This is a genomic window from Kitasatospora kazusensis, from assembly GCF_039529945.1.
Lineage (GTDB): Bacteria > Actinomycetota > Actinomycetes > Streptomycetales > Streptomycetaceae > Kitasatospora > Kitasatospora kazusensis.
Genome location: NZ_BAAANT010000003.1, coordinates 229,044 through 282,428, shown reverse-complemented (window position 1 = coordinate 282,428; position 53,385 = coordinate 229,044). Strand labels below are relative to the sequence as shown.

Sequence of the window (53,385 nt, the reverse complement as noted above, 5' to 3'; positions counted from 1 at the left end):
ATCCACCCGAAGGCTTCATCGTTCGACTTGCATGTGTTAAGCACGCCGCCAGCGTTCGTCCTGAGCCAGGATCAAACTCTCCGTGAATGTCTACCGGATATCCGGTCACACCCGCGTTGAGCAGCACGACAACCACCGGAATAGGGCGGCCCCGTGCACTGCGTCCTCGCTGTGTTTTTACTACAAAAGGAATCTCCAACCCGGATCAAACGATCCAGGCCGGGGATGTCAACATATCTGGCGTTGACTTTTGGCACGCTGTTGAGTTCTCAAGGAACGGACGCTTCCTTCGGGCCGCTCTCGCAGGCTCTCCGGGCGCTTCGTTCTTTCGTGTTTCCAGCTTAGCAGATGTTTTCCGCTCCGTTTTCCCGGAGTTTCGTTCACCCGCCGCGCTTTCCGACGTCCCAAACTTTAGCCGAACTCAGCTCCACAAAGCGAATCCGGCCGCAATCCGATAAACGCACACGGCAAATCAGGCCCCATGCGGGACGAGAAGAGAAGTGGTGGTCCGAAGGATTGGCCGCTCCGGGACCGTCCGCGCCGATGCGTGTCCGGTGCTCCCTGCCGAGCGACTAGTGAACACTACGCCGGGCTGCCACCGGAGGCAAGTCGCCCCCGCCCGGAACGTCCGGACGGGGGCGAACTTGGCAGAACCGGTCGGAGAACCGGGCCGGAGGGGTCAGAGACGACCCATCTCCTCCGCGATGGCGGCGGCGAACGCGTCGATGTCGGCCTCGGTGGTGTCGTAGGAGGCCATCCAGCGCACCTCACCGGTGTGCTCGTCCCAGAAGTAGAAGCGGTAATGCTTCTGCAGCCGCTCGCTCACCTCGCGCGGGAGGATCGCGAAGACCGCGTTGGCCTGCACCGGACGGACGATCGTGACGCCCTCGATGTCGCCGACCGCCTTGGCCAGGCGCTGGGCCATGGCGTTCGAGTGCGAGGCGTTCCGGAGCCAGAGGTCGCCGGACAGGAGCGCCTCGAACTGCACGGAGACGAAGCGCATCTTCGAGGCGAGCTGCATCGACATCTTGCGCAGGTACTTGAGGTTGCGGACCCGCTCCGGGTTCAGGACGACGACGGCCTCGCCGAACAGCAGGCCGTTCTTCGTGCCGCCGAAGGACAGCACGTCCACACCGGCGTCGGTCGTGAACGCCCGCAGCGGCAGGCCGAGCGAGGCCGCGGCGTTGGCGATCCGGGAGCCGTCCAGGTGGACGAGCATGCCGTGCTGGTGGGCGTGCTCGCAGATCGCCTTGATCTCCTCGGCGGTGTACAGCGTGCCGAGCTCGGTGCTCTGGGTGATCGAGACGGCGAGCGGCTGGGCACGGTGCTCGTCACCCCAGCCCCAGGCCTGCTGGTCGATCAGCTCGGGGGTGAGCTTGCCGTCCGGCGTCGGGACGGTGAGGAGCTTGAGCCCGGCGATCTTCTCGGGTGCACCGCACTCGTCCACGTTGATGTGGGCGGTCGCGGCGGCGACCACCGCGCCCCAGCGCGGGACCAGCGCCTGCAGTGCGACGACGTTGGCACCGGTGCCGTTGAAGACGGGGTACGCCTCGGCACGGTCGCCGAAGTGCCGGCGGAAGACGTCCTGGAGGTGCGCGGTGTAGTCGTCCTCGCCGTACGCGACCTGGTGGCCGCCGTTGGCGAGGGCGATCGCCGCCAGGATCTCGGGGTGCACACCCGCGTAGTTGTCACTCGCGAAGCCGCGGACGGCGGGGTCGTGGCGCCGCGTCGCGTCCGTCTTGGGGCCGGGGGTCGTGGAGATGTCGGTCATCGGGCTGTCAGCCACAACTGCTGTCCGTTCAGTTCTGCTGCCGGGCGGTCCCAGAGGCCCGCGAGCGTGTCGGCGAGGTCGGCGGTGTCGGTGAAGCCGGCGAACTTGGCGTTCGGCTTCTCGGCGCGCATCTCCGGAGAGACCAGGGCCTTGATCACCAGGATGGCAGCCGCTGCGGTCGGCGTGCCGTCGGCCTCGGTGGTCTCCTTGGCGAAGGAGTCGGCCATCGCCAGCGTCCAGGCCTCGGTGGCGGCCTTGGCGGCGGCGTAGGCGGCGCCGCCCGCGGTCGGCTTGTGGGCCGCGGCCGCGGACACCATGGCGTAGCGGCCGGCCTGGCTGCGGACCAGGGCGGGCTGGAAGGCCAGGGAGGTGTGCTGGAGCGTCCGGACGACGGTGTCGTGCAGGAAGTCCCAGTCGTCGAGGCGGCTCTCGAAGAAGGTCTTGCTGCCGCGCCAGCCGCCGACCAGGTGGAGCAGGCCGTCGACGTGGCCGTGCTCGGCCTCCAGGTGGTCGGCCCAGTCGTGGACCTCCTGCGGGTCGAGCAGGTCGATGACCTGGCCGCTGACCTTCGCGCCCGGTACGGCGGTGCGGACGGCGGCCAGCGCGGCGTCGAGCCGCTGCTGGTCGATGTCGGCGCCGATGACGGTGGCACCGTCGGCGGCGAGGCGGCGCAGGGTGGCCTGGCCGGCGGGGCCGCTGGCCCCCGCGACGGCGATGACCTTGCCGTCGAGACGGGGGCTGTTGGTGGCGGTGCTCATGCTGCGACTCCCTTTGCGCCGTTGCCGGTGATGCCTGTGGTGGCGGCGATGACGCCGCTGAGCTTCTTGGCCAGGGCCTCGTAGAACATGCTGAGCGGGAACTCGTCCGGCATCACCGCGTCGCAGAGGGCCTTGTTGAGGGCCTTGCCGTCGATGGTGTCGAGCGGGAGCGCCTCGGTGCCCTTGGCCCAGGTGGAGGCGGGGTGCGGGGTGAGGTAGCGCGAGACCAGCTGGTACGCGGCGATCCAGTGGGCCGTCTTGGGCCGGTCGATCCCGTCGCGGTACAGGGTCTCGATCTCGCCGCAGAGGGCGTTGGTGACGTCGGCGACGCGCTCCCAGTCGATGCTGAGGCGGTTGTCGCGCCAGCGCAGCGCGTCGTGCTTGTGCAGGTAGGCGAAGAGCAGCTGGCCGCCCATGCCGTCGTAGTTGCGGACGCGGTCGCCGCTGACGGGGAAGCGGAACATCCGGTCGAAGAGGATCGCGTACTGGACGTCGCGGCCCTGCTCGTAGCCCTCGGCCTCCAGGCGGACGGCCTCCTTGAAGGCCGTCAGGTCGCAGCGGAGCTCCTCCAGCCCGTACATCCAGAACGGGCTGCGCTGCTTGATCATGAAGGGGTCGAACGGCAGGTCGCCGTGGCTGTGGGTGCGGTCGTGCACGAGGTCCCACAGGACGAAGGTCTGCTGGGCGCGGGCCTGGTCGGCGAGCAGCTCGGTGGCGTCCGCGGGGATCTCCAGGCCGAGCAGCTCGACGGCGGAGGTGGTGACGGCGCGGAAGCGGGCCGCCTCGCGGTCGCAGAAGATGCCGCCCCAGGTGAACCGCTCCGGCGCCTGGCGGACGGCCACGGTCTCCGGGAAGAGCACGGCGGAGTTGGTGTCGTAGCCGGCCGTGAAGTCGGTGAAGGTGATCGGCACGAACATCGGGTTGTCGAAGCGGGTGCGCTCCAGCTCGGCCAGCCACTCGGGCCAGACGACGTTCAGGAGGACGGCTTCGAGGTTGCGGTTCGGGTTGCCGTTCTGGGTGTACATCGGGAAGACCACGAGGTGCTCCAGGCCGTCCTCGCGCTGCGCGGCGGGCTGGAAGGCCAGCAGCGAGTCGAGGAAGTCGGGCTCGCGGTAGCCGGTGTCGGCCCATTTTCTGAGGTCGGCGACGACGGCGGTGAGGTACTCCGCGTCGTGCGGGAAGAGCGGTGCCAGCTCCTCGATCGAGGTCTGCACGATCGCGAGCAGCGGATCGACGGCGTGCCGCTGGACGGCGGCGAGGTCGATCGAGCCGTCCTTGGACTGCAGCGGGCGCAGGGCCTCCACGGCGTCCTTGAGGCGCAGCCAGGCCGGGTGGGCCGCATGGCCGTCGGCCGTCGACGCGGGAAGGTCGGCCGCCACAGCCAGCCTTGGCGAAAGATTCTGCATCTGAGACCCACCTAGACAGGAGTTATTTCGACAGGGACACCATAGGTTCGAAAGGTTCTCCTGTTCAAGGGGGGGTGGGTGAGAGACCGGCACCCGGTCACGTTGTCCAGCATCCGGACACCGTTCTGGATGATCTGGACAGATGCGCCGATGGGGTGCGAACCTCCCGCCATGCTCCCGGCGGTGATCCAGGTGGCCCGGTGCCACATCGACCTGCTCCGGGTGTGCTCCTGTTGTCGTGCGCACGGCTGTCGCTGCCGCCACTGACGCCGGCTCAGGAGGCACCGCGGAGTCGTTGCCGTACGCCGACCATGCCTCGCGCCCCGCAGTGCCGCCACCGGGAGACCCGGTGTCCCCGGCCCGTGTGCCGGGCACTCTTCCCACGGTTTCCCGTCCGTGTTCCCCGCTCTCCTCTCCTTCTCCCCTTCTCTGGAGCCCTGCCATGACCCCTGCCCCTCGCTCCGCGTCCCGTGCTCCGCGCCGGTCGGCGCTGGCCGCGCTGCTCGTCCTGACGGCCTCGGCGCTGGGCGCGTGCGCCCCGCAGCCGGCCGCGACCTCCGGCGCGGGCGCCTCGGGCTCCGCCGCCGGGCAGGCGGCGGGCAGCTGCGTCAAGGGCGGGCTGGGCACCCGGACGGCGGGCACGCTGACGGTCGGCACGGACAAGCCGGCGTACGACCCGTGGTTCTCGGACGACAAGCCGGAGAACGGGAAGGGCTTCGAGTCCGCCGTCGCGTACGCGGTCGCGGACCGGCTCGGTTACCCCCAGGGCAAGGTCACCTGGGTGGTGAGCCCGTTCAACAAGGCCTTCGCGCCGGGCGCCAAGGACTTCGACTTCGACATCAACCAGGTGTCGATCAACGACGACCGGAAGAAGTCGGTGGACTTCTCCTCCGGCTACTACGACGTCCGGCAGGCCGTGGTGGCGTTGAAGACCTCCAAGCTGGCCGGTGCCAGGAGCCTGGCGGATCTGAAGGGCGCCAAGCTGGGCGCGCAGGTGGGCAGCACGAGCCTGTCGGCCATCACCGGGCAGATCAAGCCCACGGTGCAGCCCGCCGTGTTCGACGACAACGACCTGGCGAAGTCCGCGCTGAAGAACGGTCAGATCGACGCGCTGGTGCTGGACCTGCCCACCGCCTTCTACGTCACCGGCGCCGAGGTGACCGACGCGGCCGTGATCGGCCAGTTGGCGGACAGCGGCGCCGCGACGGACCGGTTCGGCCTGGTGCTGGACAAGGGCAGCGCGCTGACCGGCTGCGTCAGCCAGGCCGTGGACTCGCTGCGCGCCGACGGCACGCTGGCGAAGCTGGAGAAGCAGTGGCTGTCCGACGCCGTCTCGGCGCCGGTGCTGAAGTGACGACTGCGGACCCGGCGACGACCGGGAGCGGCGCGCAGGCGCCGTACCGCCCCTCGGAGCGGCGGCTGGCCCGGGAGGCGTACCGGCGGCAACGGGCACGGCGGTCCGGGCTGATCGCCGCGGTCAGTACGGGTGTGACGGCGCTGGTGCTCTATCTGGTGGTCGTCGGCTCGCCCGGCTGGGAGGTCACCCGGAGGACGTTCTTCAGTGCGCACTACGCGCGGCAGGCCCTGCCGGAGGTGCTCAAGGGCCTGCGGGTCAACCTCGAACTGATGGTGGTCTGCGGGGCGCTGATCCTGGTGTCCGGGCTGCTGCTGGCGGTGCTGCGGACGCTGCGCGGGCCGGTGTTCCTGCCGGTGCGGCTGCTGGCCACGGCGTACGTGGACTTCTTCCTCGGCCTGCCGATGATCATCTGCCTGCTCATCATGATCACCGGGGTGCCGGCGCTGCGGCTGACCGGTGTGACCACCGACCCGACGGTGCTCGGCGGCGCGGCGCTGGTGCTGACGTACTCGGCGTACGTCTCCGAGGTGTTCCGCGCGGGCATCCAGTCGGTGCACCCCAGCCAGCGCGCGGCGGCCCGTTCGCTGGGGCTGAGCAACGCCCAGGCGATGCGGTACGTGGTGCTGCCGCAGGCGGTGCGGCGGGTCGTCCCGCCGCTGCTGAACAATCTGGTCAGCCTGCAGAAGGACACCGGCCTGGTGTCCATCGGCGGGGTGATCGACGCGGTGTACGCCGCGAAGATCATCGCCGTCCAGTCCTTCAACTACACGCCGTACCTGGTCGCGGGCCTGGTCTTCATCGTGCTGACCGTCCCGATGACCAGGTTCACCGATTGGATCACCGGCCGGATGAACCGCCGCCAGTGGCAGGGAGGACTCGTATGACCGCCCCCGGCACCCCCGTCCTGCGGCTGGAGTCGGTGCGCAAGAGCTTCGGCGACCAGCTGGTGCTGCGCGACATCAGCATCGACGTGCCCGCGCACTCCGTCACCGCGCTGATCGGCGCCTCCGGCTCCGGCAAGTCGACGCTGATGCGCTGCGCCAACCTGCTGGAGGAGATCGACGACGGCGCGATCCTGCTGGACGGCGAGGACATCACCGACCCCCGGGCCGACCAGGACGCGGTGCGGCGCCGGATCGGCGTCGTCTTCCAGGCGTACAACCTCTTCCCGCACATGACCGTGCTGGACAACATCACCCTCGCGCCGCGCCGGGTGCACGGCGTCGGCCGTGCCGAGGCCGAGGCCGAGGCGCTCGGACTGCTGGAGCGGCTCGGGCTGGCGGCCAAGGCCAAGGAGTACCCGGACCGGCTCTCCGGCGGGCAGCAACAGCGGGTGGCGATCGTCCGGGCGCTGGCGACCAAGCCACGGCTGCTGCTCCTGGACGAGATCACGGCGGCGCTCGACCCGGAGCTGGTGGGCGAGGTGCTCGCGGTGGTCCGGGACCTGAAGACCCAGGGCATGACCATGGTGCTCTCCACCCACGAGATGGGCTTCGCCCGCGAGGTGGCGGACCAGGTCTGCTTCCTGGACGCGGGCGTGGTGCTCGAACAGGGGCCGCCCGAGCAGGTCTTCGGCGACCCGCAGCAGGAGCGCACCCGGCGGTTCCTCCGCCGGATCGTGGCCGCCGGGCGGCTCGCCCCGCAGTAGGCCGGGTCCGGGTCCGGGGCCGTCGGTCCTGGACCCGGAGACCGCGCCCGGCTCACGGCTCACGGCTCACGGCTCACGGCGGCCCGCCCCGGCGGGCGGCTGCCGAAGCAGGCTGGTCAACACCTCCGTGCGCCCCCGCACGCGCCCTGCTGTGCCTCACTCCGATCGGTGATCGTGGACGGTACTCCCGTTCACAGCGGTCGAGAGGGGCACCGATGCACGGTCCGGCCGTCGTCACCTGGCTGTTGGCGGCCCTCACCGCCGCCTCCGGTCTCTACTGCCTGACCAGGCTGCGCAGCCCCGTCACGGTCTGCGCACCGCCCGGCGCGGGAGCCGGGAGCCGGCCCGCCCGGGAGTCGGACGCGACCGAGGCCCTGATGGGCCTGGGCATGGCGGGGATGGCGCTCTGGCCGACGGCGCTGTGGGGCTGGCTGTACGGACTGGTCGCGCTCGCCCTGCTGGCCGCGGTCGCCCGGCCGGGCCCGGCGGGGCCGCGGGTGCACCGGCTGCACCACGGGATCGGGGCCCTCGCGATGACGTACATGGCGCTCGCGATGGCCGACGCCATGGCGGGCGGCGGGTCCGGCGGTCCGGTACCGGCGCACCACCACGGCGGCCCGGTCGGGCTGCCGCTGCTCACCGGGGCGCTGCTGGTCTACTTCGGCTGCTACACGCTCTGGACCGGGAGCCGGCTGCTGACCGTCTCCGGCGGCGCGGTCGGGGCGGCGCCCGGCGGCGGGAGGAGCGCGGGGGTGTCGCGGGCGTGCCGACTGGCCATGGGCGTCGGGATGTTCGCGATGCTGCTGTCGATGTGAGTCCACGAGTCGGCGTGAGGGACCGGTGCGAGCCCCGGTGCGAGCCCCGGTCGGTCCGGGTGCGGCGGGCAGGTCGGGTGTCCGGAGGGGCCGGGTGGTCTGACGGGCTTTCGGCGTGGTGTTGGTCACTGGCGGGTCGAAGACGTTCCACGGGCCTTCGGCAGCGCGTAGGTTGAGGCGAGCGCACCGCCGCGCTCCCGTGCCTCCAGGGGGAGCACCTGCCATGACGGCCCTGCTGAGCCTGCTCCTGCTCGGTCTGCTGCTGTCCACCGTCGCGCCGGGCCGGCTGGCCCGGGCCCGCTGGGCCGAGCGTGAACCCGTCCTGGCACTCTGCGTCTGGCAGTGCCTGGTGGTCGCGGTGCTGCTCTGCTGCGTGCTGAGCCTGCTGCTGGCCGGTGCCGCCGCCCTTCCCGAACTGCGCACGCTGGTGTTCACGGGTGCGCCGCACGGTGTCGAGGCGGCGTACGGGCTCGCGGGCGGCGAGGGCTGGGGCCGGCTGCTGGCCGCCCTGCTGGCGTCGGGCGGGCTCTGGACGGCGGTCTCGCTCACCCGGGAGATCCGGTCGGCGCGGGTGCTGCGCGGTCGGCGGCACGCCCAGCTGAACCACCGGGCCCCCGAGATGCCCGCCGAGCTGACGGCTCGACGGCCGCGCGGCCGCCGGGCCGGCGGCGAGCGGCTGGTGGTGCTGGAGAACCTCCGCCCGGAGGCCTGGTCGCTGCCCGGTCCGGGCGCCCGGCTGGTGGTCACCACCGGTGCGTTGCAGCAGCTGAGCGACCGTGAGCTGGCCGCCGTGCTCAGCCATGAGCGCGGACACGTCCGGGCCCGGCACCACTGGCTGGCGCAGTGCGCCGAGGCGCTCGCGGCGGGGTTTCCCGGGGTGGGTGTGTTCAGCGCCTTCCGGGACCAGGTCGGCGAGTTGATCGAGCTGGCGGCGGACGACCGCGCGGCGCGACGGCACGGCAGGCTGACCACGGCCCTCGCACTGGTCGAGCTGAACTCGGACAACGGGGTCTTCGGCGCCTGCGCGTCCCGTCCGGCCGCCCGTACCCCGCAGCTCGCCGCCCAGGCGCCGCGCCGGGTGGACCGGCTGCTCGCGGGCGAACCCCGCCTCCCGGTGGACCGCAGGCTGCGGTTGACGCTGGCCGCGCTGGCCGCGCCCGCCACCGTCCTGCTGCTGGCCGCCGCGCCGGGGCTGTCCGCACTGCGGTAGCGGGCGCCGCCGGGCAGGAGTCCCGCGACGGGTGACCGGCACAGCCCTGACCGACGGGCCTGTGGACCGGGCCGGCTGTCGCGCAGGTCGCCCGGGTCGGCGTCCGGCCGACCGGGCTAGCTCTCGGGCCGGTCGACCGGTCCGGCTTCCGGCCTGCCGACCGGGCCCGCCAGGTGGCGGGCCAGCACCTCGCGGTGCAGCGGCCTGGCCTCCTCGTAACGCTTGCGGCCGGCCGTGGTGGCGACCACGAAGATGCCGCGCCGGTCGGACTCGCAGACCGCCCGCTCGACCAGGCCGGCCTTGACCAAGCGCCCGATCAGGCGGGAGAGCGCGCTCTGGCTCAGGTGCACGGTGGGGCCCAGGTCCTGCAGCCGGCGGGGGCCGCAGCCCGGTGGCCATTCGACCAGCCGCTCCAGCACCTCGAACTCGCTCATGCCGAGGTCGTGCCGCTCGCCCAGCTCGCGGTCGAGCGCGCAGGAGGCGGCCGCGTGCCGGGCCAGCAGGTCACGCCACTCGGCGACGAGGGCCGGCTCCGGGTTGTCGGGGGTGACGACATCGAAGTTTGACACGCCCCCAGGTTAGCAGATGTCCGCGCATTTAATGCAAGCACATTAAATTCGCTTGCATCTGATGCGCATGCATGTAGTCTCCTGGCCATGACCTCAGCTCAGCAGCCGACAGCTACTGCCAAGCCCGGCAAGCCAACTGACGACCCGTCCCCGCACGGCGAGCCGTGGAGCCCACGCCTGTGGGGCACCCTCCTCGTCCTCTGCGCCGCCCTCTTCCTCGACTCCCTCGACGTCTCGATGGTCGGCGTCGCCCTGCCCTCGATCGGTACCGACCTCAAGCTCTCCACCTCCACCCTCCAGTGGGTGGTCAGCGGCTACGTCCTCGGCTACGGCGGGCTGCTGCTGCTCGGCGGGCGGGCGGCCGACCTGCTGGGCCGCCGCCGGGTCTTCCTGGTCGCACTCGCCGTCTTCGCCGCAGCCTCGCTGCTCGGCGGGCTGGTCGACAGCGGCGCGCTGCTGATCGGCGCCCGCTTCCTGAAGGGTGTCGCGGCCGCGTTCACCGCGCCCGCCGGGCTCTCCATCATCACCACCACCTTCGCCGAGGGCCCGGCGCGCAACCGGGCCCTGAGCATCTACACCACCTGCGGCGCCAGCGGCTTCTCGCTCGGCCTGGTGCTCAGCGGGCTGCTCACCTCGGCGGGCTGGCGCTGGACCTTCCTGATGCCCGTTCCGGTGGCCGTGCTCGCCCTCGTGGTCGCGATCCGGCTGCTCCCCCGCCAGGCCGGTCCCGAGCGCGGGTCCGGCGGGTACGACGTGGCGGGCGCGATCACCGGAACGGGCGCACTGCTGCTGCTGGTCTTCACCGTGACGGAGGCCCAGTCGGCCGGCTGGGCCGGCCTGCGCACCGTCGGCTCGCTGCTCGTGGTGGCCGCGCTGGCCACCGCCTTCCTGCGGATCGAGCAGCGCACCGCGCACCCGCTGGTACGGCTCGGCATCTTCCGCAACGGCGGGGTGACCCGGGCCAACATCGCGGCGCTCGCGCTGTTCGGCTCGTACGCGGGCTTCCAGTTCGTCGCGACCCTGTACCTGCAGCGGCTGCTCGGGTGGTCGGCACTGGAGATGGCCCTCGCCTTCCTGCCCGCCGGCACCCTGGTCGCCCTCTCCTCCACCAGGATGGGCGCGCTCGTGGACCGGTACGGCACCAGCCGGCTGCTCCCGCTCGGGGTGCTGTCGCTGACGGCCGGGTACGCGCTGTTCCTCCGGCTGGACGCGCACAGCGGCTACCTCGGCCTGGTGCTGCCCAGCATGCTGCTGCTCGGCACCGGCTTCGCGCTGGCCTTCCCCTCGGTCAACATCGCGGCCACCAACGGCGTGCCGGACGAGGAGCAGGGGCTGGCCTCCGGGCTGGTGAACACCGCCTTCCAGGTCGGCAGCGCGCTGGTACTGGCCGGGACGACCGCCGTGATCACGGCGGGCAGCGGCGGCGGGCAGAGCCCGCAGGCCCAGTTGGACGGCTACCGCCCGGCCCTGCTGCTGATAGCCGGCGTCTCACTGGTCGCACTGCTGGTGACCGCCGTCGGCGCCGTGATCGACCGCCGGACGACCGCCGACCCCCTCGGCGCACCCGACGACATCAGCGCGGTGACGGCGGACAAGGTGCTCGCCGCGCGCTGACCGGCACCACCCCGGGCGACCGACCCCTCGATGCCCGGTGGGAGCCGACTCCACCAAACCCCCGTGTTGGTGGAGTCGGCCCTCCCGTACGGGGCCGCTGCACGGCGCACCCCGGAGCCTCCGCCCAAAGGGAGTATCCGGGACAGCCGACACCGGCCCTGGCCCCGCCAGTATATTGACCGGGAGCCAACCAACGTACGGAGCAGACACGATGGCACCTCGCGGGGATTCGGTCAACGAGGAAATGCGCCAACGCTCCCGCCGCCGGATCCTGCGAGCCACCATCGAGCTGGTCGACCAGCGCGGATACGCCCGCACGACGCTCGGTGACATCGCCGAGCGCGCCGGGCTCGCCCGGGGCCTGGTCTCGTACTACTTCGACGGCAAACGACTGCTGATGCAGGCGGCCTGCCATCGGCTGATGCAGCTGGAACTGGCGGACGCGCTGGCGAAGCTGCCGCCCGATGCCTGCGCGGACTCCCGGCTGGCCACCGGCATCGACGCGATCCTGACGTTCGCCCTGGAGCACCCCCGGGTGATGCGCTCGCATCTCGCGCTCATCCTCGATCCGGATGTCGGCGCGTTCGTGCAGGGCCCGGAGCAGCAGGAGCTCGGCTCGATCCTGCGGGAACTGCTGCTGGGCTGGGGGGCGACCGACCCGGCCGCCGAACACGCCGTGCTGCGCAGCGCGCTGATGGGTGCCTGCATAGGCGTCCTGCTGCCGGGGGCACCGATCCCGCTGGCACCGATCCGGGCCGACCTGTTCGCCCGCTACGGTCTGGCCTGGACCCTGGGCGCACCGCCCCAGCCGGATGCCCCGTCCCGCCCGCAGCCCGCCCACCGGGGCTGACCACCCGGTCCGCCCGGTCCGGCCGCTGCGGTCGACGCCCGGTCAGCGGCACTGCCGCTCATGCCCGCCGCTCGTGCCACGGGAGGCCGGCAGCGGCGGGGAACCGGTCACCCGGGGAGGCCGGCCGCCCGATGCCGCGTCAGCGCTCGGCGAGAATGGCGGCGAGCAGGTCCACGGTCCGGTCGGGGGTGAGGCTGTCGACGCACAGCCGCTCCATGACCTGCACGTACGCGTCCACGTCGTCCCGTTTGTCCAGGTAGAGCGCACTGGTGAGCTGCTCCAGGTAGACCACGTCGGCGAGGTCCTGCTCCGGGAAGCGCAGGATGCTGAACGCCCCGCTCTCCCCCGCGTGCATGCCGAAGCGGAACGGCATGACCTGGATCACCACGTTGGCCTGCTCGGCGACGTCGATCAGGTACTGGACCTGCGCCCGCATCACCTCGGGGCCGCCGACCGGGCGGCGCAGCGCGGCCTCGTCGATGACGGCCCACAGCCGGGGGCTCTGACCCTCGGTCAGCAGCTTCTGACGGCGCATCCGGAGTCCGAGGCGGCGTTCCAGCTCCTCCTCGCTGATCACCGGGCGGGTCTGGGCGAAGATCGCGCGGGCGTACTCCTCGGACTGGAGCAGGCCGGGGATGAACTGCACCTCGTAGGTGCGGATCAGCGACGCCGCCTCCTCCAGGCCGACATAGGTCTGGAACCAGCCCGGCAGCACGTCGTTGAAGCTGTGCCACCACCCGGACTTGTTGGCCTCGCGGACCAGGCCGAGCAGGGACTCGCGCTCGGTGGGGTCGGCGACGCCGTAGAGGCTGAGCAGGTCGGCGACGTCGCGCTCCTTGAAGCTGACCCGGCCGAGCTCCATCCTGCTGATCTTGGATTCGGAGGCGCGGATCGCGTAGCCCGCGTCCTCACGGGTGATCCCGCGCCCTTCCCTGAGCCTGCGCAACTGGGAGCCGAGGAGGATCCGGCGCACCATCGAGCCACCGCTCGGCTGAACTGTGGTCATGCCGTCCAAACCTCCGCCTTGGGCAAACAGGGCACAGTCTGCCATCAGTTGAGCGCTCAGGGTGCCGGTACTGACAGAACGATCTACCAGTTCTGCATCAGATCCCCCATGATGCACGTGCATTCGGCGCTTGCATATGCCAATAGTGCGACTGCACGTGAATCGACTCTTGCATCTGCCGTGGGCGCAGAGGACCATGGTGCACGTGCACCTGCACATCCCTGGCAATCCCGCGGGCTCCGCGTCGACCCCACGCGCGATACCGCACACATCTCCCGGTCACGCCCTCGCGTGACTGGGCGCCCGTGTGCGTACGCGGCGGTGTCGAGGTGGCGGCCGCGCGGCCGAGCGAGTCGGAGGTGACCGGCATGACCCCGGCGGGTCCAGCCGTGTCGGCCCCCTTATGGGAGGAGCTCTTCATGAGCACAGGTACGGCTCTCGCGGTCGACCCCCACGTGGTCACCTGTACCCTCGCACCTCGTCTCGAAGCCGTGAGAACGGCACGGGAGTTCGCCAGATCGACGCTCCAGGGCTGGGGCCTCGGCGACCTCTTCGACGATGTCGCGCTGGTCGCCTCCGAGCTGGTCACCAACGCGCTGCGCCATGCGCTCGCCCCCGGCCGGGAGGGCCAGGCCGCGATCGAGCCCAGCCGCTTCCCCGTCCAGCCGGGCCCCCGGCAGGCCGAGCCGCGGCTCCAGCCCGCCTGCCACACCCTGCCGATCCGAATAAGCCTGGTGCACCGCTCGCCACAGGTGGTCTGCGCGGTGAGCGACCCGAGCAGCAGCGGGCCGGTGGCCCGCGAGGCCGACTTCGTCGCCGAGTCCGGCCGCGGGCTGCACCTGGTCGACTCCTTCAGCCGCTCCTGGGGCTGGCATCCGCTGGCCGGCGCCGGGAAGGTCGTCTGGGCCCTCTTCGAGGCCGAGGCCGGCGAGCCCTCCGGCCGGCACCGCCGCTCCGCCTGACGCCCACGCGGAACACCGCACCTGACGTCCACTCGGCCGGTCCGGCCGGGCGGCCGCTCGGGGCGGGCACCCACGCGGAAGGAAAGCGGCCCACACTGGAAGTCGGCCCCCGAACGAGAGTAGGCCCGGGCACCGGCGGGGATTCCGGTCGGCCGCGACGTCCGGCAGACGGGCCCGCACCGGGCCGTGCGGGGGCGCGCGGGGGCACGCGACGGCGCGCGGGTCAATCGGGCCGCGCGCAGGGGGAATCACGTACGGGGGAATCAGATGGGGAGAACAAGACGAAGGCCGTCGCGGTGACATGAGCCACGACGGCCCTTCCGTACCGGGAACAACGGCGGTTCAGACCGCCAGGTGGTCGAACTCCCCGTCCTTCGCGCCGAGCAGCAGTGCCGCTATCTCGGCCCTTGTGTAGATCAATGCGGGCCCCGCTGGGAAGCGGGAGTTGCGCATGGCCACATCACCCCCCGGCAGTGCGGCGAACTCCACGCAGTTGCCCTGCGAGTTGCTGTGCCGGCTCTTCTGCCAGACCACACCTTCGAGGTCCGCAGCCGCCATGCCGTTGTACGTGTTCTGCATTGAAATCTCCCGACCTGCCTGGCGTTCGCCTCACTTGACGTGATGATAACTCCAGTGCACGTGCATCAGCACGGGAACTCGCGCGTGCATAAGCCACTGTCACGAGCCTGTATCTCCTTACGGACAACCACAGTTGACGACCCGTAAGCGGACATAACAGGTCAAATCCCAAGTACTTCGATGACGCCCTGTACAGACAGCGCGGCGGCGCGTCGATCTTGACCTCGATCGACTCGGCTCACGGTCCGTCACCTGCCGGGACGACTGTGAGGCACGTCACTCCGGCCCGGCGGGACCCCGGACGGCGGGGTCGACGAGACGGAGTGTCAGCAGGTCACGGGTGTGTTTTGGGGGCAAATATCCGCATTTTTGCGGGCCCCAACCCGCCGGACCGGGATCCGACTGCAGGCAGGGCCTCCCAATGTCTTACGATCTCCGCCATGAGCACCGCAGCCATTCCGGGCGCGCCACTGCCCGTCCGAACCCCAGGCTCCCGTGCGCGGGGGCGCCACCGCCGCCCCGAGCGCCCCGAGGTCCCGACCGGGGCCCCGGCCCTGGTGCTGGCCGTCCCGGCCACCGCCGGGCCCGAGGCGCGGCCGGTCGTCGAGGAACTGCTCTCCGTCGTGCGCGGCGAGCAGCCCGGCATCGAGGCCGCCGCCGCCTACCTGGCGGCGCCCGACGCCGAGTACGACCCGTACGCGCCCACCGTGGCCGACCTGCTGGCCCAGGCCGCCGCCGCGGGGCAGCCCGCGCCCGTCCTGGTGCCGCTGCTGGCCGGACCGCACGACTTCCTGACGGACCTGCGGCAGCTCGCCGCCGAGGCCGGTACGACCGTCACCGACGTGCTCGGCCCGCACCCGCTGCTGGCCGAGGCGGTGCACGTCCGGCTCTCCGAGGCGGGTCTGGCCCGGGCCGACCGCGCCCGGCTGTTCGCGATCGCGACGGCTGCCGACGGCGTGGTGCTGACCACCGTCGGCGGCGAGGAGGCCGCCACGGCCGCCGGGATCACCGGCGTCCTGCTGGCCGCCCGTCTCGCGGTGCCCGTGGTGGCGGCCGCCCTGGACGTGCCCGGCTCGGTCGCGGCCGCCGTGGACCACCTGCGGGCCACCGGCTCGGAGCGCCCTGCGCTGGCCCCCCTGGTGATCGGCCCCGAGGCCGACCCGGAGCTGCTCGCCCAGGCCGCCGAGGAGACCGGCTGCCCGAGCGCCGCGCCGATCGGCACCTACCAGGCCGTCGGCCAGCTGATCGCCTCGACCTACCTGGCCGCGCTCAACCTCCCGGCACCCGGCGAGGCCCCGGCCGAGACCGAGGAGCAGCCGGCCGGCTGACCTGCCGCCGCCGCACGACGAGGGGCCCCTTTCCGGGGCCCCTCTCGCGTTCGGGCACCCCTCTCCTCCGGCCCGTCCGCCCCCTCTCCTACGGCCCGTCCCTCCCGCCCCTTCGGCCCGCCCGTCCCGGGCCCTTCGGCCCTGGCCGCCGGCCGGACCGCATCCTCCGATGCTTCGTGGTCGACCGACTTCCACGCACCCCTCGGCCGTGCCGCCGGAACCTGAAACGCGGACAGTTCCGGTAATCCGAACCGGAAATGCTCGAATCCGATCGAATTTGATCAAGTGGGCCGCGAGATTCCGATCATGAGGGATTCGAAAATGATCTGTGAGCGCCGTCACAGGTATTTGCGGTTTCAACTTAAGTCTGTCTAACGTGCTCCCGTTCGTGGTCACACGGACCCAGTTCATCCGGGACGCCGAGTCCTGCCACCGGACGGACTGGCACGCAGAAACGCACCACGGCAGGGGCGGGGGAACCAGGTAAGTCGCCCGGCAGCGGTCCTCGGACCGCGACCGGGCTTGGGGTGAAGCCGTGCTCAGCACGGCCGGGCAACTCCAGCCCGAATCCGACAGCTCACCTCGCAGGCGTGGGAGAGGAACGCTTTTTCATGCTGCCCATCAATGCCACCAAGCGCACCCGCCGTCTGATCGCCGCCACCGGCGTGGTCGGCCTCGGCCTCTCGATCCCGTGCCTCACCGCCGGCGTCGCCTCGGCCGCCCCGGTCTCCACCTGGGACAAGGTCGCCCAGTGCGAGAGCACCGGCAACTGGAGCATCAACACCGGCAACGGCTTCTACGGCGGCCTGCAGTTCACCTCCAGCACCTGGGCCGCGTACGGCGGCACCCAGTACGCCTCGCAGGCCAACCAGGCCACCAAGGACCAGCAGATCGCGGTCGCCGAGAAGGTGCTCGCCGACCAGGGCCCCGGTGCCTGGCCGGTCTGCTCCATCCAGGGCGGGCTGACCAAGGGCGGCGCCGCCGCCCAGGTCGACACCGGCTCCAGCGCCCCGGCCCCCAAGGCCGCCGCTCCGAGCACCCGGCACAGCGCTCCGAAGGCCGCCCCCCAGGCTGCCCCGGAGTCCGCCCCCGCCGCCCAGGCTCCGGCCCCGGCCGCCGCCCCCGTCGCGGACAAGTCGTACACCGTCGTCGCCGGTGACTGGCTCTCCACCATCGCCCAGAAGAACAGCGTCCAGGGCGGCTGGCAGAAGCTGTACGACCTCAACAAGGCACAGCTGGGCTCCGGCCCGGACGTCATCTACCCGGGCCAGCAGCTCAGCCTCGGCGGCAACGTCGCCGTCGCCGCGCCGGCCCAGGAGGCTCCCGCCCAGGCCGCCCCGCAGCAGCCCGCCGCGCCGAAGGCCACCACCCGGACCACCTCCGCCCACCGCAACGGCACCGTCGCCGCTGCCCCGGCGGCCGCCCAGGCCCCGGCCGCGACCGGCAGCAAGGCCGCCGCGATCTCCTTCGCCGAGTCCAAGCTCGGCCAGGCGTACGTCTACGGCGGCACCAGCGACGGCGGTTGGGACTGCTCGGGTCTGACCCAGGCCGCCTACCGCCAGGCCGGCATCTCGCTCCCCCGCGTGGCCGCCGACCAGGCCGACGCCACCACCCGCGTCTCGCTGGACAGCCTGCAGCCGGGCGACCTGCTGTTCTGGTCCAACAACGGCAGCAACTCGGGCGTCTACCACGTCGCCATGTACGTCGGCAACGGCGAGTACGTCGAGGCCGCCAACCCGAGCGCCGGTGTGAAGACCGAGTCCATCAGCAACTGGGCCCCGGACTTCGCCGGCCGGGTCTGACGCCCCGGTAGTACCCGCAGCACCTGGTGCCCCCGGAGAACTGGTCGTCTCCGGGGGCACCCGCCTGTCCGGCCCTGGCGTGGGCCGCTCACCCGCCGGACACCCCGGCGGGGGGCTTCTCCGCCGTCGGCACGGCGTCCCGGCGCCGCGACCGGGTGACGAGCAGGAACCCCGCGAAGGCCACCGCCGCGATGACGGCGCCCACCAGCGAGGCGCCCCGGAACCAGGGCGCGTTCACGTCCATCACCCGCCGGCCGGCGTGCGCGCCGCTGCCGCCGCCGACCACGACGCCCAGCGTCCACAGGTTCGGCAGCGCCAGGACGACCGCGAGCGACAGCCAGGCGGCGACGGCCTTCCAGGTCCGCCGCTTGCGCAGCCCGATCCAGGCCACCATCAAGGGCAGCAGCGTGCAGCTGATGCCGATGCACAGGCCGAGGACCAGCCCGGTCCCCAGGTGGCCGCCGACCGCGTCCCCGACCCGCTGCGACCACCAGCGCGGGATGGTCGCGGCCAGGATGAGGTAGACCACCACCAGCACCACCAGCAGCCCGCCGCCGAGCAGCAACCGCTTACGCCCGTCGAGGCGCGGTTCCGTCTCCCCCGTCTGCTTACGTCTCATGATCCGATCGTCACACCCGCACGACCGACCCGCAGCCCAGCAGCGAGGCGTCAACCACAACAGGGGCGCGAGGAACTGCGCGAAACCGGAAGGTGCGGACCTGTGCCCTTCCGACTTCGCGCAGTTCCTCGCGCCCCTGTTGTGGCCGACCGGTTGCCTACTGCTTCGGGTTCGCGCCCGTGGAGCCCCGCATCACCAGCTCCGGCTGGAACATGAACTCGGCGCGCTGGCCCGGGCTGCCGCCCACCTCTTCGAGCAGGGCGTCCACCGCGGCGGTGGCCATCGCCTCGACCGGCTGGCGGATGGTGGTGAGCGGCGGTTCGGTGAACGCTATCAACGGCGAATCGTCGAAACCGACCACCGAGATGTCCTGCGGGACGGCCAGTCCGCGCTGGCGGACCGCGCGGATCGCGCCGAGCGCCATCATGTCGGAGCCGCAGACGATCGCCGTGCACCCCTTGTCCAGCAGGGCGCCGGCCGCCGCGTGCCCGCCCTCCACGCTGAACAGCGTGTGGTGGACGAGGCCCTCGGCCTCCTCGGGGGTCTTGTGCAGCAGCGCCTGGACGGCCGCCGTGAAGCCCTCGATCTTGCGCAGGACGGGCACGTACCGGCGCTGGCCGACGGCCAGGCCGATCCGCTCGTGGCCCAGCTCGACCAGGTGCTGCACCGCCATCCACATCGCGGCCCGGTCGTCCGGCGAGATGAACGGCGCGGCGATCTTCTCGCTGTACCCGTTGATCAGCACGAACGGCACCTGACGGCCCGTCAGTTTCGCGTACCGGTCGTGGTCGGCGGTGGAGTCCGCGTGCAGGCCGGAGACGAAGACGATGCCGGCCACCCCCCGCTCGACCAGCATCTCCACCAGTTCGTCCTCGGTGGAGCCGCCCGGCGTCTGGGTGCAGAGCACCGGCGTGTAGCCGTGCCGGCTCAGCACCTGCTCGATCACCTGGGCCAGCGCGGGGAAGATCGGGTTGCTCAGCTCCGGGGTGATCAGCCCGATCAGGCCCGCGCTGCGCTGCCGCAGCCGGGTGGGCCGCTCGTAGCCGAGCACGTCGAGTGCCGCCAGCACGGTCTGCCGCGTGGTGGCGGAGACGCCAGCCTTGCCGTTGAGGACGCGGCTGACGGTCGCTTCGCTGACCCCCGCCTGCGCCGCGATGTCCGAGAGTCGCGCCGTAGTCACGATCCCAGAGCCTATTGCACCCATGTCAGACCGCCCACCAAATGGCGCTGTCGGCCGGCAGGACCGTCTCGCCGTCCACCACGACCACCTCGGTGGAGGCGAGCAGGACGTGGCCGGGTGCGGCCGTCCGGACCGGCTCGGCGCCGGTGTTGACGGTGCAGACGAACGAGCCCTCGGCGCTGTCCCGGCGGAAGGCGAGCACCTCCGGCGGGGTGTCCAGCCAGGTCACGGCCGTGCCCGCGCCGAGCGCGGGGTGCTCGCGGCGGACGGTCAGCGCGCTGCGGTAGAGCTCCAGGGTGGAGGTCGGGTCACCGGCCTGGGCCTCCACGCTGAGCGCGGCCCACTCGGCGGGCTGCGGCAGCCAGCTGGGGCCGCCCGCGGTCGGGCCGAAGCCGTACGGGGCCTCGGTGCCGGACCACGGGATCGGGACGCGGCAGCCGTCGCGGAAGCCGTCCTGGCCGGCCTGGCGGAAGAAGGACGGGTCCTGGCGGACCTCGTCGGGCAGGTCGGTGACGTCCGGCAGGCCGAGCTCCTCGCCCTGGTAGACGTAGGCCGAGCCGGGCAGCGCGAGCATCAGCAGGGTGGCGGCGCGGGCGCGCCGGAGGCCGAGTTCGCGGTCGCCGGGGGTGCGGATCTGGGTGCCGCCGGGCGGGTTGGCGAAGCGGGTGGCGTGCCGGGTGACGTCGTGGTTGGAGAGCACCCAGGTGGTGGGGGCGTCGACCGGGCGCATCGAGTCGAGCGAGACGTCGATGACCTCGCGCAGCGCGGCGGCGTCCCAGGCGGTGCCCAGGTACTGGAAGTTGAACGCCTGGTGCAGCTCGTCCGGGCGGACGTAGTTGGCGGTGCGCTGGACGGTCGGGGTCCACGCCTCGGCGACGCCGATCCGCTCGCCCGGGTACTCGTCCAGGATCTGCCGCCAGCTGCGGTAGATCTCGTGCACGCCGTCCTGGTCGAAGAACGGCATCACGTCGTTGCCGAGCAGCTTGAGCTGGTCGCCGCCGCCGATGTCGGGCAGGCCCTCGGCCTTGACCAGGCCGTGGGCGACGTCGATCCGGAAGCCGTCGACGCCCATGTCGAGCCAGAACCGCAGGATCGAGCGGAACTCGTCGGCGACGGCCGGGTTCTCCCAGTTGAAGTCGGGCTGCTCCGGGGCGAACAGGTGCAGGTACCAGTCGCCGGGGGTGCCGTCCGGGTTCGCGGAGCGCGTCCAGGCCGGGCCGCCGAAGATGGACTCCCAGTCGTTGGGCGGCAGTTCGCCGCTGACGCCCTTGCCGGGGCGGAAGTGGTAGCGCTCGCGCAGCGCGGAGCCCGGGCCCTCGCGCAGCGCGCGCTGGAACCACTCGTGCTGGTCGGAGGAGTGGTTCGGGACGAGGTCCACGATGATCCGCAGGCCCAGTTCGTGGGCGTCCCGGATCAGCGCGTCGGCGTCCAGCAGGTTGCCGAACATCGGGTCCACCGCGCGGTAGTCGGCGACGTCGTACCCGGCGTCGGCCTGCGGGGAGGCGTAGAAGGGGGACAGCCAGACGGCGTCCACGCCCAGGTCGCGCAGGTACGGCAGGCGGCTGCGGATGCCGGGCAGGTCGCCCATGCCGTCGCCGTTGGAGTCGGCGAAGCTGCGCGGGTACACCTGGTAGATGACCGCGTCCCGCCACCAGCCTCTGGACTCGCCGGTCTTCGCGTGGACCGAGTCGGCGGCGGGCCGGGAGGAGGAGGCCAGGTTCTGGGTCATGACGGTCATCCCTTGGGGACTAGGTGTCGTCCCGGCCGCCCGGGTACGGGCGGGGCCGGTGCGCGGTAACAGAAGTGGGAGCAGAGAGGTTGGCGGACGGCGCTTGCGTCAGGACTTCGCCGCGCCGGCCGTCAGGCCGGAGACCAGGTGCCGCTGCACCAGGTAGAAGACCAGGGCGGCCGGGAGGGCGATCAGCACGGAGGTCGCGGCCATCAGGTTCCACTGGCTCTCGTACTGGCTGACGAAGCTCTGCAGGCCGACGGCGAGGGTGTACTTGCCGGAGCTGAGCATGAAGGTCGAGGCGTAGGCGACCTCGGCCCAGGCGGTCAGGAAGGAGTAGAACGCCGCCACCGCCAGGCCCGGCCGGGCCAGCGGGACGATCAGGCGCCAGAAGGTGCCGAACGGGGTGAGCCCGTCGACCCGGCCGGCCTCGTCGATCTCCACCGGGATGGTGTCGAAGTAGCCCTTCAGCAGCCAGGCGCAGTACGGCACGGTGGTGGTCGAGTAGACCAGGATCAGGCCGAGGTAGCCGTCCAGCAGCTTGAGGTCGGACAGGATGCCGTACAGCGGCACCATCAGCACGGTGACCGGGAACATCTGGGTCACCAGCAGGGTCCACATCAGCGGGCGGTGGCCGGCGAAGCGCATCCGGGAGACCGCGTAGCCGCAGGTCGCGGCGGTCAGGACGCCGAAGACGGTGGTGCCGCCCGCGACGATCGCCGAGTTGCCGAACCAGGTGAAGAAGTCGGTGTGGAACAGCACCTTCGAGTAGTTCGAGAAGGTCGCCTTGCCGAAGATCCCGCCCGGGTGCAGGTAGTCCATCTTGTCCGGGCCGAACGAGATGTACGCGATGTAGGCGATCGGCAGGAGTGCGACCAGGCTCGCCACGATCAGGATGCCGTGCGAGAGAGCGCTCGCCAGCGGGCTGCTCTCGCCCCGGAGCCGGCGGCGCGGTGCGGCGGTGAGCGGGGCCTGCGGGACGGTCGCGGTGAGCTGGGTGGTGTCGCTGGTGGAGGTGGTCATCGTCCTGCCTGCCTCGTCGTGGTCGCCGGTCTGGGTACGGGTGGCGGCGGTCATCGGGTCGCCTCCTCGTTCCGGGCGAGCCAGCGGCGGTAGAAGGTGGTGAAGACGATCAGGATCGAGAGCAGCAGCACGCCGTAGGTGGCCGACTGGGCGAAGTCCCGGGGCTGCTGGCCGAAGCCGAGGTAGTAGGCCCAGGTCACCAGGATGTTGACGTCCGGGGCGTTGGTGCCGAACAGGACGAAGATGACGGTGAACTGGTTGAACGTCCAGATCACGCCGAGCAGCACCACCGTGCTGCTGACGTTGCGCAGGCCCGGCATCGTCACGTGGCGGAACCGCTGCCAGGGCGTGGCGCCGTCCATCTCGGCGGCCTCGTACAGCTCGCCCGGGATGGACTGCAGGCCGCCGAGCAGCGAGACCATCATGAACGGCACGCCGCACCAGGTGTTGACCAGGATCGCGGCGGCCTTCTGGGCCAGCGGGTCGGAGAGCCAGGCGGGTTCGGGCAGGCCGACCGCGCCGAGCATGGTGTTGACAGCGCCGCCGTCGGCCAGCATCAGCCGCCAGGAGAAGACGGTGACGAAGGTGGGCACGGCCCAGGGCAGGATCAGCAGCATCCGGTAGAGGCTGCGGCCTCGCAGCTTCTGGTTCATCAGCAGCGCGAAGCCCAGGCCGATCGCGAAGGTGACGGTGACGCAGGTGACCGTCCACACGATGGTCCAGATGAAGTGCGACCAGAACCGGTCGTACGAGCCCGGGCCCCACAGCACGTCGGCGTAGTTGTGCAGGCCGACGAAGTGGTAGCTCGCCGGGATGTGCTTGAGCCCGATCTGGCGGGCCGAGTTGAGGCTGTTGGCGTCGGTGAGGGTCAGGTAGATGCCGTTGACCAGCGGGTAGCCGACCAGCACGCCGAGCACCAGGACGACCGGCGTGACCATCGCGTAGGCGTACCAGTACTTGCTGTACGAGAGCTTGAGGCGCTCGACGAGGCCGGGGCGCGGTTCGCGCTCACGGCTGCTGCCCTTGCTGGGAGCGCCCTGCACGGCGACTGCCATCTGTGACACCTTTTCGGGAGGTCCGCAGCCTCGCTACGGCGACTGCTGGTCGGTACGGGTGAGCCGCCCGGCCCGCTGTCAGGCGGGGCCGGGCGGCCGGTGGGCCTACTTCGTGAAGCCGGGGAGCAGCTTCGCGTAGTCGACGGCGGTGGCGTCCAGGCCGGCCTGGGTGCTGGCCTGGCCCTGGACGATCTTGCCGAGGTTCGTCCCGATGGAGCCGAACAGCGAGCTGTACTCGGGCAGTTCGGGGCGCGGCTGGGCGGCGGGCAGGATCGCCTGGAAGCCGGCGATGCCCAGGTTGGCCTTGACCTCGGCGGTGTACGCGTCGGAGCGGGTCGGCAGGGTGTCGTTCTTCAGCGCGAGGAAGGTCTGGCTCTCGGCCGAGGTCAGGAACCCGGCCAGCTTCTCGGCGGCGGCCTTGTGGGCGGCGTCCGAACCGGCGTAGACGGCGACGTTGTGGCCGCCGGTCGGGGCGCCGGCCTTGCCGGTCGAGCCGGCCGGGACGGGCGCGATGCCGAGGTTGGCCTTGTCGGCGAAGGCGGAGCCCTTGTAGATGTTGGTGAGCTCCCACGGGCCCTGGATGATCGCCGCGACCTTGCCGCTGTTGAAGGCGTCCATCATGTGGGCGTACCCGTCGGTGGTCACGTCGGCCTTGACGGTGCCGGGCGCGGTGAACATCGACTGGTAGGTCGTGATGGCCTTGGCGGCCTCGGGCGAGTTGATGGTGATCTTCTTGTTGGCGGCGTCCACCATGTTGGTGCCCTCGCCGTAGAGGAACGGCATGGCGTAGTAGCCGTCGCCGGCCCGCATGAAGAAGCCGTCGGCGCCGGCCTTGTCCTTGACCAGCGCGGCGTCGGCCTTCAGCTCGTCCCAGGTCTTGGGGGCCGCGGTGATGCCGGCCTTGGCGAACAGCGCCTTGTTGTAGAGGAAGCCGAGGGTGTCGGTGACCAGCGGGACGCCGTACAGCTTGCCGTCGAACTTGGCCTGCTGGATCAGGCTCGGCTGGAAGGCGGCGGTGTCGGCGGCGGCCGGGGTGCCGTCGAGCGGCTCCAGGTAGCCGCCCTTGGCGAAGGCGGAGGTCCAGCCGACCTCGGAGCGGAAGACGTCCGGCGCGCCCGAGGCACCCATCGCGGTCTGCAGCTTGTTCTGCGCCTGGTCGAACGGCACGTTGACGAAGTTGACCTTGATGTTCGGGTTGGCGGCCTCGAACTTGCTGACCAGGGCCTGGTAGTTCGGCGCCTCGTTGGTGGCGTTCGAGGTGTCCCAGTACGTGATGGTGACCGGGCCGTCGGCGGCCTTGCTGCCCGCCGAGCCGCTGCTGCCGCAGGCCGCCAGAGAGACCGCGAGGGCCGCCACGAGGGCAGAGGCCGCGATGCCACGCCGCATGAGAACTCCTAGAAAGGTGGGGGTGCCCGAGGGAGGGGGAGGACGGCGCATAATGGCTGTCCCGCGCCGACCGCCGTTACGGCCGTCGGGCTTGGGGAGGAACGTAACAGCGATGCAATCGTCGCCGAAAGTCCTTGCAGCAAGTTTCTGCAAGATGCAGCGATCGTTACGCCCGCGTGTCCTGGACGTAGCCGCTTCGAACCTGAAGAACCCGACGGGCAGGGCCCGGCGGACAGCACCCGGCGAGCCCGCCGCGCCCAGCGCGGCGGGCTCTGCCGTTTCCACCCCGGCCCACCCCCGCCAATAAAAATGATGAACATCCTCTATATTGAGAGCACGGCACCGCCCCACCGGCGGGACCGACAACCCCTTGCCATGCCCTGGAGGAACCTGTGCTCTCCCCCGAGTCGACCACGACCGTCCGCGCCACCCTGCCCGCCGTGGGCGGAGCGCTCGGCGAGATCACCGCGCTGTTCTACTCCCGGATGTTCGCCGAGAACCCGGAGCTGGAGCGGGACCTCTTCAACCGCGGCAACCAGGCGGTCGGCGAGCAGCGCAAGGCACTGGCCGGCGCGATAGCCGCCTACGCCACCATGCTGGTCGAACACCCCGAGGTCCGGCCCGGCGCGATGCTCGCCCGGATCGCCCACAAGCACGCCTCGCTGGGGATCACCGCGGACCAGTACCAGGTGGTGCACAAGTACCTGTTCGCCGCGATCGTCGAGGTGCTCGGCGAGGCCGTCACACCGGAGGTGGCGGCGGCCTGGGACGAGGTCTACTGGCTGATGGCGAACGAGCTGATCGCCCTGGAGGCCAAGCTCTACCAGGAGGCCGCCGTCGCGGACGGCCAGGTCTGGCGGGAGGTCCTGGTCACCGGCCGCCGGAACGAGTCGCAGGACGCCGTCTCGCTCACCCTGCGCCCGGCGGACGGCAGCCCGGCACCGTCCTTCGTCCCCGGCCAGTACGTCAGCGTCGCCGTCCGGCTCGCCGACGGCGCGCGGCAGATCCGGCAGTACAGCCTCTCCGCCGGACCCGGCCGGGGCGAGTGGCGGATCACCGTGAAGCGGGTGCACGGCAGCAGCACCCCCGACGGCGAGGTCTCCAACTGGCTGCACGACAACGTCGACGCCGGGGACCTGCTGGAGGTCTCGCTCCCGTTCGGCGACCTCACCCTCGCCGAGGGCGAGGAGCCGCTGCTGCTCGCCTCGGCCGGCATCGGCTGCACCCCGATGGTCGGCATGCTCGACCACCTGGCGGCCGGCGGCTCCACCCGTCCGGTGACGGTCGTCCACGGCGACCGCTCCCCCGCCCACCACGCCCACGCAGACGAGCTCCAGGCGCTGGTCTCCGCACTGCCCGAGGCGGTGCTGCACCGCTGGTACGAGGAGCCGGGCGAGCACGCAGGCGCGGCCGCGACCGGCCGGGTCGACCTCGCGCAGATCGAGATCCCGGAGGGCGTGCGCGCCTACCTCTGCGGTCCGCTGCCGTTCATGCGCGCCGCCCGGGCCGAGCTGCTCCGGCGCGGGGTGCCGAGCACGGCCATCCACTACGAGGTGTTCGGGCCCGACCTGTGGCTCGGCGGCAAGTAGCAGCGGGCAGGGCAGGTCGCACCACCAGGTCGCACCACCACCAGGGGCTCCGCCGTCGGGCGGGGCCCCTACCGCGTTCCGGGGGACGCGTCGTCGGGGTCCGGTACACCGGAAGACGCGTCGTCGGGGGCCGGTGCGCCGGGGCGGGCCAGCTCGATGGTGCACACCCCCGGGCCGCTGAACGGGAGCAGCCGCAGGGCGCCGGGCCGCCCGGCCCGGTCCGCCATCGCGTCCAGCAGCCCCTGGTGCACCGAGCAGACCACCTCGGGGTGGGTCTCGGCGTTCCGCTGGAAGGGGCAGCCGTGCAGCAGCACCGCACTGCCACCGGGCCGGAGTTCCGGCTCGAAGCCCCACCGGTCGGCCTCGGCGAGCACCTGTTCGGCGAGCGTGCCGCCGTCGGCGGGCGCGGTGGGGCCCCACTCGCGCCCCGCCCGCTCGGCCCGCACCGCACGCTCGGCGCGGTCCGCGCCGTAACCGCTCGCCAGCACGTCCACCATCGTCCGGTACGCGTCCAGCTGCTCGCCGACCGGCGCCGCCTCGTACAGCCGGCGCGGCCGGCCCCGCCCGGCCGGCGCCTCGTCGGTGCCCACCCGCACCAGCCCGGCCTCGACCAGCGCCGTCAGATGGTGCCGGACGGTGGTGATGTGCTGGCCCAGCAGATCGGCCAACTGCCGGATGTCCAGCGGCCCGGCGGCCTCCGTCAGCGCGGCGAGCAGCGCTCGCCGGGCTGGCACGGCGAGCGCCTTGTGCACGCCTGGGTCACTGTTCTCCACCCGCCCAATCCTACGGGCCGGCCCCGGGGGCGCGGGCAGCCCGCCGGGCGGCCGTTCGGGCCGGCCCCCGCGCGCCTGGGACCTCGGTGGAGCCGGTCAGGCGACCGAGACCCGCAGCAGCGTCACCGAGCGGAACTCCTGCCCCGGCCGCAGCTCGGTGGACGGGTAGGACGGCTGGTGCGGTGAGTCCGGGTGGTGCTGGGTCTCCAGCGCGATCCCCGCGTACGGGCCGTACGGGACGCCGCTCGCGCCCGTCACCGCGCCGTGGAAGGTGTTGGCGGTGTAGACCTGGAGCCCGGGCTCGGTGGTGAGGACCTCCAGGACGCGCCCGCTGCCCGGGTCCTCCAGCAGGGCCGCGCGGGCCGGGGTGCCGTCGGCGGGCCGGGGCCGGAGCACCCAGTTGTGGTCGTAGCCGCCGGGGCCGCGCAGCTGCGGGTGGTCGTCGTGCAGGGACTTGCCGATCGGCCGGGCGGTGGTGAAGTCGAAGGGCGTGCCCGCCACCGGCTCGTACGGGCCGTACGGGATCTGCCGGTCGTCGACGGGGGTGTACTCGTCGGCGTCCAGCGTGAGCAGGTGGCCCAGGACGTCGCCGCTGCCCTCGCCGGCCAGGTTGAAGTAGGCGTGGTTGGTCAGGTTGACCACGGTGGGGCGGGTGGTGACGGCCCGGTACTCGATCGCGAGGGTGCCGCCGGTGAGGGTGTAGGTGACCCAGACGTCGAGTGCGCCGGGGAAGCCCTGGTCGCCGTCCGGGCTGTGCAGGTAGAGGCGGACGCCGCCGGGGACCTCCTCCGCCTGCCAGATCCGGTTGGCGAAACCGTCCGGGCCGCCGTGCAGGGTGACGCCGTTCCCGGTGGGGGCGATCGGGTGGTCCTGGCCGTCCAGGGTGATCCGGCTGTCCGCGATCCGGTTGGCGTAGCGGCCGACGGTGGTGCCGTAGTGGCGGGCACCGCCGAGGATCTGGCCCAGTTCGTCGGTGCTGAGCAGGATCTGGCCCGGCGTACCGAGGCGGTCCGGGACGGTCAGGGTGTGCAGGGTCGCGCCGAGGGTCAGCACGGTGGCCTCGATCCGGGCACCCCCGCTGGTACTGCGGAGCGTCCAGCGCTCGATGGCCGCGCCGGCTCCGGTCGCCTCGAAGGGTTCCCGCCCGACCTCGGTGGCTGCTGCCGACCCCGTCATGGCCTGCTCCCTACTCATCCCGCCAAGGGATATGTCCGATTCTGGGGACTCTTGTCATACCCGGGCCCAGCCTAGCCCGGCCGGGCCCGGCACCAGCTGCTACGACCGCTCGCGCGCCCCCGGCGCGCTTCACGATCCGTCAGTCTTCGCTCCCTTGGCCGTCCTCCGGCGTGTCGGGCAGCCCGAGCGCCTTCGCCAGGCCCTCGGGGCCGGTGCCGGCCTTGCGGTGGACGGAGGCCAGGCGCCGGTGCACCAGGCTGAGTTCGACGTCGAGCTGCTTCGCGATCCGCTGCGGCGGGACGCCCTGGGCGGCCAGCTTGGCGACGTCCCACTCGGGCTGGCTCAGCGCGTCCTTGCTGAGCGTCCGGAGCCGGTTGGGCCGCAGGCCCGAGGTGGCGAGTTCCTGCCTGGTGCGCGCCACCAGGCCGTCGGCGCCGCAGTGCTGGGCCAGCTCCATGCCCTGGTAGAGGTGCTCGGCGGCGTCCTCCGAACGGCCCGCCCGGCGCAGTGCCGACCCCAGGTCCACCAGGGCGTGGGCGAGTTCGTAGCCCACCGGGGACTGGGTGAGCAGGCCGACGGACTCCTCCAGCAGCTCGACCGTGCGCGGGCCGTCCCAGACCGCCGCCTGCTGGCGCAGTGCGGTGCCGGTCGCCGAGGCGGAGCCGAAGGCGCGGGCCCGCGCCACGGCGTCCTCCGCCACCTCGCGGGCTTCGAGCGGCCGCAGCGGGGCGAGGGCGAGCGCCAGGTTCCCGGCCCAGGGCGCCCAGACCGGGTTGCGCCAGCCCCGCTTGTCCAGCTGCTCACCGACCTCGGTGAGGATCTCGACGGCGCCCTCGTGGTCGCCGCGGGCCAGCAGCAGCTTTCCGTACAGCGTCGGCGCGTCGGGCAGCACCATCGCCGTCTGGTGGAAGGGCGGCGCGAAGCGGTACTTCTGGCAGAGCTCCCACGCCTCCTCCACCCGGCCCCGGGCGAGCAGGGTGTCGGCCAGCACCCCGACGATGTCCCACTGCAGCGGGATGTCGGGGGCGATCCGCTCGGAGAGCCGCAGGCCGCGCCGGAGGAAGTCCTCGGCCTCGGCCAGGAAGCCGCGCCGGAAGCGGACCAGGCCCATCAGGAAGTAGGCGAAGCCCCGGTGCGCACCGCTCCAACCGGCGATCTCGAATTCGAGGATGGCCTCCGAGAAAAGCTTCTCCGCGCGGGCGAGCTGGTCGGTGTAGGTGTACGAGAGGCCGACGATGGCGGGCAGTTCGAAGCCCCAGAGGGTGTTACGCCAGCCCAGCTCCTCCGGCAGCCTGCCGTGGACGAGGGCCTGGTCGACCAGGCCCAGCACCCGGGGGACGGGCTCCCCGCGCAGGGTCAGGTCCCAGGCGCGCAGCGCGAAGACGGCCCGCTCGGCCATCTGCTCGCCGGTCAGGTCGGCGGAGAGCTCCTTCAGCGCCCGGGAGCGGCCCGGGCCGTCCTCCTCGTCGCGCTGCCACGCCGTCCACATGAACTGCGCCGCCCGCAGCCGCAGCCGGCCGGGCCCCGGCGGGGTGCGGTCGGCCTCCGCCCGGCAGGTCTCGGAGGCGAGGAACAGCTCGCCCGCGTGGGCCAGGACCTCGGAGAGCCGGAAGGTCGCGTCGATCCGCTGCGCCGGGTCGAGGCCGTTCTCCAGTTCCAGGGCGAGCTTCAGTTGGTTGACGGTCGCGGCCGGGTCGGTGAGCAGCGCGGCGCAGCCGGCCTCGTAGAGCACCGCGGCGCGGTCGTCCTCGTCCGGCGGCTCGACGAGCGCGCGTTCGAGACAGCGGTAGGCGGCCTCGGGAGCGCCGATCGCCAGGTGTTCGAAGGCGGCCTTGCGCAGTTTGCGGACGATGTCGTCGTCACCGTCGGGGTGGGTCTCCAGCAGGTGCCGGGACGCCTCCAGCAGCGAGCCGCCCGAGTTCTCGACGGCCGTGGCGGCGATGCCGTGCATGCCGGTCCGGGTGGCGGGCGGGATGGACTGGTAGATCGAGGTGCCGAGCAGCGTGTGGACGAAGTCCAGCTTGCCGTTGGGGCTGCTCTTGAGCACCCGGTGCCTGCGCAGCTGCCGCACGGACTCGGCGGCCTCGGCGGGCCCCTGGGCGCAGATGCTGGCCGCGAGGCCCTGCTTGATGTCGGTGCCGAGCAGCGCGGCGGCCCAGGCGAACCGCAGCGTGTTGGGGCCGAGCTTCTCCAGCCAGTACTGGTGCGTCATGCCCTTGGCCGAAGCGGCCAGGTCGTGCAGCTGCGGGGTGTTCTCCTCGCTCGGGTCGAGGGCCTGCTCGCGGATCTCGCGCAGCAGCGCCTCGGTGTCGTACGGGCTGCCGGCGGTGATGGCCCAGACCTGGCGGCAGAACGCGTCATCGGCGTCCTCGCCCAGCTCGGCGCGGACCAGCCGGGCGACCGATCCGGGGTTGAGCGGGAGCAGCACGTGCTTGCGGGCGGCCTGGTCCTCGATCTGCTGCTGGAGGCTGCGGGCCTCTTCGGCGAACTCGCCGTCCCGGTAGGCGAAGACCAGCAGGACGGGCAGGTGGCGGGCCCGGCCGGCGAAGGAGGCGAGCCAGGTGAGGGACTCCAGGTCGGCCCAGTGCAGGTCGTCGACCACCATCACCAACGGCGCCCGGCGCGGGGCGAGTTGGGTCAGCACGTAGTCGAGGCCGTCGCGGACGCCCTGCGGGTCGAGCGGCTCCATCTCGCCGGAGGGCGGGACCAGGCCGATCGCCGGGCCGACGATCCCGTACCAGCCGCCGAAGACCTCGCCGCGCTCGGCCTCGGTCAGGCTGCCGAGCACCGGGAGCAGCAACTGCCGCAGGACGTGGAAGGGTTCCTTGGTCTGCCGCTCGCCGCCGCGGCCGGAGAGCACGGTGCAGGGGTCGCGCAGACTGGCCAGCCGGCGGATCTGGTCGAGCACCGAGGTCTTGCCGTGCCCGGCGGGGGCGGCGAAGAGTAGCAGCTCGCCGATTTCGGTGCCACCCGCCTCAAACTCCTTGCAGAGCTTGTCGAGTGACTGCTCCCCCGAGCGGAGCTCGTCCTCGCGCTCGTGCAACGGTGTCCTCGGGGCGGCGTCGTCCGGGCCGTACTCGCTGTCACTGGGCAGCTCGCTCCGCTGTTCGGCCATGCCGCGCCTCCGCTTCGTCCGTCGTCTGCAGGCGACATTAGCGCCGCACGCGCCCCCATGTGGGGCGTTCACGCAGGCCGGAGTACGCAGGCAGGGTTCGGAGCGAATGCCTAGGGCAAATGCCCTGGTACCCCTAACGTCTGATGATCAGATCGGATACTCTACGGCCCGCGGGACCAAAGATGATCTTTGACTCGTACACGGAACAGCAGTACCGGGAGCAGCCCCCGGCAGTGGCACCGACAGTCGCACCGAACGCACCACGGAGAACACCGGCCACGGCAGGCCGGACAGCACCATCCGACACCACAGGAGAGGGATTCGCACCAACGTACAGCACCGACCCTCAGCAGCGCCGGGAGTCCGATGTCCGACGACACCTCACTTGAGCTTCCGTTCCCCTACCGCCGCAACCCCCACCAGCCCCAGGCCGCCGGACACCACCAGGAGTGGCTGTCGCGGCATCGTGAACTCACCTCCGGAACAGGCGAGTTCGCGTACGCGGCCTGGGAGGTGGCCGAACTGGCCGCCCTCAGCTACCCCGACTGCTCCCCCACCGACCTCGGGCTGGCCGCCGACCTCCTCGGCTTCTACTTCCTGTTCGACGACCAGTTCGACGGACCGCTCGGCCGCAGGCCCGAGCAGGTCGCCCGGATCTGTGACCGGCTCGGCGCGATCATCCACGGCGCCCGCCCCGACGGGAACTCGCCGGTCGAACGCGCCTTCGCCGATCTGTGGAGACGGAGTGTCCAGGGCATGTCAGCGCGATGGCGTGCCCGCGCAGCCTACAACTGGGAGTGGTACTTCGCCAGCCATCCTTCGGAGGCGGCCGGCCGCCTCTCCGGCCAACCACCGGACCGTGCGGCCTACCTGATGCTCCGTCGGGGAACGGCGGCGATGGAGACCATCTTCGACATGGTCGAGCGGCTCGGCCGCTTCGAGGTGCCGCAGACCGTCCTGCACCACCCGGTGCTCCGCCAGCTGCGCCAACTCGCCGCCGACATACCCTCGCTGAGCAACGACGTCCGCTCGTACCCACTGGAGGCGCCGCGCGGCGACGTCTGCAACCTGGTGATGGTCGTCCAGCGCGAGCGCGCCTGCTCGCCCGAGGAGGCCTGCTCGGTGGTGATCGCCGAGGCGCAGCTGATGGTCGACCGCTTCGCCGAACTGTCCGGCGGGCTCCCCGAGGTGTACGACTGGTTGGAGCTCGACCAGGCACAGCGCGAGGCCGCCCGGCGCTACGCGGACGGACTGGCCCGCTGGCTGGCCGGCTACCTCCGCTGGGAGCGGCGGACGGGGCGCTACCGGGCCGCGTGACGGCTGCCGCCGGGCACCGCCCGGGGGTGCGAGGACGCGCGCGGAGCGGGGTGGGTACGGCGACGCCACTCCCGCCCTCCGCGCGACCCGCGCCCCCGGGCCGCCCGCCCGTGAACAGGTCCTCACGCACCGTAGCGGCACTGCGGATCGGGGGTTAGGGTCTGTCGATGAGACAGACCCAAGGGTGCAACGCGGGGGCGGCCAGCCCCTGCTGAGCAACTGTCAGATCCGTTCCGTGCGCGCTTCGCAGCGAGGAGACATCTGAGCATGACGGTCTACCAGCCTCCCGGCCAGCCCGGCAGTGTCGTCACCCTCCGCCCCCGGTACGAACACTGGATCGGCGGCGAGTGGGCACCGCCGGTGCTCGGGCAGTACTTCGAGAACCCCACCCCCGTGACCGGCCAGGTCTACTCCGAGATCGCGCGCGGCACGGCCGAGGACATCGAAGCCGCGCTGGACGCCGCACACGCCGCCGCACACGCCTGGGGCCGGACCTCCCCCGCCGAACGGGCCGACGTGCTGCTGCGGATGGCGGACCGGATGGCCGAGCACCTGGAGGCGCTCGCCGTCGCCGAGAGCTGGGACAACGGCAAGCCGGTCCGCGAGGCGCTGGCCGCCGACCTGCCACTGGCCGTCGACCACCTGCGCTACTTCGCCGGTGCGCTGCGGGCCCAGGAGGGCGGCCTCACCCAGATCGACGACGACACCGTGGCGTACCACTTCCACGAGCCGCTGGGCGTGGTCGGCCAGATCATCCCGTGGAACTTCCCGCTGCTGATGGCGATCTGGAAGCTCGCCCCGGCGCTGGCGGGCGGCAACGCGGTGGTGCTCAAGCCCGCCGAGCAGACGCCCGTCTCGATCATGCTGCTGATGGAGCTGACCGCCGACCTGCTGCCGCCGGGCGTGGTGAACGTGGTCAACGGCTTCGGACTGGAGGCCGGCAAGCCGCTGGCCTCCAGCCCCCGGATCCGCAAGATCGCCTTCACCGGCGAGACCACCACCGGGCGCCTGATCATGCAGTACGCCGGTGCCAACCTGATCCCGGTCAGCCTGGAGCTGGGCGGCAAGAGCCCCAACCTCTTCTTCGCGGACGTCGCCGCCGAGCAGGACGCCTTCTACGACAAGGCGCTGGAGGGCTTCGCGATGTTCGCCCTGAACCAGGGCGAGGTCTGCACCTGTCCGAGCCGGGCGCTGATCCAGTCCTCGGTCTACGACCGCTTCCTGGGCGACGGCCTGGCCCGGGTCCACGCGATGCGCCAGGGCAACCCGCTGGACACCGACACCATGGTCGGCGCACAGGCCAGCAAGGAGCAGCTGGAGAAGATCCTCTCCTACATCGACATCGGCCAGGCCGAGGGCGCGAAGCTGCTCACGGGCGGCGAGCGCACGGACCTCGGCGGCGCACTGTCGGACGGCTACTACGTCACGCCGACCGTCTTCGAGGGCGACAACAGCATGCGGATCTTCCAGGAGGAGATCTTCGGCCCGGTGGTCGCGGTCACCCCCTTCGACGACTTCCAGGACGGCATCGACCTGGCCAACGACACGCTGTACGGGCTGGGCGCGGGCGTCTGGAGCCGTGACGGCGGCGTCGCGTACCGGGCCGGGCGCGCCATCCAGGCCGGCCGGGTCTGGACCAACTGCTACCACGCCTACCCGGCCGGCGCCGCATTCGGCGGGTACAAGAACTCCGGCATCGGCCGGGAGACCCACAAGGCGGTGCTGGAGCACTACCAGCAGACCAAGAACCTGCTGGTCAGCTACTCCCCGCAGGCGCTCGGGTTCTTCTAGGGGACCTCGCGCGCGGCGCTGCGCTGCGACGACGGGGTCGTGGTTAGGCCCTGCGGACCAGTGCGGAGTGCAGGGCCTCTCGCACCGTGCGACGGTGCGAGAGGCCGCAGCCGTACGCCGCCCTTCAGTGAGGACACCCGATGACCATCGCCAACGACCGGCTCTCCGACCCGACCGTCCGCGCCCTGGTGGCCGCGATCAACGCCGGCGACCGGACGGCCTTCCTGGCCCTGCTCACCCCGGACGCGACGATGTCCGACGACGGCACGGAACGCGACCTGCTGGGGTGGGTCGACCGCGAGATCTTCTCCTCCAACGGCCACCTCGACGTCCAGTCCGAATCCGCCGACGGACGGGCCCTGGTCGCCGACTACCGCAACGACACCTGGGGCGAGATGCGGACCGCTTGGCGCTTCACCGTCACCGGCGACCACATCACCCACTTCGCCACCGGCCAGGCCTGAGCTTCCCTCGCCGGAAGGCGGGTCCCCCTCGGACCCCCAGGGGCGCGGGTTCACCTTTCGGGACGGGGTACCCCCAGGGGCGCGGGGAACTGCGCGCGCAACCGTGCACGGACGTCGTGCCCTGGTCGCGCAGTTCCCCGCGCCCCTGGGGGTACCCGTGTGCGTAGGCCCACCCAGCCCCTACTGTGAGAGCCCCAGGGACCGCCGTACGGCCCCGATCAGCGTCCGGGAGCGGATGTCGCCCGTCACGCCCGGCTGCATGCCGTTGGTGACGTAGCCGAAGCCGATGCCCAGGTCCGGGTCGGCGAAGCCGAGTGAGCCGCCGCGGCCGGGGTGGCCGAAGGCTGCGGGGGAGGACATCGGCGAGGTGGGGCCGTGCCGGAAGAAGCCCAGGCCGAACGAGGTGTTGACGATCAGGACCCGGTCCGGGCCGCTGACGGCCGGGCCGACGGCCTCGCGCAGCAGCGCGGGGCCGAGCAGTGGCGGGAGCAGTTCGCCGGGGGCGCCGCCCTGCCGGTCGGCGGCGCCGATCAGCGCCGCGTAGAACCGGGCGACGGAGCGCGCGGTGCCGATGCCGCCCGCGCCGGGGATCTCGGCGGCCTGTACCGCCGGGTCGGCCATGTCCAGGGCCGGCCGCACGGCCGCGAACGAGCGGGCCGTCAGCGAGGTGTGGTCCTGGTAGGCGTTGACCACGGCCGGGCGGGGGCGGATCTTCATCCCGTTCGGGCCGAGCTGGGCGGCCTCGGGGGCGGGCAGGTCGACCAGCCGGCCGACCCTGGGCCGGACCACGGCCGGAAGGCCGATCCAGAGGTCCAGGCCGAGCGGGCCGGCGACCTCCTCGGCGAAGTACCGGCCCACACTGCGGCCGTCCGCCCGGCGGACCACCTCGCCGACCAGCCAGCCGAAGGTGTAGGGGTGGTAGCCGTGCGCGGTGCCGGGTTCCCAGGCCGGGGCCTGTGCGGCGACGGCGGCGGCCGCGGGCTCCCAGGCGATGACGTCCTCGACCCGCAGCGGCACGTCCAGGGCGGGCAGTCCGGCCTGGTGCGAGAGCAGCCAGCGGACGGGCACCCGTTCCTTCCCGGCCGCCTTGAACTCGGGCCAGTAGGAGGCGACGGGCGCGTCCAGGTCGAGCCGCCCGCTCTGGACCAGGTGCAGCGCGGCGGCGGCCGTCATGCCTTTGGTGACGGAGCGCAGCACCTGCGCGGTGTCCGCCGTCCAGCCGACGGCGGGCGCGGGCCGCCCGCCGACCTCGGGCCGGGCGTCGCCGCCCCACAGGTCGACCACCTTGCGGCCGTCCAGGTAGAGCGTGAAGGCCGCGCCCAGTTCGCCGTGCTCGCGGAAGTTCCGCGCGAACGCCGCCCGTACGGGCTCGAAGCCCTCTGCCGCCTCGCCCCGGATCTCCACCACGTCGCGCCGCCTTCTGCTCGTCCGCCCACTCATGGCGAACGATAGTCGGACGATCATTCCGTCGCCGGTCCGGCTGATTCGGTAGCGTCTGCGGTATGACGAACCCCGCCGAAGAGCTGCTGGACGTGGTCGACGCGCAGGACCGGGTGATCGGTACGGCTCCGCGCGGGGAGGTGTACCGGCGGGGGCTGACCCACCGCTGCGTGTTCGTCCTGGTCCGCGACCCGCAGGGCCGGATCTTCACCCACCGCCGGACGGACGGCAAGCTCTTCGCGCCCGGCGCCTACGACTGCTTCGTCGGCGGCGTGGTCGGCGCGGGTGAGACGTACGCGAGCGCGGCCGTGCGGGAGGCGGAGGAGGAGCTCGGCGTGCGCGGCGTCGAACCCGTCCCGCTGTTCAGGTTCCTCTTCGAGCAGAAGCGGCTCTCCTGGTGGTGCGACCTCTACGAGGCGGTCTGGGACGGGCCGGTCTCGCCGCAGGTCGAGGAGGTCGCCTGGCACGCCTGGCTGACCGAGGCCGAACTCGCCGAGCGGCTGGACGAGTGGGAGTTCGTCCCGGACGGCCGGGAGGCGTACCGGCGCTACCTGGCGTCCCGCTGAGGGTCCCAGTCGGGGTGCTCGCGGGCCGCCCACCCCTCGTCCACGCTGCCGGTGCGCAGCCCGAGCCGGGCCTCCGGGTCCTTCAGCGCCATCCGGATGTGACCGAAGAGCACCACGGCCAGCGCGAGCGTCAGCCAGTCGTGGACGAAGGTCGCGCCGGTGCGCCAGGCCAGCGGGGCGAGGTGGGTGAACCACATCAGCAGCCCGGTGCCCATCATCACCAGCACCGCGCCGGCCGTCCACGAGGCGTAGAGCTTCTGGCCCGCGTTGAACTTGCCCGCCGGGCGCCGGTACGAGCGGCGCAGCACGGCGCGCAGCCATTCGCGGTCGTACGGGGCGAACCGGTTCAGCCGGGACAGGTCGGCCCGGAAGGCCCGCGAGCCGAGGCCAAGCAGCACGGGCACCGGCAGTGCCAGCCCGCACCACTCGTGCACCGTCACCACCAGCCTGCGCCGGCCGACCAGTTCGGAGAGCGGCGGGTAGTACAGGCAGGCGGCCGTCACCAGGCAGACCGTCATCAGCGCGGCGGTGCCCCGGTGGATCCAGCGCTCGGCCGGGGTGAACCGGGCCACCCGCCCCGGGGTGTCAGCCGGTCGGGGCATCGTCGCGCCCGTTCGAACGGCCGACCCAGGCGTCGACGTCATAGCCGTAGTTCTCCCAGTAGCCGGTCTGGACGGTGGGGGTGAGGGTGATGCCGGAGAGCCACTTCGCCGACTTGTAGAAGTACATCGGCGCGACGTACAGCCGGACCGGGCCGCCGTGCGCGTGGTTGACCGGGGCGTCCTGCATCTTCAGCGCGACCAGCACGCCGTCCTGCCGGGCCTGGTCGAGGGTGAGGCTCTCGGTGTACGAGCCGTCGAAGCAGCTGAACCGGACGGCGGTCGCGCCGGACCGCACCCCGGCGGCGTCCAGCAGGTCCGCCAGCGGCACGCCCTCGAACGGGGTGGCCGGCACCCTCCAGCCGGTGACGCACTGCACGTCGTGGACGATCCGGCGCTGCCGCATCGCCTGGAGGTCGGCCAGCTTGTACGTGACGGGGTGGTCGACCAGCCCGTCGACGGTGAGGGTGTAGTTCTCGGCCGTCCGGGTCGGCACCGAGTCCACGACGGAGTAGTAGCGGAACCCGCCGCCGCCGGGCAGCAGCCCGGCCAGGCCCGTCGGGTCCTTGCTCACCACGTTCTCGACGCCGCGCTGCAGATAGGGCCCGGCGGCCACTCCCGCCACGCCCAGCCCCAGCATGCCGAGCACCACCCGGCGCCCCACGGGTGGTCCGGACGGTGTTCCAGAGGTATCGCTCACACCCCGATTCGACCAGCTCAGCGCCACGATGACCAGGCCCTGGGGCCCGCCGTCAGACTTTCGTCATCTCCCGGTCGGCCCCGGCGCGCGGCGGCCCGACCGATAGGGTGACGGCATGGCCTCCCGTACGCCGCCGGTCGCGGACCGGTCCGAGCACGACCGCTCGCGCGCCGAGCGGGCGCCCCGGCGCCGGTTGAGCGTGGACGAGCGCCGGGAGCAGCTGATCGCGGTCGCGCTGGACCTCTTCGCCCGCCGCCCGCCGGAGGAGGTGTCGATCGACGACATCGCGGCGGCCGCCGGTGCCTCCCGGCCGCTGGTGTACCACTACTTCCCGGGCAAGCAGGCGATCTACGAGGAGTCGCTGCGGCGCGCGGGGCAGGAGTTGGCGGGCCGGTTCGAGGAGCCGGCCGAGGGGCCGCTCTCCGAGCGGCTGTACCGGGTGATGGGCCGCTACCTGGACTTCGTGGACAGCCACGGGCCCGGGTTCGCGGCGCTGCTGCGCGGCGGGTCGGTGGCGGCCGGCCCCGGGACGACCGCCGTGATCGACGAGGTGCGGCAGGCCGCGTACCAGCAGATCCTGCTGCACCTGGCCCTGGCCGAGCCGAGCACCGCGGTCCGGCGCACCGTCCGGGCCTGGATCGCCAACGCCGAGATCACCTCGCTGGAGTGGCTCGGTGACCGCACCGTGCCGCGCGCGGAACTCCAGCTGCAGCTGGTGCAGGAGTTCGTGGCGGCACTGGCCCTGACGGCCGCCCGGGAGCCCGCGCTCGCGCTGGAATTCGCCGACTTCTTCGCGGCGGAACGGCCGGAGGGCCCGACCGGACGGTTGGTCCGCGACCTGAGCGGACTGCTCGCCCTCCCGGGCCTGGTGGAGACGCTCGGGCGGTTGGCCGCCGGGTAGCGTCCGGTGTGCCGGGGCGTCGGCATTCTCTGATAGAAAATGGACAGCATTTCAGCTTTTCAGGCTTCGGAGCGAGGGGGGCTCGGCACACCATGACTCAGGACAGCTTCACGGCCGCGGAGCGGATCGGGGCCACGCTCGACGTGCTGGCCGACGCGCTGGTCGACGACCGGGCGTCGCACTACCCCGCCGCTTCGCTGAGCGGCTTCGGCCGGGCCGACCACCCTGCGGCTGCCGCACTGTTCGGCCTGCGGATCGGCACCGACGGGCCCGGCCGGCTGACGGTGCACGGGCTCGGCACGGTCATCGAGGGCAGCACCCTGCGCGGGGCCGGCGCCGAGGGCGGCGCACAGACGGCGGCCCAGCTGCTGGCGCGGTACGGCGGCGGCGCGGTGCTCGGCGTGAGCGGCGCCGAGGCGGCCGGGCAGTTCCAGCTGCCCGTCTCCCCCGAGACCTCCGCCCCCGGGCTGCGCCCGTCCTTCCCCGGCGTCCTCGCCGAGCTGGCCTCCGGGCGCGACACCGTCGAGCCCGAGGAGCTGGCGACGGGGGCGGGTGCCGAGGTGCGGATGGTGGTGCCGCCGGTCTTCCACCCGCTCGCCGCCCGGGGTTCCGGCGCCGCCCGCACCGGGCAGCTCGCCGAGACCGCCGAGGAGCTGTTCGCCGGCGGCGACGCGCAGTCCCGCAAGGACTGGGCCGTCCTCTCCGCGCTGCTTGCCGACCCGTCCGCCGCCGCCGGCGTGGTCTTCGCCGGGGTCGCGGCCCTGTCGGTGGCCGGACGCCCGAGCCACGCCTCGCTGGTGGTCTCGCTGGCCTCCTGCCGTACGCCGGTGGCGCAGCTCGCCACCGACCTGGCGGACGCCCGCGCCGAGGCCGAGGTGTGGACCGTGCTGCTGCCGTCGGGCCCGGCCGTGGTGCTGGTCGAGGGGCGGACGTCCCCGGTGCCGGCCGCGCTGACCCGGGACGGCGTGCGGCGCTGGGCCGTCAGCTCGGTGGCGCAGGCGTTCCTGCCGCTGCCGGACGGCGCCTCGGTGCTGACCGTCCAGCTCGGCACCGTCCAGTCCGCGGACTGGGAGCTGTACGCGGGGGCCTTCGCCGAGATCCTCAAGAGCATCCAGGTCGCCTGGGACGGCGTGCTCGCCGCCGAGCCGGTGGCCGCGCCCGCCGCGCCCGCGCCCGCGCCGACGGCCGTTCCGGAGCCTGCGCCGTACGTGGAGCCGTACGCCGCGCCGTCGATCCCCGTGCAGCCCGTGGCGGCGGCCCCCGTGGCCGCGCCCGTTCCGCCCGCCCCGCCGGTAGCCGCACCGCCTGCCCCGCCCGTGCCGGCGTTCGCGCCGGCGCCGCCGCAGGAGCAGGCGCCCAAGGGCACCCCGGTGCTGGTCCCCCCGGCGGACTTCAACCCCTTCGCGCCCCCGGCACCGCCGGCCGCCGCCGAGCAGGCGCCCAAGGGCACCTCCGTCCTGGTACCCCCGGCCGACTTCGACCCCTTCGCACCCCCGGCACCCGCAGCCGCGGGCGCCGCAGCGCAGCAGGCACCCAAGGGCACCTCCGTCCTGGTACCCCCCGCGGACTTCGATCCCTTCGCACCCCCGGCACCGCCGGCCGCCGCCGAGCAGGCGCCCAAGGGCACCTCCGTCCTGGTACCCCCGGCCGACTTCGATCCCTTCGCACCCCCGGCACCCGCAGCCGCGGGCGCCGCCGAGCAGGCGCCCAAGGGCACCCCGGTGCTGGTCCCCCCGGCGGACTTCAACCCCTTCGGGGCCAGCTCGGCCCCGGCCGCGCCCGTCGCCGCACCGGTGGCACCGGCTCCGCAGGCGCCGGTCGCCGACCCGTTCGGGACGGTCACCAAGGAGGTCCCGAAGGACCCGTTCGGCACGGTGGCGGCGCCCACCGCCGGCGCTCCGTCCTTCGCCCCGCCGGTGGCGGCGCCGCCTGCTCCGACCCAGCCTCCGATGGCCGGCAAGCGCACCCCGGTGATGGTCCCCCCGGCGGACTTCAACCCCTTCGCGCCCCCGGCACCGCCCGCGGCCGCCGAGGAGTCGGAGCCGGCCAAGGGCACCCCGGTGCTGATCCCGCCGGCGGACTTCAATCCGTTCGCCGCGGCCGCCCCAGCCGCACCCGCCGCACCTCCGGCGCCGCCGGCGCCCGAGCCGGCCAAGCACAACCCGTTCGGCTGAGCCGTCCGGCCACCTCGCCCGCCGGGCCTGCGCGTCAGGCCCGGCGGGCGAGGTGCACCACGTCCGGCACGCCGCGCTGCACCGGGATCTCCAGGGTGCGCACGTCCTGGAAGCCGCCGGCCCGCAGCGCCTGTTCGAACGCGGCGGACGGCTGGGCGCTCCAGACCGCCAGCACCCCGCCGGGCGTCAGGCAGTGCCGTGCGGCGGCCAGCCCGGCCGGGCCGTAGAGACCGGCGTTCGAGTCGGTGACCGTCCAGTCCGGGCCGTTGTCGATGTCCAGGCAGAGTGCGTCGTAGGTCTCGGCACCGGCCGCCAGGTACCCGACCAGGTCGGTGTGCAGGACCGTCACCCGGGGGTCGTCCAGGGCGTGCGCCGAGAAGGCCGCCAGTGGACCGGACCGGTGCCACTCGATGATCGCGCCCTCGCGCTCGGCCACCGCGATCCGGCTCCAGCGCGGCTCGGCGGCGGCGTACGCGAGGGAGAAGCCCACGCCCAGCCCGCCGATCAGCACCGCCGGGCGCTCGGCGGCGAGCCCGTCCAGCGCCGCCTGGACCAGCAGCCGCTCCGAGCGGCCGTCGGCGGTGTCCATCAGGAAGCACCCGTTGGCGATGATCTCGAAGTGCCCGCCGCGCTGCCGCAGCACCAGCTCGCCGTACGGGCCCTGGCGGCGGTCGAGGGTGACGGGCGCGTCGGGCCCGTCGCGGTCGGGCGGTACCTGGTGCGCGGACTGTGCGGTCATCGCGGTCCTTCAGGGAGGCTCCGGTCGTCTGCGAGCCACCCTAGTACACCCCGGCGGACGCCCGCCGTTCCCTTGACGACTCGTCAGGTCGTCAGCAGCACACCCGCGTACGAGACTCCGGCCACCATCACCCAGGAGGCCAGCCCGAGTGCGGCGATCCGGCCGCCGGTACGGGCCAGGGTGGGCAGGTGGACGGCGCTGCCGAGGCCGAACAGGGCGGCGGCGAGCAGGAGTTCCTGGAGACTCTGGGCCTGCGCGAGCACCCCGCCGGACACCGTGAAAAGGCTGCGCAGCACGATCATCGCCAGGAAGCCGGCCACGAACAGCGGTACCAGCGGCGGCCGCTTGCCCACCGTGCCGGACGCGCCCTTGCGCCGGGCGATGGCCAGGCCGACTCCGGCGGTCAGCGGCGCGAGCAGGGTCACCCGCATCAGCTTGACCAGGACCGCCTCGCGCAGCGCCGTCGGGCCGCCGCTCTGCGCGGTGGCCACCACCTGTCCGACGTCGTGCACGCTGGCGCCGACCCAGCGCCCGAAGGCGTCCGGGTCGAGGCCGAGCGGGTGCCGGAGCAGCGGGAGCACGGCGATCGCCAGCGTGCCGCAGAGCGTCACCAGGGCGACGGAGGTGGCGATGTCCTCCTCCTCGCTGCCGGCCGCCTGGCTGACCGCGCCGATCGCCGAGGCGCCGCAGATCGAGTAGCCGGTCGCCACCAGCAGCGGCTGGTCGCCGGGCAGGCCGAGGCGGCGGCCGAGCCAGAGGGTGCCGAAGAAGGTCGCCGTGACCACCACGAGGACCATCCCGACCGTCTGCCAGCCGAGCCCGATCACGTCGTGCAGGCTGAGCTTGAGCCCGAGCAGGACGATCCCGGCCCGCATCAGCCGCTTGCCCGCCAGCGAGAGCCCCGCGCGGGCGGCCCCCCGGACCAGCGGGCGCAGCCCGGGCAGGTGGGCGGCGGCCACCCCGAGCAGCACGGCCGCGGTCAGCCGGGGGACGGCGGGGACCAGCTGGTGCACGCCCCAGGCGGCCGCGACGCCGAGAACGGCCAGCGCCAGCCCTGGCCCGTTGCGGCGGATCCCGGACGGCGAGCTGCGCACGGCGGGCGGGGCGGTGGTGGAACCGCCCGGACGGGCGGCGGTGCGGAGGGTCAGAGCCACGACGTGGTCACCGCTCGTCTGCGGGGAGCTGGTACACCCGGCGGACGCTGCTGCCGAGCCTGGAGACGTCCGCACCGTAGACGTGCAGCGAGATCGCGGTGGAGGTGCCGGAGTTGCGCACCAGGTGGATGTCGCCGGGCGGGGCGAACCCGCAGACCGAGCCCGGCTCGTTGACGAACTCCCCGGTCGCGACCAGCCGGGCGGTCCCGCCGTCGGGGACCAGGCGGTAGCGGACTTCGCTCTCCTGGCCGAGGTGGACGCCGGTGGCGCACCAGGAGAGGTGGTCGTGGATGGACGTCCCCTGCCCGGGCAGCCAGACCAGCGCGACGACGGACAGGCTGCCGTCCTGGTCGGCGTGCAGCAGGTGCTGGCGGTAGCAGTCGGGGTCGCCGACCTGCTGGGCCTCGGTGAGCAGGTCCGCCGACTGCAGGTGCGGCGCGAGCACCTCCCCCACCAGAGCCGCCGTCAGGTCGGGCGCGAGCCCGCGTCCCACCACTGTGCGCAGCTCACCGATCAGGCCGTGCATGCGATCCGTGAGGTCACCGACACCGATCGTCGCGGAATTCGTCATACGAGGAGGGTCGGGCCGCGCCTCCCATCACGTCCAACGACAGTTCTTTCGCGTCTTCCCAACTACAGCTTATGGATGACCACCCCGGGCTCCCCCAGGGGTGCCCGGGCGGTCACGCCACGGCCGCCCGGTACGCGCGGCCGTCAGCACCCGACCCGGGCCGCCGCCGCCGACCGCAGCTCGTCCAGCACCAGCGCGGTGGCCGGTACCCGCAGGTGCTCCCGCAGGACGTACGCGGAGACCTTCCGCCGCAGGTGCGGCTCCACCAGCCGGCCGGTGACCTTGCGGTGGCTCATGAACGAGAGCACCAGGGTCGGCATCAGCGCGATGCCGACGCCCGCGGCGACCAGGCTCTGCACGGCGAGGTTGTCGTCGGTGGTGAAGACGACGTCCGGGGCGAAGCCCTCCTCCGCGCAGACCTGGAGGAAGTTGGCGCGGCAGCGCGGGCAGCCCGCGATCCAGCGCTCCTCGGTGAGGTCCGAGAGCCGTACCGCGTGCCGCCGGGCCAGCGGGTGGCCGACCGGCAGCAGGACGGTGAGCTGGTCCTCCAGCAGCGGGATCTCGACCAGCTCGGGCGGCGTCTGCCCCTCCGCCGCCTGCTGGCCGGGGGCTCCCGGGTAGCCGAAGGCGAGCGCGATGTCGCACTCGCCGCGCAGCAGGCGCTGGACGGACTCGGGCGGCTCGGCCTCCAGCAGTTCGACCCGGACCCCGGGGTGCTCGGCGAGCAGCCGGGCCATCGCCTCGGGGATCAGGGTGGCGTTGGCGCTGGGGAAGGCGCAGATCCGGACCCGTCCGGCGCGCAGCCGGGAGAGCGCGCTGAGCTGCTGCTGGGCGGCGCTGAGGCTGCCGAGGATCACTTCGGCGTGCCGGGCCAGCGCCTCGCCGGCCTCGGTGAGCCGCAGCCCCCGGCCCGCTCTGATGAACAGCGGAACGCCGACGGTGCGTTCCAGCGCCTTCATCTGCTGGGTGATCGCGGGCTGGGTGTAGCCGAGCGCCCGGGCGGCCGCCGAGTACGAGCCCGAGCCGACCACCTCGTGGAAAGTCCGGATGTGGCGTGAATCGAACACCGACGAATCATAAGCAGAAGTTGGGGTGGCGAACTACAGCTCCGCCCGGCCCTTTGGGTTGGCCGGCCGATCAGCCCTCCGGACACCCCGGCCGGCCCGCCGGTCCGGAGCCGCGAAGCCGTGCGAGGGCGGGCCTACCTGCTGCGCCGTCCCTTGAGCAGCCACCCGAGCGCGCCGCCGGCCACCAGGGTCGCCAGCAGGGCGATCCAGAGCGGCGCGGTGACGGTGAACACCCAGAACTGGATCTTCACCTTGTTGAGGTTGGCGAGCAGGAACCAGATCGCCAGGATCACGATGGCGCCGATCGCGATCACCCTGGTGGGGATGCCCCCGATCTCGCTCCTGCGCCTGGTGCCCGGCGATGACGAACCGTCCGAAGTCTTGGTCACTCCGGCAGTCTGCGCCGTGCAGGGCGGCTCCGGCGGCACGCGGGCCCGGCAGTGACCCGGGCGGCGCAGCGGAGTACACCCGTTCGGGTCAGGCCCGGGCGGCTGCCGCCCGGTACCGAGTTGTTGAGCACTGTTCAACAACTGGTCCGCCCGCCGGACCTTCACGGGCCGTCAGCACCGTCGACGTCAGCTGAGGCCGGCACCCGGCCCGGCGGAATTCCACGGGACCCGACCCGGCGAATTCCGCCGGAACGGGAACAAGTCGTCCCGGATCCGGGTTTCTGCTCACCGGCACACCATTGGACGATCCGGAGGGCCTACCTTCTCGTGAGCACCATCCCCAGCATCACCCTGAACAACGGCACCCGGATCCCGCAGCTGGGCTACGGGGTCTGGCAGGTTCCGGACGACGAGGCGGCGGCCGCGGTCCGCGCCGCCATCGAGACCGGCTACCGGAGCATCGACACGGCGGCGATCTACGAGAACGAGGTCGGCACCGGCCAGGCGGTCGCGGCGGCGGGCGTGCCCCGCGAAGAGCTCTACATCACCACCAAGCTCTGGAACTCGGGCACCCGCGACTGGTCGGGCGAGCAGGGCCGGGACGCCGTCCTGCGGGAGTTCGACGCGTCCCTGGCCAAGCTCGGCCTGGACTACGTGGACCTCTACCTGATCCACTGGCCGCGCCCGATGCACGGCAGCTTCCTGAACGTCTGGAAGGCCTTCGAGGAGCTCTACCGCGACGGCCGGGTCAAGTCGGTCGGCGTCTCCAACTTCGGCACCGAGCAGCTGGACACGCTGCTCAAGGAGTCGTCGGTGGTGCCCGTGCTGAACCAGGTCGAGCTGCACCCGCACTTCCCGCAGACCGCGCTGCGCGAGTACCACGCCGCGCACGGCATCGCCACCGAGGCGTGGAGCCCGCTCGGGCAGGGCAAGGAGCTGCTGGCCGAGCCCGCCCTGCTGGAGGTCGCCCGCAAGCACGGACGCACCGTCGCCCAGGTGGTGCTCCGCTGGCACCTGCAGAGCGGCGTGATCGCCATCCCGAAGTCCGTGACGCCGTCCCGGATCAAGGAGAACTTCGAGGTGGGCGGCTTCGAGCTGGACGCCGGGGACCTGGCCGCGATCGCCGCCGTCGAGACCGGCAAGCGCCTCGGGCCGGACCCGCAGGGCTTCGACTGGAACTGATCCGCCCGGACGCACCGAGGGGCCGTCAGCTCGTGCTGACGGCCCCTCGGTGCGTCCGCAGCCCGGTCCGGCGCCGATGGCGCCGGATCCGGCAAATCGTTACTGCGGCTGCGGGCACTCGGCGAATCGTTACAGCCGGGCCGCCTTCGCGAGCAGCGCGAGCGCCGTCTCGTGCTCGTGCTCCTCCAGCGGAGCGAGCAGCAGCTCCTGGACCTCGCGCACTCCGGCGGTCGCCCAGTGCAGCAGGTCCTGACCGGCCGGCGAGAGCGAGAGCAGGTTGCGCCGCCCGTCCGAGGGGTCACGACGGCGGAGCACCAGGCCGCGCCGGACGAGCCGGCTGACCATCTCCGCCATCGTCGCCTTGTCCAGCGAGGCCAGCTCACCGACCGTGCGCTGGTCCGCGCCGGGCTCCGACTCCAGGGCGTCCAGGACGGCGTACTGCGGCGCGGTCAGGTCGGAGCCGACCTTCTCGGACCACAGCTTGGTGTGCACCTGCTGGCTGACCCGGATCAGGTAGCCGATCGCGCGCTGCGCGTCGAGGACCGGCCGGGCGTCGCTCATGACCGCGACAGCCGCAGGCTCCAGCCTCGCTATCTTGGCCATCACCCGGACGATCTCGGTCTGCTCCTCGGGGTTGAGCGGTTCGAAGAGCGTCCGCTGGACGCGGACGACGCCGCCGGTCGCCTCGCGGACGGCCTGTGCGCCGTTCTGCGAGAGGGCCAGCAGCTTGCGACGGCCGTCCGCGGGGTCGCGGCGCCGCAGCACCAGACCTCGTCGGACCAGGCGGGCGACCATCTCCGCCATCGTCGCCTTGTCCAGTGACGCCCGTTCGCCGACCGTGCGCTGGTCCGCGCCCGGTTCGAGGGCGAGCACCAGGAGCACGGCGAACTGCGGAGCCGTCAGCTCGGTTCCCACGTGTTCCGACCACAGGCGGGTGTGTACCTGCTGGGCCACGCGGATGAGGTGACCGGGCGACTGCTGAAGTCGGCCGGGCACGCGGGTCGTCGGGATCTCCCCCAGCACCATGAAATCCGTCCCGATGTCACACCCGGTGTGTGTGGGACACCCGGGCGGGGCAGTAACGGCGAGTGAGCGTCCCGCTGTGAAGGTAGGCGCGCCAGCCGTGCAGCCGGTGGCTGCTGGCGCACACTATACAAACGGTCGAGCCGTACTGGCAGGCGGGGGCCAAGAGTAGACGCCCGTTCGGTGAAGTTGGCATATTTCCGCAATCTGTCGCGGTCACGACGAGTCGGGGCTCCGGCCGGCCCCGGCCGAGCCCCCTCACCCTCTGTCACCTGCGACTCTGCACTCTGGTCCGGAACGCTACCCGCCGGTAGGGTGTCGGCGCAGCGCTCTCAGCACCACCCTTCCGGGTAGGCCGCGATTCAGCGGCGCCTCCGGCCGTCACCCCACCGAGAGAGACGAGTACGAGCATGACCGAGCAGACCACCACCCCCAGGGTCGCGATCGTCACCGGCGGCGCCCGGGGCATCGGCGCCGCCACCGCCCTGCGGCTCGCCGCCGACGGCTACGCGGTCGCGGTGCTGGACCTGGCGGAGTCGGCCGGCCAGGAGACCGTCGACCGGATCACCGCGGCGGGCGGCCGGGCGCTGGCCGTGGGCGCCGACGTCTCCGACGCCGCACAGGTCCAGGCCGCCGTGGAGCGGATCGCCGCCGAGCTCGGCGCGCCCGTCGTCCTGGTCAACAACGCCGGCGTGCTCCGGGACAACCTGCTCTTCAAGATGTCCGAATCGGACTGGGACACCGTGATGGACGTCCACCTCAAGGGCGCCTTCCTGATGACCCGCGCGGTGCAGAAGTACATGGTGGACGCCGGATTCGGCCGTGTCGTCAACATGTCCTCCTCCTCGGCCCAGGGCAACCGGGGCCAGGTCAACTACTCGGCCGCCAAGGCCGGCCTGCAGGGCTTCACCAAGACCCTCGCGATCGAGCTCGGCAAGTTCGGCGTCACCGCCAACGCGGTGGCGCCCGGCTTCATCGCGACGGACATGACGGCCGCCACCGCCGCCCGGATCGGCATGGGCTTCGAGGAGTTCATGCAGGCCGCGGCGACCCAGATCCCGGTCAACCGGGTGGGCCTGCCCGAGGACATCGCCAACACCGTCTCCTTCCTGGCCGGCGAGGGCGCCGGATTCGTCTCCGGCCAGGTCATCTACGTGGCCGGCGGGCCGCTCGACTGATCGCGGGGCGGACGGGCGGCGGTAATCGCCTCTCCTTATTACTTGTCCCCTCCCCACCCGTCCGCCCTCCCGCCGTTCACCTGCGCCGAAGCACCTCCGATCCTCCGACCGGTTTCCGGGGATCCGGGGTGCTTCGGCATGCGGAGGAGCAGTTGCCCGGCTTTTTCAGGTTTAAGAGGATGTAAAGAAAGCATCAACTCCTTGGGGGGGCTTGGGGGGCGGCGGCACGGCCGGCGGCACTCGCGATGCGCGCCGGGCCGCGCGGGTGGAGACTCGGGATGCGGAGGCCTGCCGCGTGGCAGGCTCGGCGACCGTCCGGGCCGGGCCCGGCGGCGCCCGGATCCCGGGAGGCACTGATGAGCGAGCCCAGCGACGTCGATTCCCATCCCACTCCGGACCACCTGCTGCACACAGGTGGCGAGCACCCGGTCGATCCGATCGACCTGGTGATGGCCTCGGGGCGCACCCCGACTCCGGAGCTCATCGAGAAAGCCCGGCAGGATCTCGAAAAGTACGGCGCCGCAGCCGTCGAGCGCCTGATGCCCTGATCAGCCCGCCCGCCCAGCCCTCAGGCCCCGCCTCCGCGCGGGGCCTGACCGCGTTCCGGGGCGGCAGGGGGTGTGGCCAAGCCGCCCGCGCTGCGCTATACCTGCTCATCAGTGTTCATTCTTGCATGATGAGGGGTTGATATGCGCAGTACTTTGCAACACTGGCACGCGCGGTCGGGTTTAGTCGCCCTGACCGCCGCCCTGACCCTGGCCGGCGGCACGCTCTCGCCCGCCCTCGCCGCACCGGCGTCGGCCGCCGCCGCGGTCCACTCCGCGGGGGCGGTCACCGGCTTCAGCGCCGACGGCGCCGTGTACACGGTCTCCGCCGGGGCGGCGAAGGCCCGGATCAGCTTCGTGAGCGACCGGGTCTTCCGGATCGAGCTCTCCCCGAACGGCCCGTTCACCGACCCGGTGGGCTCCGACGTCGTCCTGCCGCAGGGCCCGCCGCCGGCCACCAGGTGGCGCGACGCCGGGAACCGCTACGAGATGTCCACCGGCGCGGTCACCCTGCGGGTCTACAAGTCGGCCCTGCGGTTCGCCCTCTACCGGGCGGACGGGACGAAGGTGTGGGAGGAGTCCGCACCACTCTCCTGGGACGACAAGTCCACCACCCAGACGCTGACCCGGGGCGGCGCCGAGCAGTACTACGGCACCGGCGAGCAGAACGGCTCGTTCTCGCACCGGGACGCGACCGTCCAGGTCGGTGTCGACTACAACTGGGACGAGGGCGGCCACCCCAACTCCGTCCCGTTCTACCTCTCCAGCGCCGGGTACGGGGTCTACCGGAACACCTACGCCCCCGGTACGTACGCCTTCGGCAGCCCGGTGACCACCACCGAGCAGGAGACCCGGTTCGACGCGTACTACTTCACCGGGGCCGCGAACAGCCCCAAGGACATCATCGGCGAGTACACCTCGCTCACCGGGAAGCCGTTCCTGCCGCCGGTCTACGGCCTGGAGATGGGCGACTCGGACTGCTACCTGCACAACGCCAACCGGGGTGAGCGGCACACCCTCGACGCGCTCGGCATCGCCGACGCCTACCGCGCCAACGACATGCCGAACGGCTGGATGCTGGTCAACGACGGCTACGGCTGCGGCTACGAGAACCTGGCGCAGACCGCGCAGGGCCTCCAGCAGCGCAAGATGCAGCTGGGCCTGTGGACCGAGAACGGGCTCGGCCAGCTCGCCGACCAGGTCAAGGCCGGGCAGCGGATCGCCAAACTGGACGTCGCCTGGGTCGGCGACGGCTACAAGTTCGCACTCGACGGCTGCAAGGCCGCCTACCAGGGCATCGAGGACAACAGCGACGCCCGCGGCTTCACCTGGGCCCCCGAGAGCTGGGCCGGCGCGCAGCGCTGCGGGGTGCAGTGGAGCGGCGACCAGTCAGGCAGCTGGGACTACATCCGCTGGCAGATCCCGACCTACGCCGGCTCCACGATGTCCGGCCTGGCGTACAACACCGGCGACGTGGACGGCATCTTCGGCGGCAGCCCGCAGACCTACACCCGCGACCTGCAGTGGAAGTCCTTCCTCCCGACGATCATGTCGATGGACGGCTGGGCCCCCAGTGACAAGCAGCCGTTCCGCTACGGCGAGCCCTACACCTCCATCAACCGCAAGTACCTGCTGCTGAAGGAGTCGCTGCTGCCGTACATGTACAGCTACGCGGCCGAGGCCAACCGGACGGGCGTCGGCCCGGTCCGCCCGCTGGCGCTGGAGTACCCGCAGGACCCGGTGGCGGCCACCGACGCCGCGAAGTACGAGTTCCTCAGCGGCCAGGACTTCCTGGTCGCGCCGGTCTACTCCGACACCTCGGTGCGCGACGGGATCTACCTGCCCAAGGGCACCTGGGTCGACTACTGGACCGGCCGCACCTACCAGGGCCCGACCACCGTCAACGGGTACAGCGCGCCGCTCGACACCCTGCCGCTCTTCGTCAAGGCGGGTGCCACGGTGCCGATGTGGCCCGGCATCAGCTCCTACCTGGACCGTACCGCGGCCTCCCCGCTCGCCTGGGACGTCTACCCGCAGGGGCACAGCAGCTTCAGCCTGTACGAGGACGACGGGGTGACCCGGCAGTCCCGGCAGGGCGCCTTTGCGACCCAGACCGCCGACGTGCACGCACCGGACAGCGGGCCGGGCCGGGTCCGGATCGACGTCTCGGCGAGCGTCGGCGACTTCGCGGGCAAGCAGGCGGCCCGGCCGTACCTCTTCACCGTGCACAGCACCACCGCACCCGGCCGGGTCACCCTCGGCGGGCGGGCGCTGCCCAGGCTGGCGAGCAAGGCGGCCTTCGACGCGGCCGGCGCGGGCTGGTGGTACGACCCGACGGACCGGACGGGGGTCGTCCAGGTGAAGACGGCCGCGCTGAGCACGTCCTCGGCCTTCCAGCTGGTGCTGGACGGCGCGAGCGCGGTCCGCGGCTGAGCCGCTGAGCCGGCGCCCGGTTCCGCGGGCCCCCCACCCCGCGGAACCGGGCGTCCCCGGCCGGGCACCCGCACTCGAACGCGCGGACCCTCACCCAAACGGCGCATCGGAGCGCGCGGGGAGCGCGGCCCCCCGGGAGGGTGACGGGCGCCGCATCCCCAGGGTCCTCGCAGGTCGAGCGGGTACTGTCGAATCCGTGCGAGTTCAGATCCGACCCTCCGAGACCCAGATTGCGCCGTCCCCCGAAGGAGTGACCACCGAGCCCGGGTGGCCACCGCTGAGCCGCCGCCACGTGATGCTGTTCGGCCTCACCGGCCTCGCCTACCTGCTGGTGGTGGCCGCGGTGATCTGCGACACCCCGCTGGTCGACCTGGACTGGTCGCTGCTGCTGTTCCGGCCGTACAAGCGCTGGCCGGAGGTCCAGCCGCTGCTGAACGTCTGGATCCTGGCGGGCCAGCGCGGCCCGTCCGCGATCGTCGCCTGCGCCTGGGTGGCCTGGCGCTCGTACCGGATACGCTCGCTGCGGCCGCTGCTGGTGACGGGCGCGGCCCTGCTGCTGCTGAACGTCACGGTCGGCGGGGTGAAGATCGTCACCGGCCGGCTCGGACCGCACTACGCCCACTACGTCGGCTCGCCCGAGCTCTTCTCCGGCGGTGAGATATTCCCCTCCGGACACACCGCCAACGCGGTGGTGACCTGGGGGGTGCTGGCCTACCTGGCCGTCCGCTGGCGACGCACGGGCACGGTGCTCGCCGCCCTGACGGCCGTCTCGATCGGGCTCACCACCGTCTACCTCGGCACGCACTGGATGTCGGACGTCCTGGCCGGCTGGGCGGCCGGCGCACTGGTGCTGCTGTCACTCCCCCTGGCCGAACCCCTGATCGCCGGCCTCGACCGGCGGATCCGCGCACTCCGGAATCCGCACGCCCCCGAGTGATCCCGCACACCCTTGTCCCCCGGCCGGGCCCCGGACGTAGGCTGGCTGTGAGGGAGCCGACAGGGCGGAGGCGAATCGGCGATGCGGCCGGCGAAGACCCCAAGGACTTGGCGGAGCGGCACCGAGCCGGCCACGGCCCGCAGTGACCTGCGGCTGCGGTTCCTGCTCTCCGTCACCTTCACCCCGCTCTTCGCCCTGATGACGGCGGGCTTCGCGGTCTGGGCCGCGTTCTCGGACGCCGGTTCCGTCCCGACCCGGGGGACGCTGACGGTGTTCGCGGTCCTCTGCGCCGCGCTCACCCTCTTCGCGGTGGTCGACCTCTACGTGGTGGTCCGGCGCCGCCGGACCGAACTCTGACGCCGCCCCAGCCGGTTACCGCCTCCCCCCTCAGCCCTGCCGGTTGCCGGCGACGGCCTGCTTGACCAGGGTGCGGCCGAAGTCCCACATCAGGCCGCTGCCCTTGTGGGCGTCGTCCATCACGTCGGTGAAGGCCTCCATGAAGCGGTCCACCTCGCGTTCGGTGATGATCAGCGGCGGGATCAGCTTGATCACCTCCAGGTGGTCGCCGGAGACCTGGGTGAGGATCCGGTGCCGTTGCAGCAGCGGCACCACCACCATCTGGGCGAACAGGCCCTTGCGTGCGGCCTGCAGGGCCGTCCAGCCGGTCCGCAGCTTCAGTGACTTGGGGCGCCCGAACTCGATCCCGATCATCAGGCCGCGCCCGCGCACGTCCGCCAGCAGCTCGTACCGGTCGAGCAGCGCGGAGAGCCGGTCGCGGAAGAGCTGCCCGACGGTGTGCGAGTTCTCCACGACCTTCTCGTCCCGCATCACCTGGAGCGTGGCGAGCCCGGCGGCCATCGCCTGGGCGTTGGAGCCGAAACTCGCGGAGTGCACC

Annotated in this window: 48 protein-coding genes, 1 rRNA gene and 1 riboswitch (1 of these 50 cut by a window edge); of the genes, 23 read left to right on the top strand and 26 right to left on the bottom strand. The window is 72.4% G+C overall.

Annotation, left to right across the window (positions count from 1 at the left end; translation table 11 throughout):
- The 4 genes from ABD330_RS04975 to ABD330_RS04960 all read right to left on the bottom strand — a co-directional run.
- Window positions 1-87: ribosomal RNA gene (locus ABD330_RS04975) — 16S ribosomal RNA — on the bottom strand; the annotation flags it as partial.
- Between the two features lie 592 nt (window positions 88-679).
- A complete protein-coding gene (locus ABD330_RS04970; protein WP_344461120.1) occupies window positions 680-1,771 on the bottom strand; it encodes a threonine aldolase family protein in 1,092 nt (363 codons plus the stop codon).
- The gene (locus ABD330_RS04965; RefSeq protein WP_344461075.1) at window positions 1,768-2,529 is read right to left on the bottom strand and encodes an SDR family NAD(P)-dependent oxidoreductase; all 762 of its coding nucleotides are present in this window, start codon (window positions 2,527-2,529) and stop codon (window positions 1,768-1,770) included. The genes ABD330_RS04970 and ABD330_RS04965 overlap by 4 nt, the downstream gene beginning before the upstream one ends.
- The gene (locus ABD330_RS04960) at window positions 2,526-3,935 is read right to left on the bottom strand and encodes a DUF6421 family protein (protein ID WP_344461073.1); all 1,410 of its coding nucleotides are present in this window, start codon (window positions 3,933-3,935) and stop codon (window positions 2,526-2,528) included. Before ABD330_RS04960 ends, ABD330_RS04965 begins: the two co-directional genes overlap by 4 nt.
- A 442-nt stretch (window positions 3,936-4,377) precedes the next feature.
- Here ABD330_RS04960 and ABD330_RS04955 point away from each other — a divergent pair, with 442 nt between their 5' ends.
- The 5 genes from ABD330_RS04955 (at window position 4,378) to ABD330_RS04935 (ending at window position 8,965) form a co-directional block, all read left to right on the top strand.
- The gene (locus ABD330_RS04955; RefSeq protein ID WP_344461071.1) at window positions 4,378-5,289 is read left to right on the top strand and encodes an ABC transporter substrate-binding protein; all 912 of its coding nucleotides are present in this window, start codon (window positions 4,378-4,380) and stop codon (window positions 5,287-5,289) included.
- Window positions 5,286-6,176 (top strand): amino acid ABC transporter permease, encoded by an 891-nt coding sequence (locus tag ABD330_RS04950; RefSeq protein WP_344461069.1) that lies wholly within the window; start codon window positions 5,286-5,288, stop codon window positions 6,174-6,176. Before ABD330_RS04955 ends, ABD330_RS04950 begins: the two co-directional genes overlap by 4 nt.
- Entirely contained in the window at window positions 6,173-6,940 is a 768-nt protein-coding gene (locus ABD330_RS04945) for an amino acid ABC transporter ATP-binding protein (protein WP_344461067.1), read from the top strand. Before ABD330_RS04950 ends, ABD330_RS04945 begins: the two co-directional genes overlap by 4 nt.
- Before the next feature lie 215 nt (window positions 6,941-7,155).
- A complete protein-coding gene (locus ABD330_RS04940) occupies window positions 7,156-7,755 on the top strand; it encodes a DUF5134 domain-containing protein (RefSeq protein ID WP_344461065.1) in 600 nt (199 codons plus the stop codon).
- A gap of 223 nt (window positions 7,756-7,978) precedes the next feature.
- Complete coding sequence (locus ABD330_RS04935; RefSeq protein WP_344461063.1) at window positions 7,979-8,965, top strand: M56 family metallopeptidase; 987 nt, start codon at window positions 7,979-7,981, stop codon at window positions 8,963-8,965.
- A gap of 116 nt (window positions 8,966-9,081) precedes the next feature.
- Here ABD330_RS04935 and ABD330_RS04930 read toward each other — a convergent pair whose 3' ends face one another.
- Window positions 9,082-9,534, bottom strand: a complete 453-nt coding sequence (locus ABD330_RS04930; RefSeq protein ID WP_344461061.1) for a MarR family winged helix-turn-helix transcriptional regulator — start codon at window positions 9,532-9,534, stop codon at window positions 9,082-9,084.
- Window positions 9,535-9,621: 87 nt separating this feature from the next.
- On the opposite strand from ABD330_RS04930, the gene ABD330_RS04925 reads away from it, so the two are divergent.
- Together ABD330_RS04925 and ABD330_RS04920 are read left to right on the top strand one after the other, a co-directional pair.
- The gene (locus tag ABD330_RS04925; RefSeq protein ID WP_344461059.1) at window positions 9,622-11,148 is read left to right on the top strand and encodes an MFS transporter; all 1,527 of its coding nucleotides are present in this window, start codon (window positions 9,622-9,624) and stop codon (window positions 11,146-11,148) included.
- A gap of 211 nt (window positions 11,149-11,359) precedes the next feature.
- Entirely contained in the window at window positions 11,360-11,998 is a 639-nt protein-coding gene (locus ABD330_RS04920; protein ID WP_344461057.1) for a TetR/AcrR family transcriptional regulator, read from the top strand.
- A gap of 139 nt (window positions 11,999-12,137) precedes the next feature.
- Here ABD330_RS04920 and ABD330_RS04915 read toward each other — a convergent pair whose 3' ends face one another.
- The gene (locus ABD330_RS04915; RefSeq protein ID WP_344461055.1) at window positions 12,138-13,004 is read right to left on the bottom strand and encodes a helix-turn-helix domain-containing protein; all 867 of its coding nucleotides are present in this window, start codon (window positions 13,002-13,004) and stop codon (window positions 12,138-12,140) included.
- A 419-nt stretch (window positions 13,005-13,423) separates the two neighbouring features.
- Between ABD330_RS04915 and ABD330_RS04910 the strand changes: the two genes are divergently transcribed.
- The gene (locus ABD330_RS04910) at window positions 13,424-13,966 is read left to right on the top strand and encodes an ATP-binding protein (RefSeq protein ID WP_344461053.1); all 543 of its coding nucleotides are present in this window, start codon (window positions 13,424-13,426) and stop codon (window positions 13,964-13,966) included.
- Window positions 13,967-14,308: 342 nt separating this feature from the next.
- Here the strand turns inward: ABD330_RS04910 and ABD330_RS04905 are convergent, their stop codons facing one another.
- Window positions 14,309-14,545: a DUF397 domain-containing protein gene (locus tag ABD330_RS04905; RefSeq protein ID WP_280719250.1), complete on the bottom strand. Its 237-nt coding sequence runs from the start codon at window positions 14,543-14,545 to the stop codon at window positions 14,309-14,311.
- 440 nt (window positions 14,546-14,985) lie between these two features.
- Here ABD330_RS04905 and ABD330_RS04900 point away from each other — a divergent pair, with 440 nt between their 5' ends.
- Together ABD330_RS04900 and ABD330_RS04895 are read left to right on the top strand one after the other, a co-directional pair.
- Window positions 14,986-15,873: a sirohydrochlorin chelatase family protein gene (locus ABD330_RS04900; protein WP_344461049.1), complete on the top strand. Its 888-nt coding sequence runs from the start codon at window positions 14,986-14,988 to the stop codon at window positions 15,871-15,873.
- Between the two features lie 445 nt (window positions 15,874-16,318).
- Window positions 16,319-16,479: riboswitch (cyclic di-AMP (ydaO/yuaA leader) on the top strand.
- Between the two features lie 5 nt (window positions 16,480-16,484).
- Window positions 16,485-17,675, top strand: a complete 1,191-nt coding sequence (locus ABD330_RS04895) for a transglycosylase family protein (protein ID WP_344461047.1) — start codon at window positions 16,485-16,487, stop codon at window positions 17,673-17,675.
- Window positions 17,676-17,763: 88 nt separating this feature from the next.
- On the opposite strand, the gene ABD330_RS04890 is transcribed toward ABD330_RS04895, so the two are convergent.
- From ABD330_RS04890 to ABD330_RS04865, 6 genes are all read right to left on the bottom strand, one after another.
- Window positions 17,764-18,294 carry a hypothetical protein gene (locus ABD330_RS04890; protein ID WP_344461045.1) on the bottom strand — a complete coding sequence of 177 codons (531 nt, stop codon included), beginning with the start codon at window positions 18,292-18,294 and terminating at the stop codon, window positions 17,764-17,766.
- A gap of 157 nt (window positions 18,295-18,451) precedes the next feature.
- Window positions 18,452-19,498, bottom strand: coding sequence for a LacI family DNA-binding transcriptional regulator (locus ABD330_RS04885; RefSeq protein WP_344461043.1), 1,047 nt, complete (start codon window positions 19,496-19,498; stop codon window positions 18,452-18,454).
- A 1-nt stretch (window position 19,499) separates the two neighbouring features.
- The gene (locus tag ABD330_RS04880) at window positions 19,500-21,203 is read right to left on the bottom strand and encodes a glycoside hydrolase family 13 protein (protein WP_344461041.1); all 1,704 of its coding nucleotides are present in this window, start codon (window positions 21,201-21,203) and stop codon (window positions 19,500-19,502) included.
- Window positions 21,204-21,311: 108 nt separating this feature from the next.
- The gene (locus ABD330_RS04875) at window positions 21,312-22,226 is read right to left on the bottom strand and encodes a sugar ABC transporter permease (protein WP_344461118.1); all 915 of its coding nucleotides are present in this window, start codon (window positions 22,224-22,226) and stop codon (window positions 21,312-21,314) included.
- A gap of 50 nt (window positions 22,227-22,276) precedes the next feature.
- Complete coding sequence (locus ABD330_RS04870) at window positions 22,277-23,281, bottom strand: carbohydrate ABC transporter permease (RefSeq protein WP_344461039.1); 1,005 nt, start codon at window positions 23,279-23,281, stop codon at window positions 22,277-22,279.
- A 105-nt stretch (window positions 23,282-23,386) separates the two neighbouring features.
- Window positions 23,387-24,667, bottom strand: a complete 1,281-nt coding sequence (locus ABD330_RS04865) for an extracellular solute-binding protein (protein WP_344461037.1) — start codon at window positions 24,665-24,667, stop codon at window positions 23,387-23,389.
- A gap of 392 nt (window positions 24,668-25,059) precedes the next feature.
- Between ABD330_RS04865 and ABD330_RS04860 the strand changes: the two genes are divergently transcribed.
- Window positions 25,060-26,256 (top strand): globin domain-containing protein, encoded by a 1,197-nt coding sequence (locus ABD330_RS04860; RefSeq protein ID WP_344461035.1) that lies wholly within the window; start codon window positions 25,060-25,062, stop codon window positions 26,254-26,256.
- Window positions 26,257-26,324: 68 nt separating this feature from the next.
- On the opposite strand, the gene ABD330_RS04855 is transcribed toward ABD330_RS04860, so the two are convergent.
- From ABD330_RS04855 to ABD330_RS04845, 3 genes are all read right to left on the bottom strand, one after another.
- Window positions 26,325-27,029: a helix-turn-helix transcriptional regulator gene (locus tag ABD330_RS04855; protein ID WP_344461033.1), complete on the bottom strand. Its 705-nt coding sequence runs from the start codon at window positions 27,027-27,029 to the stop codon at window positions 26,325-26,327.
- 96 nt (window positions 27,030-27,125) lie between these two features.
- Window positions 27,126-28,205 (bottom strand): aldose epimerase family protein, encoded by a 1,080-nt coding sequence (locus ABD330_RS04850; RefSeq protein ID WP_344461031.1) that lies wholly within the window; start codon window positions 28,203-28,205, stop codon window positions 27,126-27,128.
- A gap of 139 nt (window positions 28,206-28,344) precedes the next feature.
- The gene (locus tag ABD330_RS04845) at window positions 28,345-31,320 is read right to left on the bottom strand and encodes an ATP-binding protein (RefSeq protein ID WP_344461029.1); all 2,976 of its coding nucleotides are present in this window, start codon (window positions 31,318-31,320) and stop codon (window positions 28,345-28,347) included.
- Between the two features lie 366 nt (window positions 31,321-31,686).
- On the opposite strand from ABD330_RS04845, the gene ABD330_RS04840 reads away from it, so the two are divergent.
- The 3 genes from ABD330_RS04840 (at window position 31,687) to ABD330_RS04830 (ending at window position 34,892) form a co-directional block, all read left to right on the top strand.
- Window positions 31,687-32,637: a terpene synthase family protein gene (locus tag ABD330_RS04840; protein WP_344461028.1), complete on the top strand. Its 951-nt coding sequence runs from the start codon at window positions 31,687-31,689 to the stop codon at window positions 32,635-32,637.
- 267 nt (window positions 32,638-32,904) lie between these two features.
- Window positions 32,905-34,428, top strand: coding sequence for an acetaldehyde dehydrogenase ExaC (gene exaC / locus ABD330_RS04835; protein ID WP_344461026.1), 1,524 nt, complete (start codon window positions 32,905-32,907; stop codon window positions 34,426-34,428).
- Window positions 34,429-34,568: 140 nt separating this feature from the next.
- Window positions 34,569-34,892 (top strand): nuclear transport factor 2-like protein, encoded by a 324-nt coding sequence (locus tag ABD330_RS04830; RefSeq protein WP_344461024.1) that lies wholly within the window; start codon window positions 34,569-34,571, stop codon window positions 34,890-34,892.
- A gap of 180 nt (window positions 34,893-35,072) precedes the next feature.
- Here the strand turns inward: ABD330_RS04830 and ABD330_RS04825 are convergent, their stop codons facing one another.
- On the bottom strand, window positions 35,073-36,299 hold the full coding sequence (locus tag ABD330_RS04825; protein WP_344461022.1) for a serine hydrolase domain-containing protein: 1,227 nt from the start codon (window positions 36,297-36,299) through the stop codon (window positions 35,073-35,075).
- Between the two features lie 95 nt (window positions 36,300-36,394).
- On the opposite strand from ABD330_RS04825, the gene ABD330_RS04820 reads away from it, so the two are divergent.
- Window positions 36,395-36,898, top strand: coding sequence for an NUDIX hydrolase (locus ABD330_RS04820; protein WP_344461020.1), 504 nt, complete (start codon window positions 36,395-36,397; stop codon window positions 36,896-36,898).
- Here the strand turns inward: ABD330_RS04820 and ABD330_RS04815 are convergent.
- Entirely contained in the window at window positions 36,880-37,500 is a 621-nt protein-coding gene (locus ABD330_RS04815; RefSeq protein ID WP_344461018.1) for a cytochrome b/b6 domain-containing protein, read from the bottom strand. The genes ABD330_RS04820 and ABD330_RS04815 overlap by 19 nt on opposite strands.
- On the bottom strand, window positions 37,484-38,137 hold the full coding sequence (locus tag ABD330_RS04810) for a molybdopterin-dependent oxidoreductase (protein WP_344461116.1): 654 nt from the start codon (window positions 38,135-38,137) through the stop codon (window positions 37,484-37,486). Before ABD330_RS04810 ends, ABD330_RS04815 begins: the two co-directional genes overlap by 17 nt.
- A gap of 175 nt (window positions 38,138-38,312) precedes the next feature.
- Between ABD330_RS04810 and ABD330_RS04805 the strand changes: the two genes are divergently transcribed.
- Window positions 38,313-39,098 (top strand): TetR/AcrR family transcriptional regulator, encoded by a 786-nt coding sequence (locus ABD330_RS04805; protein WP_344461016.1) that lies wholly within the window; start codon window positions 38,313-38,315, stop codon window positions 39,096-39,098.
- 92 nt (window positions 39,099-39,190) lie between these two features.
- Complete coding sequence (locus ABD330_RS04800) at window positions 39,191-41,272, top strand: hypothetical protein (protein WP_344461014.1); 2,082 nt, start codon at window positions 39,191-39,193, stop codon at window positions 41,270-41,272.
- 34 nt (window positions 41,273-41,306) lie between these two features.
- On the opposite strand, the gene ABD330_RS04795 is transcribed toward ABD330_RS04800, so the two are convergent.
- The 5 genes from ABD330_RS04795 to ABD330_RS04775 form a co-directional block, all read right to left on the bottom strand.
- Entirely contained in the window at window positions 41,307-42,011 is a 705-nt protein-coding gene (locus ABD330_RS04795) for a spermidine synthase family protein (protein WP_344461012.1), read from the bottom strand.
- Between the two features lie 83 nt (window positions 42,012-42,094).
- Window positions 42,095-43,165: a YeiH family protein gene (locus ABD330_RS04790; RefSeq protein WP_425555448.1), complete on the bottom strand. Its 1,071-nt coding sequence runs from the start codon at window positions 43,163-43,165 to the stop codon at window positions 42,095-42,097.
- Between the two features lie 7 nt (window positions 43,166-43,172).
- The gene (locus ABD330_RS04785; RefSeq protein WP_344461010.1) at window positions 43,173-43,736 is read right to left on the bottom strand and encodes a cysteine dioxygenase family protein; all 564 of its coding nucleotides are present in this window, start codon (window positions 43,734-43,736) and stop codon (window positions 43,173-43,175) included.
- Window positions 43,737-43,879: 143 nt separating this feature from the next.
- Window positions 43,880-44,803: a LysR family transcriptional regulator gene (locus tag ABD330_RS04780; protein ID WP_344461008.1), complete on the bottom strand. Its 924-nt coding sequence runs from the start codon at window positions 44,801-44,803 to the stop codon at window positions 43,880-43,882.
- A gap of 134 nt (window positions 44,804-44,937) precedes the next feature.
- Entirely contained in the window at window positions 44,938-45,192 is a 255-nt protein-coding gene (locus ABD330_RS04775; protein WP_344461006.1) for a LapA family protein, read from the bottom strand.
- Window positions 45,193-45,519: 327 nt separating this feature from the next.
- Between ABD330_RS04775 and ABD330_RS04770 the strand changes: the two genes are divergently transcribed.
- Window positions 45,520-46,374, top strand: a complete 855-nt coding sequence (locus ABD330_RS04770; protein ID WP_344461004.1) for an aldo/keto reductase — start codon at window positions 45,520-45,522, stop codon at window positions 46,372-46,374.
- Window positions 46,375-46,503: 129 nt separating this feature from the next.
- Here ABD330_RS04770 and ABD330_RS04765 read toward each other — a convergent pair whose 3' ends face one another.
- The gene (locus ABD330_RS04765) at window positions 46,504-47,328 is read right to left on the bottom strand and encodes a MarR family winged helix-turn-helix transcriptional regulator (protein ID WP_344461002.1); all 825 of its coding nucleotides are present in this window, start codon (window positions 47,326-47,328) and stop codon (window positions 46,504-46,506) included.
- A gap of 479 nt (window positions 47,329-47,807) precedes the next feature.
- Between ABD330_RS04765 and fabG the strand changes: the two genes are divergently transcribed.
- The 5 genes from fabG to ABD330_RS04740 all read left to right on the top strand — a co-directional run bounded on the left by fabG (window position 47,808) and on the right by ABD330_RS04740 (window position 52,847).
- Complete coding sequence (gene fabG / locus ABD330_RS04760; protein WP_344461000.1) at window positions 47,808-48,575, top strand: 3-oxoacyl-ACP reductase FabG; 768 nt, start codon at window positions 47,808-47,810, stop codon at window positions 48,573-48,575.
- 356 nt (window positions 48,576-48,931) lie between these two features.
- Window positions 48,932-49,123 carry a hypothetical protein gene (locus ABD330_RS04755; RefSeq protein WP_344460998.1) on the top strand — a complete coding sequence of 64 codons (192 nt, stop codon included), beginning with the start codon at window positions 48,932-48,934 and terminating at the stop codon, window positions 49,121-49,123.
- A gap of 141 nt (window positions 49,124-49,264) precedes the next feature.
- On the top strand, window positions 49,265-51,553 hold the full coding sequence (locus tag ABD330_RS04750; RefSeq protein WP_344460996.1) for a glycoside hydrolase family 31 protein: 2,289 nt from the start codon (window positions 49,265-49,267) through the stop codon (window positions 51,551-51,553).
- 250 nt (window positions 51,554-51,803) lie between these two features.
- Entirely contained in the window at window positions 51,804-52,490 is a 687-nt protein-coding gene (locus ABD330_RS04745) for a phosphatase PAP2 family protein (protein WP_344460994.1), read from the top strand.
- A gap of 81 nt (window positions 52,491-52,571) precedes the next feature.
- Entirely contained in the window at window positions 52,572-52,847 is a 276-nt protein-coding gene (locus tag ABD330_RS04740) for a DUF6343 family protein (RefSeq protein WP_344460992.1), read from the top strand.
- Between the two features lie 30 nt (window positions 52,848-52,877).
- Here the strand turns inward: ABD330_RS04740 and ABD330_RS04735 are convergent, their stop codons facing one another.
- Window positions 52,878-53,385, bottom strand: the final stretch of a protein-coding gene (locus tag ABD330_RS04735) for an aspartate aminotransferase family protein (protein ID WP_344460990.1). It continues 902 nt past the right edge of the window; the window shows 508 of its 1,410 coding nt (coding positions 903-1,410); the start codon falls outside the window, past its right edge — the gene reads right to left on this strand; it ends in the stop codon at window positions 52,878-52,880.

Excerpts from the sequence above, each read along its gene's own strand:
- ABD330_RS04970 (WP_344461120.1), bottom strand. The coding sequence starts at position 1,771 with ATGACCGACATCTCCACGACCCCCGGCCCCAAGACGGACGCGACGCGG.
- ABD330_RS04965 (WP_344461075.1), bottom strand. The coding sequence starts at position 2,529 with ATGAGCACCGCCACCAACAGCCCCCGTCTCGACGGCAAGGTCATCGCC.
- ABD330_RS04960 (WP_344461073.1), bottom strand. The coding sequence starts at position 3,935 with ATGCAGAATCTTTCGCCAAGGCTGGCTGTGGCGGCCGACCTTCCCGCG.
- ABD330_RS04955 (WP_344461071.1), top strand. The coding sequence starts at position 4,378 with ATGACCCCTGCCCCTCGCTCCGCGTCCCGTGCTCCGCGCCGGTCGGCG.
- ABD330_RS04945 (WP_344461067.1), top strand. The coding sequence starts at position 6,173 with ATGACCGCCCCCGGCACCCCCGTCCTGCGGCTGGAGTCGGTGCGCAAG.
- ABD330_RS04940 (WP_344461065.1), top strand. The coding sequence starts at position 7,156 with ATGCACGGTCCGGCCGTCGTCACCTGGCTGTTGGCGGCCCTCACCGCC.
- ABD330_RS04935 (WP_344461063.1), top strand. The coding sequence starts at position 7,979 with ATGACGGCCCTGCTGAGCCTGCTCCTGCTCGGTCTGCTGCTGTCCACC.
- ABD330_RS04925 (WP_344461059.1), top strand. The coding sequence starts at position 9,622 with ATGACCTCAGCTCAGCAGCCGACAGCTACTGCCAAGCCCGGCAAGCCA.
- ABD330_RS04920 (WP_344461057.1), top strand. The coding sequence starts at position 11,360 with ATGGCACCTCGCGGGGATTCGGTCAACGAGGAAATGCGCCAACGCTCC.
- ABD330_RS04915 (WP_344461055.1), bottom strand. The coding sequence starts at position 13,004 with ATGACCACAGTTCAGCCGAGCGGTGGCTCGATGGTGCGCCGGATCCTC.
- ABD330_RS04910 (WP_344461053.1), top strand. The coding sequence starts at position 13,424 with ATGAGCACAGGTACGGCTCTCGCGGTCGACCCCCACGTGGTCACCTGT.
- ABD330_RS04905 (WP_280719250.1), bottom strand. The coding sequence starts at position 14,545 with ATGCAGAACACGTACAACGGCATGGCGGCTGCGGACCTCGAAGGTGTG.
- ABD330_RS04900 (WP_344461049.1), top strand. The coding sequence starts at position 14,986 with ATGAGCACCGCAGCCATTCCGGGCGCGCCACTGCCCGTCCGAACCCCA.
- ABD330_RS04895 (WP_344461047.1), top strand. The coding sequence starts at position 16,485 with ATGCTGCCCATCAATGCCACCAAGCGCACCCGCCGTCTGATCGCCGCC.
- ABD330_RS04890 (WP_344461045.1), bottom strand. The coding sequence starts at position 18,294 with ATGAGACGTAAGCAGACGGGGGAGACGGAACCGCGCCTCGACGGGCGT.
- ABD330_RS04885 (WP_344461043.1), bottom strand. The coding sequence starts at position 19,498 with ATGGGTGCAATAGGCTCTGGGATCGTGACTACGGCGCGACTCTCGGAC.
- ABD330_RS04880 (WP_344461041.1), bottom strand. The coding sequence starts at position 21,203 with ATGACCCAGAACCTGGCCTCCTCCTCCCGGCCCGCCGCCGACTCGGTC.
- ABD330_RS04875 (WP_344461118.1), bottom strand. The coding sequence starts at position 22,226 with ATGACCACCTCCACCAGCGACACCACCCAGCTCACCGCGACCGTCCCG.
- ABD330_RS04870 (WP_344461039.1), bottom strand. The coding sequence starts at position 23,281 with ATGGCAGTCGCCGTGCAGGGCGCTCCCAGCAAGGGCAGCAGCCGTGAG.
- ABD330_RS04865 (WP_344461037.1), bottom strand. The coding sequence starts at position 24,667 with ATGCGGCGTGGCATCGCGGCCTCTGCCCTCGTGGCGGCCCTCGCGGTC.
- ABD330_RS04850 (WP_344461031.1), bottom strand. The coding sequence starts at position 28,205 with ATGACGGGGTCGGCAGCAGCCACCGAGGTCGGGCGGGAACCCTTCGAG.
- ABD330_RS04845 (WP_344461029.1), bottom strand. The coding sequence starts at position 31,320 with ATGGCCGAACAGCGGAGCGAGCTGCCCAGTGACAGCGAGTACGGCCCG.
- ABD330_RS04840 (WP_344461028.1), top strand. The coding sequence starts at position 31,687 with ATGTCCGACGACACCTCACTTGAGCTTCCGTTCCCCTACCGCCGCAAC.
- exaC (WP_344461026.1), top strand. The coding sequence starts at position 32,905 with ATGACGGTCTACCAGCCTCCCGGCCAGCCCGGCAGTGTCGTCACCCTC.
- ABD330_RS04830 (WP_344461024.1), top strand. The coding sequence starts at position 34,569 with ATGACCATCGCCAACGACCGGCTCTCCGACCCGACCGTCCGCGCCCTG.
- ABD330_RS04820 (WP_344461020.1), top strand. The coding sequence starts at position 36,395 with ATGACGAACCCCGCCGAAGAGCTGCTGGACGTGGTCGACGCGCAGGAC.
- ABD330_RS04815 (WP_344461018.1), bottom strand. The coding sequence starts at position 37,500 with ATGCCCCGACCGGCTGACACCCCGGGGCGGGTGGCCCGGTTCACCCCG.
- ABD330_RS04810 (WP_344461116.1), bottom strand. The coding sequence starts at position 38,137 with ATGCTGGGGCTGGGCGTGGCGGGAGTGGCCGCCGGGCCCTATCTGCAG.
- ABD330_RS04805 (WP_344461016.1), top strand. The coding sequence starts at position 38,313 with ATGGCCTCCCGTACGCCGCCGGTCGCGGACCGGTCCGAGCACGACCGC.
- ABD330_RS04800 (WP_344461014.1), top strand. The coding sequence starts at position 39,191 with ATGACTCAGGACAGCTTCACGGCCGCGGAGCGGATCGGGGCCACGCTC.
- ABD330_RS04795 (WP_344461012.1), bottom strand. The coding sequence starts at position 42,011 with ATGACCGCACAGTCCGCGCACCAGGTACCGCCCGACCGCGACGGGCCC.
- ABD330_RS04785 (WP_344461010.1), bottom strand. The coding sequence starts at position 43,736 with ATGACGAATTCCGCGACGATCGGTGTCGGTGACCTCACGGATCGCATG.
- fabG (WP_344461000.1), top strand. The coding sequence starts at position 47,808 with ATGACCGAGCAGACCACCACCCCCAGGGTCGCGATCGTCACCGGCGGC.
- ABD330_RS04755 (WP_344460998.1), top strand. The coding sequence starts at position 48,932 with ATGAGCGAGCCCAGCGACGTCGATTCCCATCCCACTCCGGACCACCTG.
- ABD330_RS04750 (WP_344460996.1), top strand. The coding sequence starts at position 49,265 with ATGCGCAGTACTTTGCAACACTGGCACGCGCGGTCGGGTTTAGTCGCC.
- ABD330_RS04740 (WP_344460992.1), top strand. The coding sequence starts at position 52,572 with ATGCGGCCGGCGAAGACCCCAAGGACTTGGCGGAGCGGCACCGAGCCG.